Source organism: Bacillus sp. ISL-51 (assembly GCF_018613535.1).
GTDB lineage: Bacteria > Bacillota > Bacilli > Bacillales > Bacillaceae > Bacillus.
The window spans coordinates 1-55080 of record NZ_JAGGQB010000001.1 but is presented as its reverse complement, the minus strand read 5'-3'; the positions used below and the strand labels follow the sequence as shown (position 1 = coordinate 55080).

Below are 55080 nucleotides of genomic sequence, written 5' to 3'. Positions count from 1 at the left end.
GATCGAGCGCCACGAGTCTCTGAGAACTTCCTTTGAAACGGGCCCTGACGGCGAACCCGTACAGCGCATCCATGACAAAGTATCGTTCAATCTGACTGATGAAACATCAGCGGAAGCCTTCGTCCGTCCATTCCGCCTTGATGAAGCGCCGCTTTTCCGGGCGGCTCTCGTCAAAGAAACAGATGAGCGCCATCTCTTATTGACGGACATGCATCACATTATTTCCGACGGCGTGTCTGTCAACACGCTCATCCGTGAATTCGGGGAGCTGTACGCAGGCCGGACGCTTGCGCCGATGCGTATTCAATATAAAGACTATGCCGTATGGCAGCGGGAGTTTAAACAAGGAGAGACGTATCAGAAGCAGGAGGCCTACTGGCTGAAGCAGCTCGACGGAGAGCTGCCTGTGCTGGAGCTTCCGGCTGACAAAGCCCGTCCGGCAGTCAGAAGCTTTGCGGGCGACAAGGTGTCCTGTACGCTTGATGCGGAAACGGCAGCGGGCCTCCACCGCATCGCCCGGGATCACGGTTCCACGCTGTATATGGTGCTTCTCGCCGCCTACAATACACTGCTTGCGCGCCTGAGCGGACAGGAAGACATCATCGTCGGCTCGCCGATTGCCGGCCGGCCGCATAAAGACCTTGAGCCCGTTCTCGGCATGTTCGTCAACACGCTCGCTATCAGGACTCAGCCAAAAGGCGGCAAACGGTTCACAGACTACTTAGAGGAAGTGCGCAAAACGGCGCTTGACGCTTTCGAGCACCAGGATTACCCGTTTGAAGAACTCGTTGAACAGCTCGGCATCGTTCGCGACACAAGCCGCAATCCGCTGTTCGACGCCATGCTAGTCGTTCAAAATATGGAGCATGAGGAACTGCTTTTAGATGGATTGCATATTCAATCGGCTGATATTTCTCGGCCAGTTTCCAAATTTGATCTGACATTGCAGGCCTCCGAGGGAGACGGCGGCATTCATTTTCTGTTTGAATATGCAGCGGCTTTATTTAAAAAAGAAACAATGGAACGCTGGGCATCCCACTTTATGACGATGCTGCGGCACATCGCGCGTGATCCGGATACTGCCTTACAAACGATCAGCATGCTGACTTCTAAAGAACAGGATCAGCTTTTGACAGGCTTTAACAGCAATACTGATAAACAGCGGGCAGAAAAAACAGTTCATGAACTGTTTGTCTCACAGGCAAGAAAAACACCGAATGCGCCAGCACTCATCAGCGGGGAAGCCATGCTCACATACAAAGAATTAGATGAGTGGTCAAACAAAATAGCAAGAGCCTTACGAAGCCGGCAAATAGGACCGGATACCGCCGTAGGCATTTTGATTCCCCGGTCGCTGGGACAAGTTGCGGCAGTCTTCGGTATTTGGAAAGCCGGGGGGGCTTATGTTCCGGTTGACCCTGAATATCCGGAGGAACGCAAACAATATATCTTGTCAGATAGCGGGACAGCATTGCTCATCACTGTAAATGAATCGATCCATAAAGTGCCTGACGGTTTTAAAGGTGAAGTGCTTGCGCTGGAAAAGATTCAGGAACAGAATGCCTCGGCGCTTCAGCCTGTTTCAGCGCCGCACCATTTGGCTTATATCATTTATACGTCGGGAACGACCGGCAAGCCGAAAGGTGTTATGGTCGAGCATCAAGCAGTCAGTCAAACGCTTCAATGGCGGAGCAGCTTTTATGATCTGAATGAGAAAGATACGGTGCTCCAGCTCTTCTCATTTTCCTTTGACGGATTCGTTACAAGTATGTTCACACCGCTCATATCCGGTGCGAAAGTCGCCGTTCCAACTGAAGAAGAAGCGAAAGATATTCTTGTGATTAAAAAGCATCTGGCCGTTTACCGCGTCACTCATATGATTATCGTCCCTGTTTTGTATCGGACGCTGCTTGACGTACTCGAGCCGGGAGATGCCGAATTCCTGCGGATTGTAACATTGGCGGGAGAAGCGGCTGATCGCAATTTGATAAGCCGGAGTTTAGCGATATGCCCGGACACTGAGCTTGCCAATGAGTACGGACCGACAGAAAACAGTGTTGCCACCACCGCGGCAAGACACTTAAAACAAGATGAAGACGTAACGATCGGCCGTCCGATTGACCATACAAAAGTGTATATTTTAAACGGAAATCACCTGCAGCCGATCGGCGTAACCGGAGAACTTTGCATTACAGGCACCGGGCTTGCAAGAGGGTATCACAATCTTCCTCAACAAACGGCCCGGGCCTTCGTTCAAGACCCGTTCCATCCAGAGCGGCGGATGTATCGGACAGGTGATTTGGCCAAATGGCTGCCGGACGGCACACTGCAATATATCGGCCGAATGGACGAGCAAGTCAAAATTAGAGGCCACCGTGTGGAGCTGAAAGAAATCGAAGCGTCCCTCACAAACATCAGAGGAGTGAAAGAAGCAGCCGTGACAGTTCATGTTACCTCGATGGGCCAAAAGGAACTGTGCGCTTATATTGCGGCCGAGGATGGCACTGACAGCGGCACGGTGCAAAGAGCGCTTGCAAATGAAGTGCCGGCTTACATGGTTCCTGCGTTTTTTGAAACACTCGACGCCCTGCCTTTAACGCCAAACGGAAAGCTTGACCGCCGCGCGCTTCCGGCGCCGCGGAAAAAAGAGCAGACCCGGTCATTCACTGCGCCAGTCAGCGACATTGAAAAAGAATTGGCCGCCATTTGGAGTGAAGTGCTCGGAACAGAAAACATCGGAACGGATGAATCCTTTTTTGAGCTGGGCGGAGATTCTATCAAGGCCTTGCAAGTATCAGCCCGCTTACATCAGTCAGGAAAACAAATGGCTGTCAAAGACGTTTTCAGCCACCCGACAATTAAAGAACTGGCACACTATGTCCGTACAGAACAACAGCCGATCAGCCAAGCGCCTGTCGAAGGGGGAGTGCGGTGGTCCCCGGTTCAAAAATGGTTTCTTGCACAAGACATGACAGAACCGAACCATTTTAACCAGTCGGTGATGCTGCACAGAAAAAACCCGATAGATGAAGCAGCATTAAAGAAAACGTTAAAAGCCATTACCGTTCATCACGATGCCTTGCGGCTGATCTGTATGAAGGACGAACAGGAGGGTCTTCGCCTCTACAATCGTCCGGCTGATATAGAAGAAGAGACACTTTACAGCTTAAAAGTAATGAATTTGACAGAAAACGGCGGAGAGCAAGAGATTGAAAGGTTAATCAAACGCCAAGTCTGCAAGCTTCAAAGAGAAATGGACTTGGAGAACGGACCGCTCGTGCAAGCAGGGCTGTTCCGCACCGCGGGAGGAGATTACCTGTTTCTTTCCGTACACCATCTGGCCGTAGACGGCATGTCATGGCGGATCATATTAGAAGATTTGGCAACCGGTTATCAGCAGGCGCTAAACGGAAATGAGATAAAACTGCCGCCGAAAACGGGGTCTTTCCAAGCCTATACGGAGCAATTGGCGCAATACGCCGAAAGCAGGCGTCTGCTCCAGCAATCAGAGTATTGGCGGGACATTGAACAATATGAAGCAGAAGCCCTGCCGCGTGAGCAGGCAGATACGAGCTTGTCTCCTATGAAAAAACGGGATACGGTGTCTTTCACTTTAACAGAACGGGAAACGAACGCCCTGCTGAAAGAAGTGCACAGCGCCTATAATACGGATACCCAAGATATGCTTCTGGCTTCTGCCGTGCTCGCCATCCAGCAATGGGCTCCGCATCAGGCTTTAAAAATGGCGCTGGAAGGCCACGGCCGCCAATCAGAAGCAGAGAGCGCGGACATCAGCCGGACAGTAGGCTGGTTCACCGCCATTTATCCGGCGCTGTTCCGTCTTGAATCTAAGACACGATATGAAAACCTTGAAGAATATGAGATTCGCACATTAAAAACCGTAAAAGATACGTTAAGACGGATACCCGACAAAGGCATCGGATACGGCGTTCTCAAATACTTGACTACACCGGAAAAGGCCGGCATAAAGTTCGGCAAAGCACCTGACATCAGCTTTAACTATCTCGGCCAATTCGACGCGGCCGGCGGGAATCCGGAAGAAACAGAACAGCCTGACGCGTTTACTTTCTCTCCATTAGGAGGCGGAAGTGATATGACGGACACATGGAAGCGGGAGCAGTCGCTTGATATCAGCGCTATATCGGTTAAAGGCAGGCTGACTGTAAACATGTCATATCAAACAGATCGCTTCCGGAAAGAAACTATCGAACGGCTTTCTGAAGACTGCCGGAGTTCTCTCTTGAAGCTGATTGATCACTGTCTCAGCAAAACGGATACGGAGAAAACCGTCAGTGACTTTGATGATCGCGAGCTGACTGAGGAAGCATTACAAGACATTGCCGACTTACTTAGTTTCCACTAAAACCAGCGGGAGGAAAACATGGACAAAACGAAAAACATCCAAAACATTTATCCCCTCAGCCGCATGCAGGAAGGAATGCTTTTCCATTCCTTTCTGCAAGAGGAGGGGGCTGCATATATTGAACAATCCGTTTTCACGATAAAAGGCCGGCTTCGTCTGGACTTGTTCCAACAAAGCATACAGTCGGTCATCAGCCGCCACGAAATTTTCAGAACGGTTTTTTTGCCCCATGTCGCTCAGCTGGCGGGCCCCCGCCAAGTCGTGTTACAAGAGCGAACCTTCCGTTTGCATGATGAAGATATCTCAACTTTGACGGAAACTGAGCAAAACAGCTATATCAGCCAGTTCAAAGAACATGACCGTTTAAAAGGCTTCGATTTGCAAAAGGATATGCTCATGAGGGTTTCTCTGTTAAAAACGGGAGCTGAGGAATATGTGTGCGTCTGGAGCCACCACCATATCTTAATGGACGGCTGGTGCCTCGGCATCGTGCTTCAGGAATTTATGCATATTTACCAGGCGATTGATTCGGGCAGGCCTGTGTCATTACCGCCCGTTAAACCTTACAGCGCCTATATTTCCTGGCTGACTGATCAGGATAAAGATGAGGCTTCGGATTATTGGAAGCGGTATTTAGCGGGCTGCAGTACGCCCGCGGGGCTTCCGAAGATATCGTCCCGTCCGGCGGAAAAAGGCTACCGGAAGAAAGAGCTGATGTTTTCATTAGATCAAGAACTGACGGACAAGCTGAAAACCGCCGCAAAAGAGCAGGGCGCCACTCTCGCCACTCTCATGCAAACGGTATGGGGCTTGATGCTCCAGCGTTATAACCGGACAGACGATGTCGTCTTCGGCGCCGTCGTATCGGGACGCCCTTCCGTCATTCCGGGAGTGGAAAAAATGATTGGACTGTTTATCAATACCGTACCTGTGAGGATAAAGACAGGCGGAGAAACCTTTAAGGAGCTGCTCTGCCGCTGCCAGAAAGAAATGCTGGATACAGAGGCATTCAGCTTTCATCCGCTTGCTGATATCCAGTCACATACTGTGCTGAAACAGGATTTAATCGACCATATTATCGTATTTGAAAACTATCCGCTTCAGCAGCAGATGGAAGACTCGGAAAACATGACGGATGCACCGTTCCGAATTGAAAATGTAAAGGTGTCGGAACAATCAGGTTACAATTTTAATCTCGTGATTGCACCCGGCGATGAACTCATCATTAAATTCAGCTACAATGCAAACGTTTATGATGATTTATGGATGGAAAGTGTAAAAGGGCATTTACAAGAAGCGCTGCGCTGCGCCGCCTCCAATCCCGATATCCCGGCCGCCCGGCTTTCGATGCTCGGGCAGGAAGAGAGATCCAAGATTATCGGAGAGTTTAATGATACAAAAACGAACTACGAAAAAGACAAAAGCATCATTGACCTATTTTGCAGTCAAGCAGAAAAAACACCGGATCACCAGGCGCTCCAGGCAGGCAGCCTGACAATGACATACAGGGAGCTGAATGAACAATCAACTGCATTTGCCTGCACTTTACAGGAAAACGGCTTGGCGCCACAGGGAATCGCAGGAATTTTGGCCGAACGTTCACCGGAATTTATTATCTCTGTTCTCGCTGTTTTAAAAGCGGGAGGGACGTATCTTCCGCTTGACGCGGATCTTCCTCCCGAACGGATCAGTGACATGCTGAAAGAAAGCGGCGCGCAGATTTTGGCGGTGCAAAAAGGGATCAAGACTAATATTGATTTTTCACAAAAAGTATTGATTCCAGACGGCAAAGAGACACAAACGGCTTCCGCCAGGGATCTGAATGTCAATACCGCTCCTGATGATCTGGCCTATATTATGTATACGTCAGGTTCAACGGGCAAACCAAAAGGAGTGATGATTTCACATCGGAACGTCGTATCTCTTGTGTCAAACAGCAATTACACATCAGCCGGCCCAAAGGACAGGCTCATATTAACCGGCTCAATCGGCTTTGACGCCGTCACTTTTGAAATGTTCGGGGCCCTTTTAAACGGAGCGTGCCTTCATGTGATTGACCGCTCGACCATGCTTGCACCGGTCCGATTCGGCAGCTATTTGCTTGAAAACCGCATTACAGTTCTGTTTTTGACAACAGCTCTCTTTAATCAGTTCGCTCAAACAAAGCCCGACATGTTTTCCGGTTTGCACACCTTATATGTCGGCGGAGAGGCCCTGTCACCCGCACTCATGAATACGGTCAGACAGCGATGCCCGAATCTCAGCCTTTATAACATATACGGGCCGACGGAAAATACGACATTTTCAACCTTTTTTGACATCAAACAAGATTTCTCACAGCCTATCCCGATCGGCAAACCGATCAGCAATTCAACCGCCTTTATCATCGATAAAAACGGCCGGCTTGCGCCGATCGGCGTCCCCGGTGAGCTTTGCGTCGGCGGTGACGGGGTGGCCAAAGGGTATTTACACAGACCTGAATTAACAAAAGAAGCATTTGTGCAGCATCCGTTTTACCCGGAAGAAAAGATGTACAAAACCGGCGATCTGGCACGCTGGCTTCCTGATGGGAATATAGACTATATCAGCCGGATTGACCGGCAATTCAAGATTCGCGGTAAACGAATCGAACCGGCAGAAATCGAAGCGCGGCTGACCGAGATTGAAGGGATACAAGAAGCTGCGGTTGCTATTTTTTCAGAAGAAGGAGAAGAGGCAATCCTTTGCGCGTATTATACCGGTATCCAAATGGAGGATAGAACCATACGTTCATTATTGGCAAGGTCGCTTCCGGATTATATGATTCCGAATTACTGGATAAAGCTTGACCGTATGCCGCTTACCGCAAACGGCAAAGTCGACCGCCGCGCTCTTCCTTTGCCAGAACGTAAACAAGCTGAAAGAAATATAATTCCGCCGCGAAACTGGGTTGAACGGGAACTGATAGAGATCTGGAAGCCGATACTCGGTATAGCGGAGCTCGGCATTCAAGACGACTTCTTCGAGCTTGGCGGCCATTCGTTAAAAGCATTACAAGTCATCCACCAGCTGAAGAACAGCCAGCAGATGGATGTCCCGATCGAATTATTATTCGAAAATCCGACAATCGAACAATTAGCAGAAAAGCTGTATTCCCGGCAGCTGAGCACAGCAGCCGAGCAGCATATCAGCAGATTGAATCAGCCGGCGGGACCGAATCTTTTCTGTTTTCCGCCTATCTCAGGATTTGGTATTTTCTTCAAAGAACTTGCATCAGCATTAAATGGCCAATCCACTGTGTACGGCTTTAACTTTATTGAAGAAGACAGCAGAATGGAGCAATACATTGATAAAATCATTGACATCCAGCCAAAAGGCCCTTATATCCTTTTAGGGTATTCGGCAGGCGGAAATACGGCGTTTGAGGCTGTAAAAGCGATGGAAAGAAGCGGACTGGAGGTCAGTGACCTCATTATCGCAGATGCCTACAGAAAGCTTGAGGCACTGCCGCCGCAGCCAAACAGCACAACAGCCGATAACGTCCCGGCTCCGGTCAGAGAAGCGGTCATTAAAAAGACGGCAAGCTATCAAACGTATTGGGCGAAGCTGATCAATGACGGCCAAATTGCTGCAAACATTCATTTTATTGAAGCCGGAATCGAGGAACATCACGGTGACATGCAGCGGCAAAAATGGGAGGGCGCCTCAAAAGGACTCTATCAGGAATATCAAGGGGCAGGTGCCCATAAGGATATGTTTGAAGCGGCCTTTGTCCAGCAAAATGCAAAGGTGATACAACATATCGTCGCAAGCAGCGGCAAACGGTTAGAGCGCCATCTGTAAAATCCGTCGGAATGGTTCGCTGAGACAGAGGGCAAGATAGGGAAAATCCAGTGTTTTTGGAGGTTTGTCATGACTAACCTATCTTGGCTCACATATTTGATGATTATCCTTGCGAGCTACCGCCTGACCCATTTAATTGTCTTTGATAAGATTACAGAATTTATCCGCAAACCCTTTACAAAACAAGAAAAAACGATAGATGCAGCAGGGCATGTCGGACAAAAACACGTACCGTCCTCTACATTCGGTTACATGCTGCAATGCTATTGGTGTGCGGGCGTCTGGTGCGCCATATTGATCGGCATCTGCTATCTGATATGGCCCCGCTATGCAAATCCGGTTATTTTCATTCTGTCGATTGCCGGTGCGCAGGCGATTCTTGAAACGTTTGTCGGCGTCGGAACGAAAGTGATAGACGTGTTGGCCGCCATGAAACATAAAAAGTCCTAAAGCAGTTTTTATTGCTTTAGGACTTTTTTCTTTTTCTATAGGCTGAGAGGAGCAAAGAAGCCCCCTGTATTCACCGCCCCGCCCGCTTTAGAATACCGTAAAGCAGGGAGGGGGAGAAAAATGAAAGGCTGCCGTCCGAGCATCATATGGTTTTTCACCGTTTTACTGACAGCCGGTATCTTCAGCGCTTCAGCATCCGCAGCATCCTTGAAAGAAACTCAGCCAGACAGGGAAATGAGGGCGGTATGGATTGCCTCAGTAACCAATATCGACTGGCCTTCTAAAAAAGGGCTGTCTCCAGATGAGCAAAAAAAGGAATTTATGAAACTGCTTGATGACGTGCAAGCGATGGGGATGAATGCCGTCGTTGTCCAAATTAAGCCCACGGCCGACGCATTTTACCCATCGGATTACGGGCCTTGGTCCGAATACTTGACAGGAACACAGGGGAAAAATCCCGGGTATGATCCGCTCGCTTTTTTAGTTGAAGAAACCCACAAACGCAATCTGGAATTCCACGCCTGGTTTAATCCTTACCGGATCACAATGAATCACACAAATTTGGATGCGCTTTCAGCCGATCATCCGGCACGAACACACCCTGATTGGGTCGCTGCCTACGGCAAACAGCTGTATTATAATCCGGGACTTCCCGAAGTGAGACAGTTTATAGTCGATGGGATCAAAGAAGCAGTCAGCCGTTATGACATTGACGCCGTTCATATGGATGATTATTTTTATCCTTATAAAATCGCCGGACAGGAATTTCCCGATCATGCCGCGTACGAGCAATACGGAAAAGCGCATTTTGCCAGCATTGATGACTGGCGGAGAGATAACGTCAACCGGCTCGTAAAGCAAATAAACCAAACCATAAAAAAAGAAAAGCCGTATGTTAAATTCGGGATCAGCCCTTTCGGCGTATGGAGAAATGCGGCTGATGACCCGACAGGCTCCAACACTTCCGCAGGTGTCCGAAATTACGATGATTTATACGCGGACACAAGAGAATGGATTCAAAAGGGGTATATCGATTATATTACACCGCAAATATACTGGAGCATCGGATTTAAGGCAGCTGCATATGACGTCCTGGCTGATTGGTGGAGCAGGGAAGTGAAGAATCGCCAAGTACATTTATATATCGGGCAGGCATCTTATAAAATCAATAACAATGCCGATCCAGCCTGGTCAGATGCTGAAGAATACGGAAGACAGATCCGATTGAACCGTCAATCTGAGCTGGTTAAAGGCAGCATGCACTTCAGCTTAAAGGATCTAAACCGCAATCCGCTCGAAGTGAAAAGCCGCTTGATCAGCGATTTTTACAGCCGTCCCGCGTTAATTCCCGAGATGCCCTGGCTCGGTCATTCTGCCTTAAAGCAGCCGGCAATCAAACGGGTGTCAAAAAGCGCCTCAGGACATACGATCTATATTGAAGACTCCAAATCAAATGGCAAAAAGACTGCATATTACGCCATTTATCGGGCGGAAAAAGGGAAACCGCCTTATTTGGTGGATACGGTAAGAAAAACCGCTTCACGAAAGCAAACATTTTCAGATACTGATACACAGGCAGGGAACACCTGCACCTATATCGTGACATCCGTTGACAGGCTGCATCATGAAAGCAAGCCCTCAGCAAAACGATCCGTAAAATAGCTCCTTTCTCAAACTGACAGTCACGCGCTGTCAGTTTTTTTATTTGATCAATCCGAATGTTCAGACTTCATTTGGATGGAATGAATAAAGACCCCCATTAATAAAATGTAGAAAGCAGCAGAAGGAGGAAGGTCAATGAATTTTGAACTGACAAAAGAACAGCAGATGGTGCGCGAAATGGTCAGAGATTTCGCCAAGAAAGAAATTGCTCCAAAAGCACATGAGGTTGATCAATCAGCCGTCTTCCCGATTGACACATTTAAAAAAATGGGTGAGCTTGGGCTGCTCGGAATTCCGTTTCCGGAAGCATATGGCGGATCGGGCGGCGACACCGTTTCTTATGCATTAGCCGTTGAAGAAATCGGAAAAGCCTGCGGTAGTACGGGATTAAGCTATGCGGCGGCCGTGTCACTCGGCGCAAGCCCCTTATATTACTTCGGAACAGAACAGCAAAAACAAGAACACCTTATCCCGCTTGCTTCCGGAAAGGCACTCGGCTCATTCGGGCTGACAGAACCAAATGCCGGGTCAGATGCGGGCGGAACGCAGACAAAAGCAGAGCGGAAGGGTGATGAATATGTGATCAACGGAGAGAAATGCTGGATCACAAACGCCAATTTCGCCCGCACGGTTATTGTCACAGCCGTCACCGGTAAAAACGAGGCCGGAAAAAATATCATCTCAGCCCTCATTGTCCCGACAGACACACCGGGATTTACAATCACTAATCCTTACGACAAGATGGGTGTCAGAGGATCGGATACAGCCGAACTTTTGCTCGAAGATGTCCGGGTTCCCGCTGATTATCTGCTCGGCGACCCTACAAAGGGCTTTAAACAATTCCTTTATACATTAGACGGCGGCCGGATTTCCATTGCGGCGCTTGCTGTCGGCATCGCTCAAGGGGCACTGGAGGCATCGTTGTCTTACGCGAAGGAACGCAGGCAGTTCGGCAGCTCCATCTCATCTTTTCAAGCGATTCAGTTTAAGCTTGCGGACATGGCAATGGAAATTGAGCTCGCCAGACAAATGGTATTAAAAGCAGCCTGGCTGAAAGATCAGGAGCTCCCGTTTACAAAAGAAGCGGCCTATGCCAAGCTGTTTGCATCAGAAATGGCCGTCAGAACGTGTCTTCAGGCCATTCAAATTCACGGCGGATCAGGCTATATGAAAGAATACGGAGTAGAACGCATGCTTCGCGACGCAAAGCTGATGGAAATCGGCGAAGGAACATCAGAAATTCAAAGAATGGTAATCGCAAGACAGCTGCTGAAGTGAAATGAAAACGTTTACCAAAAGGGAAAGGAGGCGGATCATATGGCTGACCTCATCCATTTGACAGCCGGCAGACTATTAGAGCGGACTGCCGAACTGGTGCCCGATCATGACGCCGTTGTTTATCCCGATCGCGGTCTTCGTTATACGTATGCCGAGTTTGACCTGTTATGCCGCCAAACAGCAAAAGGCCTCATGAAGCTGGGGATTCAAAAAGGGGATCATGTGGCCATATGGGCAGCCAATATACCGGAATGGCTGGCCGCGCAATTTGCAACGGCGAAAATCGGAGCCGTCCTCGTCACGATTAATACAAACTTTCAGACCGCTGAGCTGGATTATCTGCTTACCCATTCAGATGTTTCCGCTCTCATCATCATGGAGTCCTACCGGCAGACATCTTATGCCGATATTGTGAATAAACTAATTCCTGAGCTGAAGCATTCCGAGCCCGGGCAGCTGCGCTCAAAACGATATCCGTTTTTACAAACGGTTTTATTCATCGGTGATAAAAGCCCGCCGGGAATGTATCAATGGGATTTACTGCTCGAGGACGCTAAAGCCGTGACGGATGAAGAGCTTGACGGGAGAATGGACAGCCTGGAAAAGGATGATTGCATCCACATGCAGTATACATCGGGCACGACCGGATTTCCGAAAGGTGTTATGCTCTCGCATTTTAATATCGTAAATAACGCAGCCAATATTGCAGAATGTATGAAACTTACGTCCGGTGACCGTCTATGTATCCCCGTGCCGTTTTTCCATTGCTTCGGTTGCGTGCTCGGCGTGCTGGCATGTGTTTCAGCAGGCGCGGCGATGATACCCGTAGAACAATTTTCTCCCGAAACCGTGCTGAAAACGGCTGAGCAAGAAGCCTGTACGGCGCTCCACGGCGTTCCGACGATGTTTATCGCCCTGCTTCAAAACAGCCGTTTTTCTAAGTATGATCTGTCTCATATCAGAACCGGAATTATGGCAGGGTCTGCATGCCCGGCGGAGGTCATGAAAGAAGTGATCGGCAAAATCGGCATGACAGATATTACGATTGCCTACGGGCAAACGGAAGCATCACCGGTCATTACGCAAACAAGGACCGATGATTCATTTAAAAGAAGAGTGGAAACGGCAGGGCGCGCTTTGCCGCATATCGAGATCAAAATCGTGCGTCCCGGAGCATCGGATGAAGTGCCGCGTGGTGAACAAGGAGAGCTTTGCACCCGCGGATACCATGTCATGAAAGGCTACTACAAAAACGAAGAAGCAACAAAAGAAGCCATTGACACAGACGGCTGGCTTCATACCGGTGACTTGGCTGTCATGGATGAAGCCGGCTACTGCCGGATCACAGGCCGATTAAAAGATATGCTGATCAGAGGCGGCGAAAATATTTATCCGCGGGAGATTGAAGAATTACTGTACCGCCACCCCGCAGTAGCCGATGTCCAAGTCGTCGGAGTGCCTGATCCGAAATACGGAGAAGAAGCTGCTGCATGGATCAGGCTGAAAAAGGGACAAACCGCTTCAGAAGAGGACATCAAAACATACTGCAAAGAAAAAATAGCCCGCTATAAAGTGCCCCGTTATGTTTTGTTCACTGATGAGTATCCCATGACAGCGTCAGGAAAAATTCAGAAATTCAAGCTGAGAGAAAAAACGATTGAAGAGCTCAGGTTATGTTAACGATAAAGGAGGGCTTCACATTTGTTTAATAAAGTCCTGATTGCCAACAGAGGAGAAATCGCCTTAAGAATTATCCGCACTTGCAAACGTCTCGGCATCCCCACGGTTTCTGTATATTCAGAAGCCGACGAAGGCGCCCTGCATACAAAGGCTGCGGATGAAGCTTACCTGATCGGAAAATCGAGAGTAAATGAAAGTTATTTACATATCGATAGAATCATAGCGGCCGCAAAAGAAGCAAAGGCAGACGCCATTCATCCCGGCTACGGACTGCTGTCAGAAAACAGCCGTTTCGCCGAACGATGCCAAAAAGAAAATATAACGTTCATCGGCCCGCCTGCCTCTATCATCGCAAAGATGGGCAGCAAAATAGAGGCCAGAAAAACGATGGAACACGCGGAAGTCCCGATTGTGCCCGGCGTCTCAGAACCCTTGCCTGATGTTCAATCGGCTTTGGCCGCAGCCCGCACCATCGGTTTTCCGGTCATGCTGAAAGCTTCAGCGGGGGGAGGCGGAATCGGCATGCAGCTTGTGCATACAGAAGATGAGCTGGTAAAAGCCTTTGAAGGAAATCAAAAGCGTGCCGCGTCCTTTTTCGGAGACGGCTCGATGTATATGGAAAAAGTCATTGAAAATGCCCGTCATATCGAAATTCAAATTCTCGCAGACTCTTACGGAAACACCGTGCATTTGTTTGAACGTGATTGCTCCGTTCAAAGACGCCACCAAAAAGTGATAGAAGAAGCGCCTTCTCCTTTTGTCGACGGCGAATTGCGGCAAAGGCTCGGCGAAACCGCCGTAAAAGCCGCCAAATCGATCGGCTACCGCAATGCGGGCACGATTGAATTTCTCGTAGATCAAGACAAGCAAATCTATTTCTTAGAGATGAATACAAGACTGCAAGTCGAGCACCCGGTAACAGAGGAAATTACGGGATTTGATCTCGTAGAAGAGCAGCTGAAAATCGCGGCAGGGAAAGCATTGTCCTTCACCCAACAGGACATCACCCACAGCGGGCATGCGATAGAAGTGCGGATTTATGCAGAGGACCCCGTCACCTTTTATCCGTCACCCGGCACAATCTCGTCCTTCTCCGTCTTGCGCCACCCGGAAGTCAGACATGAATGTGCCGTCGCAAACGGGAGTATCGTTTCCCCTTTTTACGACCCGATGATCGCCAAGATGATTGTCACGGGGCAAACGAGAAAACGAGCGATTGAACAACTGAAAACCGCTCTTCGCGAATATCATGTAGAAGGAATCAAAACCAATATTCCGCTGCTTGAGAAGATTGCCCATTCAGAAGCTTTTGAAAAGGGCGAAACAACGACCGATTTTTTAGAATCAGCGAAATAAGGAGGCGTCAAGATGAGTGTCATAAAGATTCAAATGGCAGGGAACCTTTGGAAAATCCATGTCAAAGCAGGCGATGTCGTTGAGGAAGGCCAGGAAGTCGCTATCCTCGAATCTATGAAAATGGAAATTCCGATTATTGCAGATACCGCGGGAACCGTAAAAGAAGTGAAAAAAAGTGAAGGAGATTTTACCGATGAAGGAGAGGTATTGATAGAGCTTCAATAAACGAGGAGGTGCAGCATGAAATGTCCGAAGCATGTCCGTATCAATGAAGTAGGACCGCGTGACGGCTTGCAAAATGAATCGGCATGGGTGGAAACTGAGGATAAAATCACGTGGATCAACATGCTGTCACAGACAGGCCTGCCTTACATTGAAGTGACTTCCTTTGTGCACCCAAAATGGATTCCGGCTCTTCGGGACGGACTGAAAGTCGCAAAGGGCATCACACGGTCAGAAAACACGGTTTACGCGGCACTCGTCCCTAACCGGATCGGGCTGGAACGTGCGATAGAAGGCGGAATCAATCAGGCTTGTGTGTTTTTATCAGCAAGCGAAACCCATAATCAAAAAAATGTGAACAAACCGATTGACCAAACCGTTCAGCAGCTGAAACAGGTCATTGCTGAGGCGAAAGAAGCAAATCTGGCCACAAGAGCTTATTTGTCCACGGTATTCGGATGCCCTTATGAACAGAACGTGCCGGTCGAGCAAGTCGTCCGCCTGTCAGAGACGCTGCTCGAAATGGGAGTTGACGAACTATCGCTGGGTGATACAATCGGCGCGGCAAACCCAGTGCAGGTCATAACCGTTCTTGAGACCCTTTTGCCAAGGTTTCCTATCTCAAAAATCGCACTGCATTTTCATGATACAAGAGGCACGGCACTCGCCAATATCATTCCCGCCCTTGATATGGGGATTACATCCTTTGATACCTCCTCAGGCGGTCTGGGCGGCTGTCCGTACGCTCCCGGATCAGCAGGCAATGCCGCCACAGAAGACGTCATTTATATGCTCGAACAAATGGGAATCGACACAGGAACGGATATGAACAAACTTCTTACGGCCGCTGCATGGATAGAGAAAAAAATCGGCAAAAGCCTGCCAAGCAGAAATCTGCAAGCGTTTAAAACGACATGAGAAAGGAGAAGCCATGGGAGATCATATCCAGTTTTCACCGTATAAAGAAACAATCGGCCTGATCACGCTGAACCGCCCGCAAGCCGCAAATGCGCTGTCATCACAAATGATCGATGAATTACAAAGTATCATCCGGCACATCAAAAACACGCCATCCATCCGCTGTGTCATTCTTACCGGCCTTGGAAACACATTTTGCGCCGGTGCTGATTTGAAAGAAAGAGCGGGAATGAACCATGAACAAGTTAAACAAAGTGTCGGACGCATCGGAGAAACAGCTTCTTCTATTGAATCCCTTCCGCAGCCGGTCATTGCGGCTTTAAACGGAACCGCGGTCGGAGGAGGTCTTGAACTGGCGCTCGCCTGTGATATCAGAATGGCCGCCAGCCATGCCCGCTTCGGTCTCCCGGAAACAGGGTTAGCGATTATTCCGGGAGCGGGAGGGACGCAGAGGCTGCCTCGGCTCATCGGGCCCGGTGCGGCAAAAGAACTGATTTACACCGGCCGGCGCATCACAGCAAAAGAAGGAAAAGATATCAGTCTGATCGAGCATGTGTGTGATGCAGAAGAACTCATGGAACAAGCGAAAACACTGGCCAGCCGGATCGCGGCCAACGGCCCGATTGCCGTCAGACAAGCAAAATTCGCTATAAACAAAGGCTTAGAGGCTGACCTCAATACAGGCCTCGCCATTGAACAAAAAGCTTACGAAACGGTCATACCGACACTTGACAGAGAAGAGGGCTTGCGCGCCTTTAGTGAAAAAAGACCCCCTGAATACAAAGGAAAATAAAACATGGAGGGAATCGGATGGATTACGAAAAAGAAAGACAGGAACGGAGCAAAACCATTGAAAAGGGAGGAGCGGAGAAGTACCACGCAAGCAACGAAAAGAAAGGGAAACTCTTTGTCAGAGACAGGCTGAAGCTTTTATTTGATGACGGCATAGCATTTGAGGACGCTTTTTTTGCCGAATGCATGTCAGATGGGCTTCCTGCTGACGGAGTCGTTACAGGAATCGGGACAATTAACGGCAGAACCGTCTGTGTCATGGCGAACGATTCAACAGTAAAGGCCGGTTCCTGGGGCGCGAAAACGGTGGAAAAAATCATCCGTATTCAGGAGACGGCTGAAAAACTGCAATGCCCGCTCTTATATTTAGTTGATTCAGCAGGGGCGAGAATCACGGATCAAGTCGACATGTTTCCGGGACGAAGGGGAGCCGGGCGCATCTTTTATAATCAAGTAAAGCTGTCGGGACGCATTCCGCAAATCTGTTTATTGTTCGGTCCATCTGCGGCAGGCGGCGCATACATTCCGGCATTTTGCGACATCGTCATCATGGTGGAAGGCAATGCTTCCATGTACTTAGGTTCTCCGCGCATGGCTGAAATGGTGATCGGCGAAAAAGTATCGCTCGAAGAAATGGGAGGGGCCCGCATGCATTGCTCCGTTTCAGGCTGCGGAGATGTACTTGCCCGGACGGAACAGGAAGCAATTGAACTGGCGCAGGCGTATCTCACCTACTTCCCGGCGAATTATACAGAAAAAGCTCCCGTAAGCGGCTTCAGGGACCCAAAAGCATTTGAAAAACCGCTCTCAGACGTGATCCCAACACATCAAAACGCGCCGTTCAACATGATGGACTTAATCGAACGGGTCATCGATGAAGATTCCTTTTTTGAGATAAAAGAATTATTTGCACAGGAATTAATCACGGGGCTCGCAAGAATTCACGGACAGCCGGTCGGCATCATCGCCAACCAGCCGCGTGTGAAAGGCGGAGTTTTATTTCTCGACTCGGCGGATAAAGCGGCCAAATTTATCGCCCTGTGCGACGCATTTCATATCCCGCTCCTCTTTTTAGCAGACATACCCGGTTTTATGATCGGAACGAAAGTTGAGCAGGCCGGCATTATCCGCCATGGCGCAAAAATGATTTCTGCAATGGCTGAAGCGACCGTGCCGAAGCTCTCAGTCATCGTCAGAAAGGCTTACGGGGCCGGTTTATACGCGATGGCGGGTCCTGCGTTTGAACCGGATTGCTGTTTAGCGCTTCCGACGGCGCAAATTGCCGTAATGGGGCCGGAAGCCGCGGTTAATGCGGTGTACGCAAACAAAATCAACGAGCTTTCCCCTGAAGACCGGGCTGCCTTTATCCAAGAAAAACGGGACGAATACAAAGAAGACATCAACCTATACCGCCTGGCTTCTGAAATGGTAATTGACGGCATCGTTCCCGCTGATTCACTGCGCGCGGAGCTCAATCAGCGGCTGACCGCCTACATGTCCAAACAATTGACATTCACCCGCCGAAAACATCCCGTTTATCCTGTATAAGATGCTGACAATCCATAAAAAAAGACTGCATAGAGATCGGTCAAAAACCGTTCTTCTGCGCAGTCTCGTTTTTTTAGTGTCTGGCTTTCATTTTCTTTATGATAAAGTATACAACAATGAATACGAGAGCCAATATAATGATCGGCGTTGTATACATTCCCGCATAATTGTCAACATCTTCCCACTGTCCGCCGAGCTGATACCCGAGATAAACAAAGATGATAGACCACGGAATAATCGCCAGCGTCGTCAATATGACAAATCTGGAAAACGGCATTTTCGCCAAACCCGCCGGGATGGAAATCGCGTGTCTGACGACAGGAATAAACCGCGCCGAAAACACAACTCCGGCGCCGTATCTTCGAAACCAGTTTTCAGCAACATCAATGTGATGTTTTTTCAGCAGTAAATACTTGCCGTACTTGTCCAAAAACGGCCTGCCGCCGTAACGGGCGATCCAGTAAATAAAGCACTGCGCGATCGTACCTCCGATCACGCCGGCGATAATCGCGCCAATAAAACTGATCGTGCCTTCTGACACCATGTAGCCTCCGTAAGCCAAAACAATTTCACTCGGAATAATTTCAATCATCAGCCCGATCGCAATCCCTAAATAGCCCATACTTGTCAGCCAGGATAATATCTCACTAATAAAATTGCCCACATTGTTCACAACCTCTTTATCTTTTTACCCAATTATATGACTGATTGACAAGCAAAATGGTTACAAATTATTTTTTATCCCATTATTTCTTTAGATTCTCTTTTTAAAACCTCTTCTAAATAAGATAAAAGTTTCGGCCTCATTTCTTTCCGCAGCAGTCCGATTTCCGTGCTCGCCTTAAAGCATCCGACCTTATCGCCTATATCAAAACGGCTCCCTTCAAGCTCCCGTGCATAGATGCTGCGGTTAATTGAATTTCGTTCCCCGCACCTCTTCCGATTGTTTTCAAAACTTGAAAAATGGAAGGATTTAATACATAGCGCCCCATTACAGCGATATGGGAGGGCGCCTTTTCGGATGAAGGCTTTTCAACCAAATCCTCAACCTGATACACATGCTGCTTGTGATGCGTCATCTGAATAATGCCGTACTTGCTGACGTCAGCAGGCTCGACAGGCTGTCCGCCGACCACCGCCGTGCCGTATTCATCATATACGTCTAGCAGCTGCAAAAGAGCTGGAGTATCATCACCTAAGAGAACGGCAAATGGCTCATCACCGATAAAATGTTCTGCGCACAGCACAGCATGACCCAACCCGAGCGGCTCTTTTTGGCGGATATAATGAATATTGGCCAAGTTGGCGATCTGCCGCATTTCCTCAAGTATTTCCGTTTTGCCTTTTTCCTTCAGGCTAAATTCCAGCTCCGCCGAGCGGTCAAAATGATCTTCAATCGAGCGTTTGTTTCTTCCTGTAATGATTAAGATATCCTCAACCTGATTGAACGGCCTCTTCTGCGATATATTGGATACGGGTTTATCAACGATCGGAAGCATCTCCTTCGGCTGCTCCTTTGTTGCCGGTAAAAATCTCGTTCCTAAGCCCGCTGCGGGAATAACCGTTTTTCTCACTTTTTTATTCATCCATCTCCACTCCTAGTCTTGTATGTTTTTTAGCGAATCTCCAAATACCCAAATCCGATTTCCGGTAAAGTTCATCATCATTCCGCCGGCCGTTGCAGTCAGCTTGCTCACTAAGAGCGAGCATCCGCCTTTTTGAAAAGCGTAAATCAGTAAAAAGGTAATGCCGGAAGCGGCAATATTGATGATCAGAAAGCGGACAATCTCCTTCCCGTCCGCCTTATGCTCTGCACGAAACGTCCATTTCCGATTCCACACATAGCTGTTTGCGACACCCGCCGTATAGGAACAGACCTGCGCCAGCAGATAAGGGACATGAAAAGCGGCGAGAAGAAAGAAGACACCGAAATCAATCAAAGTATTGCCGGCGCCGACCGTGCAAAAACGGAATAACGTCATCATTTTTTCTTTCAGCATAACGGCATACGATTTTGACCTCCCTTCATAACAAATCGCTGATGGCTGTGTTTATTGTTGATAGTGACTACTTTAGCGGACAGTGTTGAATAAACAATTACTAAAATATGAACAAAAAATGAAAAAGGTTTGATTTTTCCAAGGAGTCAGCAGGGAAGTGACAGCCTTGATCAGAGTATGTTTATGATTGCATGATGCGCCGAAAAAACAGGCAATGAACGAAATCAACTATCAAATTTATCTCAGCGAAAAGACAAAAGAGACCTTTCATTCTCTTTTGTCTTTTTTTGATGCCAGCCCGTCTGCACAGGGAAAATCAGAGTTTATGTTGACATATTTGGGAAGGAACACTAATATTCTATATGAAGTGTTAACTATTATTTATTTTAGGTTAACATTTAGTTTTGACTTAAGCAGAAGGGGGGACAAAAGGATGCAGGGAGAAAAATATTACAGCGTCAGAATGAGAGCTTCCCAACATGGCCCTCATGAAAAGGGCGGAAAACATATATCCGGAGGAGAACGGCTCATTCCTTTCAGCGGCTTGAACCAAGCGGTCAATGACTTAGTACATAAAGGCTTATTCCATTCAAGAGGAACACCGGATTTTATGCAGATTCAGTTTGAAGGCATAGACGAACCGATCAGGCCGATTCACCCTTTGCCTGTTGAAACAAATGAAGTCGATACAGCAGAAAAAGGACAGGCGCTCGCTCAAGAGCTTCTGAAAAAAGCAGGCGTTCCCGGAAATATGATTGACAACGCGTTTCAGGACATCGCTGCATACTCAGAAGTGAGAGGCGCTGTCTTGTTTGATATCCGGTCAGGAAAACGAATGGACGACAGAAACGAAAAGGGTGTTCGGGTCTCCCGCATAGATTGGCCGGAAACCGATTTTCAACAATGGGCATCTGATCACGGAATGCCGGCAAATTCACGATTAAAGGAGGCGCTGGCCATTGCGGCAAAGGTTTGTGAGCATCCGGATATTACAGCTGAATTATGCTGGTCTGATGACCCTGATTACATAACAGGCTACGTTGCTAGTAAAAAGACTGGTTATCAGCGGATCACAAAAATGAAAGACGCAGGAGACGAAAGCGGCTGCAGGATTTTTTTTGTTGATGGATTCATAGATACGGACAGCTGCATCAATTATTTAGAAAAACAGCCGGTCCTTATCCAGCGGGAGGAGAAAAGATGAGGCAATCGATTATTGAAAAAAGCAAAAAATATCTTTGGCTGCCTTTTACACAAATGAAAGATTACGATGAAAATTCGCTAATCATCGAAAGCGGAAACGGAATCAAGCTGAAAGATATCAACGGCAAGGAATACTATGACGGATTTTCTTCGGTGTGGCTCAATGTACACGGACACCGCAAAAAAGAATTAGATGAGGCCATTAAAAAACAGCTTGAAAAAATTGCTCATTCTACACTGCTGGGTATGACAAACGTTCCGGCGACAGAGCTTGCAGAAATGTTAATCAACATCACCCCTGAAAAGCTGACTCGTGTCTTTTATTCTGACAGCGGAGCGGAAGCAATGGAAATTGCTCTGAAAATGGCATTTCAATATTGGAAGAATACAGGGAACCCGGAGAAGCAAAAATTCATTTCTATGAAAAACGGCTACCATGGCGATACGATCGGAGCTGTCAGTGTCGGTTCAATCGAACTTTTCCATCATGTATACGGGCCGCTCATGTTTGAAAGCTTCAAGGCTCCGATCCCTTATGTATACCGCTCGGAAAGCGGTGATCCTAAAGTGTGCCGCGATCAATGCCTGGAAGCGCTCGAAAAGCTGCTGAAGGAACATCACGGAGAAATAGCCGGACTTACTATTGAATCGATGGTTCAAGGAGCCTCCGGCATGATCGTAATGCCTGACGGATTTTTGGCAGGTGTACGTCAGCTTTGTACAAAATATGATGTTTTAATGATTGTTGACGAAGTCGCAACGGGATTTGGCCGCACCGGAAAAATGTTTGCCTGTGAGCATGAAAACGTTCAGCCTGATTTAATGGCGGCAGGGAAAGGAATTACAGGAGGCTATTTGCCGATTGCCGTTACATTTGCGACAGAAGCGATTTACGAAGCATTCTACGACGACTATGAAAAAGTAAAAACATTTTTTCACGGCCATTCGTATACAGGAAATCAGCTCGGCTGTGCAGTAGCGATTGAAAATTTGCGTTTGTTTGAAACTGAGCGCATCGTTCAACAGGTTGCCGAAAAATCAAAAACGGCAGAATTGCTTCTTCATGACCTGACATCGCTTCCTCACGTTGGCGATGTCCGCCAGCTCGGTTTGATGTCCGGTATAGAGCTTGTTCAGACAAAAGAAACAAAACAGCCTTATCCTCCTGAGCAGCGGGTCGGATATAAAGTGTCTTTAAAAATGAGAGAGCTGGGCATGCTGACGAGACCGCTGGGAGATGTAGTTGCCTTTCTTCCTCCGCTCGCCAGCACAACCGAAGAGCTGGAAGCGATGGTATCCATCATGAAAGAAGCGATCCGCGAGGTCACAAGCTGTGAATTTTGACAGCTGGTTAAGCAGAAGGCTCGACATGACGAAAGAAGCCGGGCTGTACCGGACTTTACGGACGAGAGAGCCTGTACTTCGGTCTCAAATGATCTGGGCATCAAATGATTATTTGGGCTTGGCAAATGATGAACGGTTGATATCGTCCGCTAAAACGGCGCTGGACCAATTTGGAGCGGGAAGCAGCGGCTCGCGGTTAACGACGGGCAATACTGTCTGGCATGAAAAGCTCGAACGGAAAATCGCAGACTTCAAACAGACGGAAGCGGCTCTGTTATTTTCAAGCGGATATTTGGCGAACATCGGCGTGCTTTCTACATTGCCTGAAAAAGGAGATGTCATTCTAAGCGATCAATTCAATCATGCCAGTCTGATTGACGGGTGCCGTTTGTCAAAAGCGGACACGATCGTTTACCGCCACATTGATATGGGTGATCTGAAAGAAAAGCTTGCAGCTGTACAGGATTACGAGCGCAGGTTTATTGTCACAGATGGCGTTTTCAGCATGGACGGAACGATTGCGCCTCTTGACCGGATCATTTCGCTTGCGAAACGGTATGAGGCCTTTGTGATTGTGGATGACGCACATGCAACAGGGGTTTTAGGAGAACACGGCAGAGGAACGAGTGAATATTTTGGCGTTTGCCCTGATGTTGTCATCGGCACTTTAAGTAAAGCGGTCGGTACGGAAGGCGGTTTTGCCGCAGGTTCGAAAGTATTAATCGATTTTTTGCTGAATCATGCCAGAACGTTTATCTTTCAGACAGCAGTCCCGCCCGCGGCCTGTGCCGCTGCATATACAGCCTTTCACATTATAGAAGGCCTTCAGGATACACGCCGCCTTTTGCAGTCCTCTGTAAAGATGATGAACACACGCCTGAAAGACATGGGATTTACCGTAAAGGGAGGAGATACTCCGATCATACCCGTCATAATCGGGGATGCTCAAGAAGCTGTTTTATTTGCAAAAAGCCTGGAGGAAAAGGGAATATATGCGCCGGCCATTCGTCCGCCGACTGTTCCCGAAGGAGAGAGCAGAATAAGGCTGACAGTCACAGCTGACCGCAGCGTAAGGGACATAGACGAATTGTCAGAGGCGTTTTATCTCACTGGAAAAGAGTTGAACATGATCAAATGAAGAGTTTTTTTGTTACAGGAACAGATACGGGAGTGGGAAAAACCGTCATATCCTGCGGCCTTGCCGCTTTATTCAAACAAAAGAAGATGGATGTCGGGGTATTTAAACCGTTTTTAAGCGGGATATCGCGCAGCAACCCGAAAAGCGATACATCCTTGCTGAAACAAATGTCACAAACCTTTCTCTCTCACGAAGATATTACTCCTTTTGAAAGTAAAGAGCCGCTTGCGCCGCATGTTGCTTTAATGCTTGAAGGAAGGTCCGTCGACATGGAAGAGGTCATCAATCATTGGAGAATTATAAAAGAAAAGCATGATTGTTTCATAGTCGAGGGAGCAGGCGGAATCTCCGTGCCTCTGGGAGAGGGTTACTTAGTCAGTGATCTAATACGAGCACTGGAATTGCCGATTGTCATTGTAGCAAGGCCTGATCTCGGGACGATTAATCATACGTATTTAACCGTTGAATATGCGAAAAAAATGGGGCTTCAGATCATCGGCATCGTAATCAACGGAACAAGCAGCAGCCCGGGGCCAGATGAAGAGACAAACCCAAAGATGATTGAAACATTATGCGGTGTTCCGATTTTAGGAATAACACCGAAGCTGAAACACGTTACGGCTGAAAACATTCAAAACATGATAGAGGAGCATGTAGATATCTCCTTATTCATGAATCCAATGAAAATGGGGCGAGAAAGATGAATCAATGGATGAATCTTGCAGAAAGAGTGTTGGATGGAGCGGAAGTAACAGACAAAGAAGCGCTTGCTATTTTAGAATGTCCTGATGAAGATATCTTATTGCTTATGCATGCCGCTTTTCAAATCAGAAAACGTTACTACGGAAAAAAAGTAAAGCTCAACATGATTATGAATGCGAAATCCGGCCTCTGTCCGGAAAATTGCGGGTACTGTTCTCAATCCGCCATATCAAAAGCGCCGATCGAGTCTTATCGGTTGGTTGACAAACATATATTGCTTAAAGGGGCAAAACGCGCCCATGATTTAAATATAGGAACATACTGTATCGTCGCCAGCGGCAGAGGCCCGTCAAATAGAGAAGTAGACCAAGTTGTTGAGGCTGTCAAAGAAATCAAAGAGACCTACGGTTTGAAAATCTGTGCATGTCTCGGACTGTTAAAACCGGAGCAGGCGCAGCGCCTGAAACAGGCCGGGGTTGACCGATACAATCATAACATCAATACATCCAAAAGAAACCATGCAAACATTACGACCTCACACACGTATGACGACAGAGTCAATACAGTGGAAACGGCCAAAAAATCGGGTATGTCTCCGTGTTCAGGCGTCATCGTCGGCATGAAGGAGGCGAAACAGGACGTCGTCGATATGGCGAAAAGCTTGAAAGTGCTTGATGCCGACTCCATTCCGGTTAATTTTTTGCATGCTATTGACGGCACTCCGTTAGAAGGAGTGAGTGAATTAAACCCGGTTTATTGTTTGAAAGTTTTGGCCATGTTCCGATTCATTCATCCGTCAAAGGAAATCCGGATCTCAGGCGGGCGGGAAGTCAACCTTGGTTCGCTCCAGCCTCTGGGGCTGTATGCCGCAAATTCGATTTTCGTCGGAGATTACTTAACAACGGCAGGGCAGAATGAAACAGAAGACCATAAGATGCTGCATGATTTAGGGTTTGAAGTCGAATCAGTCGAAGAAATGAAAGCCAGTTTACAAGCTGCTTCCCATACGGAGGGATAACATGACGTCTGATTTACATACGGCAAAGCCAAGCCTCCTTACTGATTCGGATTTTTGGAGAGACCCTTATCCGTTTTATGATAACCTGCGGTCCGTTGATCCGATTTATAAAGGAACCGTTTTAAAATATCCGGGCTGGTATGTCACCGGGTATAAAGAGGCGGCTGCGATTCTGAAAGACACCCGATTTAAAAATCGCATTCCTCTTCCTGAAGCTTCAACAAAATATGAAAATCTTACACATATCCAGCAAGATATGCTGTTATTTAAAAACCAATCAGACCATAAGCGGATGCGGATGCTTATCGGTAAAGAATTTACCGTGGAAACGGCGGAATCACTTCGCCCCTGTATAAAAGAAACGGTTCATGACTTGTTGGATCAAATCCAAAACAGAAAAAACGCGGACCTTGTTTCAGAGTTTGCCTTTCCATTGGCAAGCCTCATCATAGCGAAGTTACTCGGAGTGCCGAAAGAGGAAAGATTCGAATTCAGACAATGGACGGCAGACGTCATACAAGCCATTGATTTTACCCGGTCAAGAAAGGCGTTAGTCAAAGCCAGCGACACAGCCGCCAAGCTGACGGCATATTTTAGAGACTTGATTCACAAGCGGAAAGCGCAGCCTCAGGAAGACTTAATCAGCAAGTTCATGATGGAGGAACAGCTTTCAGAAGAGGAAGTACTTGCGACATGTATCTTACTAGTTATAGCCGGACACGAGACAACGGTAAACCTCATTAGCAATGGAGTGTTTTCTTTATTGAAGCACCCGGAACAGCTTAGCCTACTGAAGAAAAACCCTCTGCTTATTGAATCTGCAGTCGAGGAATGTCTGCGCTACGACAGCCCGACGCAGCTGACGGCACGCACCGCTTCGGAAGAATGCGAAATAAATGGAAAGATCATAAAAACAGGTGAGCAGGTATATATCCTTTTAGGCGCAGCCAATCGCGATCCGAGCATATTCGATCATCCTCACAAACTGGACATCGCCAGAAAACCGAATCCGCATCTGGCATTCGGAAGGGGCGCCCATTTTTGCGCGGGCTCCTCATTGGCGCGCATCGAAGCACAAATTGCAATTCTCACACTGTTTGAACGGATGCCTAAGCTTCGGCTGGCTGTATCCGGGCTTGAATACCGAAAGCTCATTGGTTTTAGGACGCTGACAGAGCTTCCCGTTATCCTCAGCTGATACTATGCAAGAGGGCTGGTTTAAAAATCCAGTCCCTCTTGCAGGAAATAAATGAAAGAGAAGAGAATATTATAAAGCAAAATTTCCGCTGAAACCATCACACTTATCTAAAAAACCACTTCAAAGCAGCTATTCAATGTAACGCCGTCAAGTGTTAAGGGACAGAGGCTGTTTTTTCATTCGCTGACCACCCGATGAAACTGTGATACTTTGCTCAAAACTGGCATGTCTTTTGTTTATCTTCTTATTGTAAGCGTTTACCGCATATAGGAAAGAGGGATGCTTGTGGACATTATTATTATTCTTTTGTCATTAGGCTTGCTGATGTTTGCGGCTTACCGGGGATTTTCAGTCATTTTATTTGCCCCGATTTGTGCGCTGTTTGCTGTGCTCTTGACAGATCCAAGCTTCGTACTTCCTTTCTTCTCGAATATATTTATGGAGAAGATGGTAGGATTTATTAAGCTGTATTTTCCCGTATTTCTTTTGGGGGCGGTTTTTGGCAAGGTCGTTGAAATATCCGGGCTCGCCGAGTCGATTGCAAAAACGATCGTCAGACTTGTTGGAGCAAAAAGAGCCATTCTCGCCATTGTCTTAATGGGTGCGATTTTAACGTACAGCGGCGTCAGCCTCTTCGTAGCAGTGTTTGCGATCTATCCGTTTGCTAAGAACCTATTTATGAAAGCCGATATCCCCAAGCGTCTGATACCGGGAACGATTGCATTGGGCGCTTTTACATTTACGATGGATGCGCTCCCCGGCACACCGCAAATTCAGAATGTCATTCCGACAGCATTTTTTAAAACAGACATTTATGCCGCTCCCTGGCTCGGACTGTTTGGGGCAGCATTTGTTCTTACAGCCGGAATGCTTTATTTAGAATCCCGGCGCAAGAAAGCGGCCAAAGCAGGAGAAGGCTATGCTGGATTCCAATCTGAAGTTTCTGCTGGAAAGGAATCCTCAGATCTGGCTTATGAAAAAAAAACGCCTGCTTTGCCGCAAGAAGCAGAACCCGGTATAACGCGGCAAGTGCTCGCCTTTGTTCCGCTTATCCTTGTCGGGGTAATGAACAAATGCTTCACTATGTGGATCCCGCATTGGTATCCCAACGGATTTGATTTTGCGCCGCTCGGCTTAGAAGCATTCGGGAAGATTGACCTTTCCTCCGTCACTGCGATCTGGTCAGTAGAACTAGCACTGTTCATCGGTATCATCACAACGATTTTGTTCGACTGGAAAAAAGTGCTCGCCAATTTGAAAGAAGGGCTGAATGAGGGCATCGGGGGCGCCTTGCTGGCATCGATGAATACAGGAGCCGAATACGGATTCGGCGGCATCATCGCAGCGCTTCCCAGCTTCAAAACGGTCAGCAGCGGCATATCGCAGACGTTTACTGACCCGCTTGTCAACGGAGCAGTGACGACTACTGCGCTTGCCGGGATTACAGGATCGGCATCAGGAGGAATGGGCATCGCCTTAAGCACGATGTCAGCAGCATATACAGAAGCAATCAATACATTTCACATCCCGCCGGAGGTCATGCACCGGGTGATCTCGATGGCCTCCGGCGGAATGGACACTCTTCCGCATAATGGCGCCGTCATTACGCTGCTTGCGGTCACCGGTTTGACCCACCGCCAATCCTACAGAGATATCTTTGCCATTACCATCATCAAAACAGCCGCTGTATTTGTCATCATCGCTATTTACAGTCTGACGGGCCTTGTGTAGTCAAAACAGAAAGGGGAAGTGAACATGGGAAAAGGAAAAGTGATGGACTCTTATCAAGATGCTGCTGAACTGATCAAGGACGGAGACACCCTCATCGCAGGAGGATTCGGTCTGTGCGGCATCCCGGAACAATTAATTCTCGCAATCAGGGACAGCGGCGTGAAAAACTTGACTGTTGTCAGTAATAACTGCGGTGTTGATGATTGGGGATTAGGCCTGCTGCTTGCGAATCGGCAGATCAAAAAAATGGTCGCATCCTATGTGGGAGAAAACAAAACCTTTGAACGGCAATTTTTAAGCGGAGAGCTGGAAGTCGAATTGGTTCCCCAAGGAACGCTCGCCGAAAGAATTCGCGCGGGCGGCGCGGGCATTCCGGGGTTTTATACATCTGCGGGGGTCGGAACATCAGTCGCCGAGGGAAAGGAACATAAGACATTTGACGGACGCACCTATCTCCTGGAGAAAGGAATTACAGGGAACGCCGCCATCGTAAAGGCGTGGAAAGCCGATCCTCTCGGCAACCTGATGTTCAGAAAGACGGCAAGAAATTTCAATCCGCTCGCTGCAATGGCAGGCAAAGTAACGATTGCAGAGGCTGAAGAAATCGTCGATGTCGGAGAGCTTGATCCGGATCATATTCACACGCCGGGTATTTTTGTGCAGCACGTGCTGCTCGGAACGAGTCATGAAAAACGGATCGAACGCCGCACCGTCCGGCAAGCATGATAAAGGAGGCTGATAGAATGAGAGATAGCAGAAAACGAATGATCAAGCGTGCTGTAATGGAGATTAAAGACGGAATGAATGTGAACTTAGGGATAGGGATGCCGACGCTTGTAGCCAATGAGATACCGAATGATTATAACGTACTGCTTCAGTCTGAAAACGGCTTGCTCGGGATTGGTCCTTACCCGGCGGAAGGAACGGAGGACCCGGATCTGATCAATGCGGGAAAAGAAACCATTACCGAGGTTATGGGAGCCTCCTATTTTGACAGTGCCGAATCCTTTGCCATGATTCGCGGCGGTCACATTGACTTAGCGATCCTCGGCGGGATGGAAGTATCCGAACGGGGGGATTTGGCGAACTGGATGATCCCCGGAAAAATGATCAAAGGAATGGGCGGCGCCATGGACTTGGTCCACGGAGCAAAACGGATTGTTGTCATCATGGAGCACGTTAATAAATATGGAGAATCTAAAGTGAAAACGGACTGTACGCTGCCTTTAACCGGCAGGCAAGTGGTCGATCGGCTGATCACAGACTTGGCTGTATTCGATTTTCTTGATGGCGGTATGACGCTGACCGAACTGCAGGAAGGTGTAACAATGGAGGAGGTTTTTGAGAAAACAGAAGGTCATTTTACAGTCAGCCAGTCATTAAAGAACGGGGTCAGACAAAAATAAGGAGGTGCGTCATGAATTCCTTGCTTACAGAGAAAGCAGCTATTGTGACAGGAGCCGCCGGGGGAATCGGATTTGAGATCGCAAAGGAATTTGCCCGTGAAGGAGCAGCCGTTATCATATCTGATGTAAACGAACAAGCGGGAAAAGAAGCGGCGGCAAGGCTGAAAGAGGAAGGCTGTGAAGCAGTCAGCATTACATGTGATGTGACAAATGAAAAGCAAGTAGCCGACATGCTGCAAACGGTTGAGAAGCAATTCGGACGCCTTGACATACTCGTTAATAATGCGGGCATTCAGCATGTCGCACCCATCGAGGAATTTCCCACAGAACAGTTCGAATGGCTCATTCGTGTCATGCTGACCGCGCCATTTATCGCCATGAAACATGCATTTCCCATTATGAAAAAACAGCAATTCGGACGGATCATTAATATGGCCTCCGTTAACGGATTGATCGGTTTTTTCGGCAAATCTGCTTACAACAGCGCGAAGCATGGTGTCATCGGATTAACGAAGGTGGGCGCCCTTGAAGGGGCTGCTGACGGAATCACGGTCAATGCGCTTTGCCCGGGATATGTGGACACTCAGCTTGTCCGCAATCAGTTAAAGGACATTTCCGAAACAAGGGATGTACCGTATGAACGGGTGCTCGAGGATGTTATCTTCCCGCTGGTTCCGCAAAAACGTCTGCTGTCAGTGAAAGAAATTGCTGATTACGCAGTATTTTTGGCCAGCGACAAAGCAAAAGGCGTCACCGGCCAGGCCGTTGTTCTTGATGGGGGCTATACCGCTCAATAACCGTTTCTTGATTTACGGAGAAAGCCTCTCCTATGATAAATAATGATGAAATGAATTAGTCTAATCATTAAAGAGACAATCTCAGGAGGCGAAAAAGCTTTTTTATTCAATCCCGCACTTGTGACTTGATTTTAATTTACATTAGAACAAGTGCGGACGTGCCGGGAAAAAACGGTCTGCTGCGAATACTTTTTCCATTCGCGGCAGACCGTTTCATAATGATGAAAACGATATATGCAGAGGGACATAAACAAGAGTCCTTTTAAGATTTATTATGGATTTCTATAAATTAGGAATCTTTTTTTGTGGATTTTTCCTTCTCATTTAAAAGGGATATAAAGTGGGTTCTTTATAAATAAAATGACAAAATCTGACGGTATTCGAAAGGAAATTGGAGAATCATGCAGAAATGTTTACAATAAAGTGAGTTATGGCTAAAAAAAGAATGTTCATTAATATATTTAAAAGAAGCAGTATTTTGAAAATAACTATATTTTAAGAGAATGAAAACATTTCTTACAGGGATCAGCCGAAGAAATATTCGGGAATTCACAAAACGCTGTCGCAAATAATAGATTGCGGGAGTCCGTGCCTTGATTCCATATAAACATACAAAAGTACTGAAAGCTTTTTGTTTTCATACAAGACTGAACCAAAGTACTAAATTCGCTTCTAGTTCTAAATTCCTCTTATGATGATGCAGCTGCCCGATTTAGCAGATATTATGAACCGATTTACTGCGTCAATCGGTACCCGTATCTAGCAGGATCTTCATATGACCTGCCATGTTGATTCATCCATGCGAATTTCCTCACCCAGATCCGTTCCTTGTCGCAGAAGCTATAATCAAGCGTAATCAAATCACAACACCTTCCCAGACATACAAACGAATCCGCTAACAACGAACAACAGATATTTAATGGTTGGCCGCAATTATGCCAATGGTCCTAATACATATGAAGCACCACGGTCATGGTTTGAATGATGAAAGATCAGTAATAGGCTTCCATGCAGGCCCGATGTATTTTCCATCACTCAGGACAGGTATGCTTGTTAACAAGATCGGCCGCACAGCCGTGTCGAGCTATACACCTGCTATTCAATGCAGGCTCTCATCATTGCTTTTCCAGACTGTTTTTTCGGTCTTAGTGCCATGTTGTATTTTATGAATAGATGTATCTAGTTCGTCAGCAAAAACGAACATAACTCCTCCTAAAGTATTCTATACAGATTTGTTATAATCATGCTACGATTCTATATATAGGGATATTTTGTATGATTATGGATCCCTGTTTAATAAGATTGGAGGGAGCTAATGAACAGTCTCGCCTTTTTATTTCCTGGACAAGGTTCTCAATTTGTAGGGATGGGCAAAAGTTTTTGGAATGATTTTGTGCTCGCGAAGAGATTATTTGAAGAAGCGAGCGATGCTATCTCCTTGGATGTAAAAAAGCTTTGTTTTGACGGAGATATGAATGAATTGACAAAGACGATGAATGCGCAGCCCGCCATTTTAACGGTCAGTGTCATTGCATTTCAAGTGTATATGCAAGAAATTGGGGTTAAACCGCGTTTTCTGGCAGGTCATAGCTTAGGAGAATATTCAGCGCTTGTCTGTGCCGGCGCCCTTTCATTTCAAGAGGCCGTTAAGCTTGTTAGGCAGCGAGGAGTCCTTATGCAAAATGCAGATCCTCAGCAGCTGGGGACGATGGCCGCAGTAACTCAGATCCCTCTCCAAACATTGCAAGAAATATGTTCAGAAATGTCGACGGAAGACTTTCCGGCAGGTGTAGCTTGCATGAATTCGGATCAGCAGCATGTGATTTCCGGACATCGGCAAGCTGTGGAACGTGTCACTAAGATAGCGGAGGAAAAGGGGGCTAAGCACACTTATTTGAACGTCAGCGCTCCTTTTCATAGTTCGATGATACGGCCGGCATCTGAACAATTCCAGGCTGCATTACATCAGTATACATTCAAGGATGCTGCATGGCCGATCATTTCGAATGTCACCGCGTGCCCGTACCGTAATGGGAATTCGGTCAAGGAACATCTGCAGCAGCACATGACGATGCCGGTAAGATGGGCAGAATCGATGCATTACTTGCTTTTACATAGAGTCACAGAAGTCATCGAAATGGGTCCCAAGAATGTCTTAGTCAGTCTGTTGAAAAAAATAACGAATCATATTGCAGCTTATTCTTTAGGAGAAACATCTGACGTTCATTACCTTTCCAATTCGGCGGAAAGACATAAAAATGTTGTCCATTTACGCAAGAAGCAGCTGCATAAAATGATGATTCAATCTATCATTTCGCGAAATTATAACAAAGATGCATTGGCATATTCCAATCTGGTCACACCATTATTTGCACAGTTGCAACTGCTCAAAGAGAGAATGGAAAGGAATGAAAATGAGCTTTCAGAAGACGAGCTCGATCATTCGATCCATTTATGTCAACACATTTTTGAGGCTAAACAAATTCCGGCTGTGGAACAATTGCGGATTTTAAAATAAAGCTGCCTTGGAGGAAACCTATGTTTACCAATCAATTTCAAACTTTAGTCGATGTCATTCGGGAAAGAAGCAATATAACGGATCGCGGAATCCGTTTTATCGAGTCCGATAAAAAAGAGACGTTTATATCTTATCGCCAATTGTTTGACGAGGCGCAAGGATTTCTCGGTTACTTACAACATATCGGTATTCAGCCAAAGCAAGAAATTGTATTTCAAATCCAAGAAAACAAATCATTTGTCGTCACTTTTTGGGCTTGTTTATTAGGAGGAATGATCCCGGTACCGGTCAGTATCGGAGAAGATGATGACCATAAGCTAAAAGTTTGGCGCATTTGGAATATATTAAACAATCCTTTTCTGATTGCCTCAGAAAAGGTATTTGAGAAAATAAAAAAATACGCTGCAGAACACGATTTACAAGATTTCCATCATCAATTAAACGAGAAATCTGACATTATCCAAGATCGAATCTACGATCATCCCGCTTCATTATATGAACCTGATGCGGATGAACTGGCCTTCATTCAATTTTCTTCGGGATCGACAGGGGACCCGAAAGGAGTCATGCTAACGCATCATAACTTAATACATAACACGTGTGCCATTCGGAATGCTCTGTCTATTGACTTGAAAGATTCTTTTTTATCTTGGATGCCTTTAACCCATGATATGGGTCTTATTGCCTGCCACCTAGTTCCTATCTTGGTCGGAATCAATCAAAATCTAATGCCGACGGAATTATTTATCCGCAGACCTATTCTTTGGATGAAAAAAGCTCATGAACATAAAGCCAGCATTCTATCCTCTCCTAATTTCGGATACAACTATTTCCTTAAATTTCTGAAAAACGAACAACGTTTAGACTGGGATTTATCCCATATCAGGGTCATCGCAAACGGTGCGGAACCCATATTGCCAGAGCTATGTGACAAATTTTTAAAAAGATGCGCAACGTTCAATATGAAAAGATCCGCCATTTTGAATGTTTACGGTTTAGCGGAAGCTTCAGTCGGCGCAGCGTTCTCTAAAACGGGTGAAGAATTTGTTCCTGTTTATTTGCATCGCGATCATTTAAATCTCGGTGAAAGAGCTGTGGAAGTCAGCAAAGAGGATCAAAATTGCGCATCTTTCGTCGAAGTGGGACAGCCCATTGACTATTGTCAGCTTCGAATCTCAGATGAAGCAAACGAAAGAGTGGAAGACGGAATCATCGGTCATATCCAGATCAAGGGGGAAAATGTGACCCAAGGGTATTATAACAACCCCGAGAGTACGGACAGAGCGCTGACTTCTGACGGCTGGGTAAAAACGGGAGACCTTGGTTTCATCAGAGAGGGCAACTTAGTCGTAACCGGAAGAGAAAAAGACATTATTTTCGTGAACGGAAAAAATGTCTATCCTCATGATATCGAACGGGTCGCGATTGAAATGGAAGAGGTTGATTTAGGAAGAGTTGCAGCCTGCGGTGTATATGATCAAGAGACGCGAAGCGGAGAAATCGTGCTCTTTGTTGTTTTCAAGAAATCCCCTGAAAAATTTGCACTGCTTGTCAAAGACATTAAAAAGCATTTGTACCAGCGGGGCGGCTGGAGCATAAAAGAAGTCCTTCCGATCCGAAAGCTGCCAAAAACAACAAGCGGAAAGGTTAAACGTTATGAACTGGCTAAGCAGTATGAGACAGGGACATTTTCGATAGAGTCTGCCGCAATCAGGGAATTTCTGGAGAGCAATCCGAAGGAACCGGTCCAGACTCCCATTCATGAGATAGAAACGGAATTGCTGTCTATCTTTTCCGAAGTGCTGGCCGGGAAAAAGGTTCACCTCAATGATAGTTATTTTGATATGGGCGCAAATTCATTACAGTTATCTCAAATTGCCGAACGTATAGAACAAAGGTTTGGACGCGAGCTTGCGGTTGCCGATCTATTTACGTATCCTTCTATCGCAGATTTAGCGGCATTTCTGTCTGAAAGCCATGCTGAAATCAAGCAAGCCGATACAGCGGAGCCAGGCCATGTTTCGTCGAAAGACATCGCCATTATCGGGATGTCGCTCAATGTTCCGGGAGCATCGGATAAGAGTGATTTTTGGGATCTTATGGAAAAGGAAAAGCATAGCATTCGGCAATATCCTGCACCGCGAGTCAAAGATGCGACGGATTATTTACGCTCCATTCAAAGCGAGTTCAATGAAAATCATTTTGTTAAGGGCGGCTATTTAGATGAAATCGATCGATTTGATTATTCATTCTTTGGTTTAGCTCCCAAAACCGCTCAATTCATGGACCCTAATCAAAGGCTGTTTTTGCAATCCGCATGGCATGCGATTGAAGATGCAGGCTATGCCGGCGACACCATTAGCGGGAGTCAGGTCGGTGTATATGCAGGGTACTCGAAGGTGGGCTACGATTACGAACGTCTCCTTTCCGAGAATTATCCGGAGGAACTTCATCAATATATTGTAGGCAATCTTCCTTCCGTGTTAGCAAGTCGAATCGCTTACTTCTTAAATTTAAAAGGGCCTGCGGTTACAGTGGATACGGCTTGTTCTTCATCGCTTGTTGCCGTTCATATGGCATGCAAATCTTTGATTACAGGCGATTGTGAAATGGCTATTGCCGGAGGTATTCGAACATCATTATTGCCGTTGCGTATCGGACTTGATATGGAATCTTCAGACGGGTTCACCAAAACGTTCAGCGAAGATTCGGACGGCACAGGATCGGGCGAAGGCGTGGCGGCAGTCCTGTTAAAACCTTTACAGGATGCGGTTCGCGACGGAGATCATATTTATGGCGTGATAAAGGGGAGCGCGATGAATCAGGACGGGACAACCGCCGGAATCACCGCACCTAATCCGGCAGCTCAGACCGAGGTCATTGAGCAGGCTTGGAAAGACGCGGGCATTGCTCCTGAAACGCTGTCTTTCATCGAAGCGCATGGCACCGGAACCAAGCTTGGCGATCCGGTTGAATTTAACGGGCTTTGTAAAGCGTTTGAGAAGTATACGGCAAAAAAACAATTTTGTGCGATTGGTTCCGTTAAATCGAATATCGGTCATTTGTTTGAAGCGGCAGGCATCGTAGGACTGATAAAATCTGTCCTCATGTTGAATCACAAAAAAATCCCGCCATTAGCGCACTTTAATGAACCGAACCCGTTAATTCACTTTCAATCTTCACCATTTTATGTAAATCAAGAAGTAATGGATGTCACACCTGGCAACCGACCGCTGCGATGCGGAATCAGCTCGTTCGGTTTTAGCGGAACGAATGCGCATGTGGTCTTGGAAGAATATACTCCTGAAGCTGAGTATGAACCGGAGGCTGAAAATGAGCCGCACCTATTTGTTTTATCCGCCCGTACTGAAACTTCACTCTATGAACTCGCTCAGCGGTATCAGCAATATATTACGGATGACAGTCAAGTTTCATTGAAGTCAATTTGCTATACAGCCAGTACAGGAAGGGCTCATTTGGATCATTGTCTTGCCATGGTTGTATCCAGCAAGCAAGAATTATTGGATAAGCTGACCTGCTTGATTCAAGGCGATAGACATCTTCCCCAGGTAGCCTTTGGTTACACGAACATGAAGGAAATGCTGCCTGCTGATAAAGGAGAGCTGAATAAACAAGCCGCTCATCTGATCGAGCAGCGTACACGCACGAAGGATGAACGAATCACATGGCTGAATCGTGCCGCCGAATTATTTGTACAGGGAGCCGTTATAGATTGGCGCGCGCTTTATCCGGGTGAAGTTGTACAAAAAACTCCATTGCCCTTGTATCCGTTTGAACGGAATCGATGCTGGGCTGAAGCTGGCCATTTGCGTTCTAAGGAAGGCAAAGAGAGAGGAGAAGCAGCATTGGATATAAATCATACGAAGGCGCATATTGAATCTTTCTTGAAGACTGTGGTCAGCAATGCTTCGGGAATCAGAGCAGAGGAAATCGATCTGAATGCCCATTTTATCGGGCTCGGAATGGATTCCATCATGCTGTCCCAAGTCAAAAAAGCCGTTGCAGATGAATTTGATGTGGATATCCCGATGGAACGCTTTTTTGATACGATGAACAACCTTCAAAGTGTCGTAGATTACTTGGCAGAGGCCGTTCCATCGTCTTCTGTATCCGCTCCGCCTCAAGAGAGTGTTACGGCGCAAGAAAAGCTAGTCATTTCAGAAGCACAGGCTGAATTGGATCATAGAGGAGATCATCAAGAGCATATGCTCGAAAAAATAATTGCTTCTCAAAATCAATTAATTCAAGACACCCTACAAGCTCAATTGAATAGCTTTAATTTGTTGAAAAACAGCGATCATCATTCCGCAGCGAAAGAATACGCTAAAGTGCAAGAAAAATCGCTCCCTTCTTCCAAGCAGGGGACTCCAACTGTCACTGCAGAAAAGAAATTGACTCAAGAAGCGAAGCCTTACGTTCCTTTTCAGGCGCAGCACTTGCATGAACAGGGACACTATACCGCACAGCAAAGACAATATTTAGAGACTTTTATCGAGAAGTACGTAGACAAAACGAAAGGTTCCAAACAATATACGGACGAAACCCGATTTGCTCATGCAAATAACCGCAACTTGTCCAGCTTCCGTTCATATTGGAAGGAAATGGTGTACCCGATTATTGCCGAACGCTCTGACGGTTCCAAGATGTGGGATATTGATGGAAACGAATATATCGATATCACCATGGGCTTTGGGGTTAACCTTTTTGGACATCATCCGGCCTTTATTACGCAAGTTATCCAAGATTCAACCCAATCGGCATTGCCGCCGCTTGGTCCGATGTCGAATGTCGCCGGAGAAGTTGCGGATCGAATCCGTGCATGCACAGGGGCAGAAAGGGTCGGTTTCTATAATTCCGGAACAGAGGCAGTCATGGTTGCCCTTCGTTTGGCGAGGGCGGCAACAGGCAGAAAGAAAGTTGTCGTGTTCTCGGGCTCTTATCACGGTACGTTTGACGGCGTATTAGGGGTAGCCAATACGAAAGGCGGGGCTGCGCCTGCGAATCCGCTGGCTCCGGGCATACTGCAAAACTTTATGAATGATTTGATTATTTTGCATTACAACAATCCGGATTCGCTGGACGTGATTCGCAGTCTGGGTAATGAATTGGCAGCCGTACTGGTGGAACCGGTGCAAAGCCGCAGGCCGGATTTGCAGCCCGAATCATTTTTGAAAGAACTGCGGGCGATCACGCAGCAATCCGGGACAGCCTTGATCATGGATGAAATTATTACGGGATTTCGGATTGGTCTCGGCGGTGCGCAGGAATGGTTCGGCATTCAAGCCGATTTGGTGACCTATGGGAAAATCATCGGCGGAGGGCAGCCGTTAGGTATTGTTGCCGGAAAAGCTGAGTACATGAATGCGATCGACGGCGGAACCTGGCAGTATGGGGACGGCTCCTATCCAACGGACGAGGCGAAACGCACGTTTGTGGCCGGCACCTTCAATACTCACCCGCTTACCATGAGATTGTCATTAGCCGTGCTTTTGCATCTGCAAACCGAGGGAGACAATCTGTACAAGCAGTTAAATCAAAAGACAACCTGCTTGGTCGATCAATTAAATCGCTACTTTGAACAGTCCCAAGTGCCTATTCGTATGGTTCAATTCGGCTCCTTATTCCGGTTTGTCTCATCGGTTGATAATGATTTGTTCTTTTACCACCTCAATTATAAAGGGGTCTATGTTTGGGAAGGGCGCAACTGCTTCTTGTCTACGGCTCATACTGCGGATGATATTGCTTATATCATTCAAGCCGTCCAAGACACGGTGAAGGATCTTCGCCGGGGCGGATTTATTCCGGAAGGCCCGCATTCCCCTGATGACGGGGGCAATAAACAATCCGAGGCGTACGAGCTTTCTCCTGAACAAAAACAATTGGTGATGGCATCCCATTATGGGAATGATGCTTCTGCTGCTTTAAACCAATCCATTATGCTAAAAGTAAAGGGTGAAGTGCAGCATACGCTGTTAAAACAAGCAGTGCAGCATATTGTCAATCGCCATGACGCTTTACGTACGGTTATTCATGTCGATGACGAAGTACAGCAAGTACAGGAACGGATGGATATAGATATTCCCGTAATCGATTTTACCGGTCACTCGAATGAACATCGAGAGGCAGAAATTCAGAAATGGCTGACAGAGGATGCCAAGCAACCGTTTCACTTTCACGAACAGAAGCCCTTGTTTAGAATTCATGTGCTTAAATCGGACCAAGACGAACACCTGATTGTGCTTACATTCCATCATATCATTGCCGATGGGTGGTCGATCGCTGTTTTTGTACAAGAGCTGGAGAGCACTTACGCCGCTATTGTACAAGGAGAACCGCTTCCGTCGGATGAGGCTGCTTCGTTTCGCCAATATTTAGATTGGCAGCAAGCGCAGATCGATAGCGGCCATTATGAAGAAGGTGTCCGTTATTGGCGGCAGCACTTCTCTGAACCGATACCGCAGGCAGCCTTGCCCAGCGTTGCTTCTTCCCGTTATCCGAACGGGTATGAGGGTGACCGGTGTACGATTAGGCTGGGGCGGCCTTTAAGCAAGGCTTTAAAGTCATTAAGCATTCGGATGAAAAATAGCGTATTTGTGACCATGCTGGGCGCATTTCATCTTTTCCTGCACCAGCTTACCAAACAGTCCGGCCTTGTGATCGGGATTCCCACAGCAGGTCAATCACATATGAAACACCATGTTCTGATTGGAAATTGCGTCAATATGGTTCCGGTGAAGAACACGCCTTCTTCTGAAAGCACCTTATCCGGTTATCTTGACAGTATGAAGGAAAACGTGAATCAAGCAATGCGGCATCAAGCCGTTCCGATGACACTTGTGGCCAGACAGCTTCCGCACGATCAAGTGCCGGATATGCGCATTATTTTTAATTTGGACAGACCTTTTCGAAAGCTGCATTTCGGAAAGGCGGAGGCTGAGCCCATTGCATACCCTATGAAATGCATTTCATACGATTTATTTCTTAACGTAACGGACGTGGATCAAGAATATGTTCTTGATTTCGATTTTAATACGAACGTCATCAGTTCGGAGATCATGAAAAAGTGGGGAGCGGGCTTTGCGAAATTGCTGCAAAAAATGGTTGAGGGGGATTCAGCCCCTCTTGACGCCCTGATGATGTTTTCCGATGAAGAACAGCAAGATTTACAAGAGCTGTATGCCGTTCACCAGCAGCGAGTCTCTTCAACATTGAGCAATACACACCTGGCTGACGTCTACGAAGAGCCGGCAAATGAAACGGAGCGGCAGCTGGCTGAGATTTGGAAGGAACTTTTCGGCCTTGAGCGGGTGGGCAGATCAGATCACTTCCTGGCTTTGGGAGGAAACTCGCTCCAAGCGACGCTTATGCTTTCCAAAGTTCAGAAAACATTTCATCAAAAAGTTTCCATCGGGCAATTTTTCAACCATCAGACCGTTAAGGAGTTAGCGAGTTTCATTCGGAGTAAAGAAAAAGTCATGCATTTCCCGATGAAGACTGTTGAGAAGAAAGCTTATTACCGAACATCTCCAGCGCAGCAAAGAGTATATTTCCTGCATCAAATGGAACCGAATCAACTGTCGCAAAATATGTTTGGCCAAATATCAATTATAGGGCAGTACGATGAGCAAGCCTTGATCGAATCTCTTCAACAAGTCATGCAGCGGCATGAAGCTTTTCGCACTTATTTTGACATTATAGATGGCGAAATTGTCCAGAAAATTGCAAGCGGGCTTGATTTTAACGTTCATGTCCGTGCGATGGACCGGGATGAATTTGATGCCTATGCAGATCAGTTTGTAAAACCATTCCGTCTTGAACAAGCTCCTTTGGTTCGCGCAGAGCTGATCAAGATTGATAACGGGCAGGCGGAACTGCTCATCGATATGCATCATATCATTTCGGACGGTTATTCCATCAGCATACTTACGAATGAGCTGTTCGCTCTATACCATCATGAGCCATTGCCGGAAATTGAATTTGAATATAAAGATTTCGCAGAATGGCAAAACCAATGGTTGATTGGAGAGACCATGGAACAGCAGGAGAAATACTGGCTGGAGCAATTCAAAGAAGAAATCCCCATCCTTCAACTGCCGACAGACGGTTCAAGAGCGATGGAATGGTCTTCTGAGGGACAGCGCGTGACGTACTCCTTGGAGCCAAATGTAATCCGTTCACTTCAAGATATGGCGCAAAAGGCGGGAACGACTCTGTATACGGTGCTTCTGGCTGCGTACAAAGTGCTGCTTCACAAATATACGGGCCAAGAAGATATTGTTGTGGGCACGCCTGCTTCCGGAAGAAACCATCCGGATATTGAAAGCATGATCGGAATTTTCATTCAAACCATCGGGATTCGGACCAAACCGCATGCCAATAAAAGATTTGCGGATTACTTGGAAGAAGTGCAGCGGCAAACGCTAGACGCTTTCGAAAATCAGGATTATCCATTTGACCGGTTGGTGGAGAAATTAAATGTGCAGAGGGAAACAACAGGAAAGTCGCTGTTTAACACGATGTTTGTGTTTCAAAATATTGATTTTCATGAAATTCGGCACAATGGATGTACATTTACGGTGAAAGAACGAAATCCCGGAGTCTCTTTATATGATTTGATGCTAACGATCGAAGATGCCGGACAGCAATTAGAAATGCATTTCGATTTTAATCCGGGGCAGTTTGAAAAAGAAACCATTGAACAGATCACAAGCCACTATATCAGCATTTTGAACAGCCTTGTTAAGCAGCCGGAAATGACTTTGTCTTCCGTTCCTATGCTATCTGACACCGAACAGCATCAATTACTGATGGAGTTTAATGACACGGAGACGCCATATCCGCACGACGAGACGGTATGTCAATGGTTTGAAAAGCAAGCAGAACAGAGGCCTGATCATGAAGCCGTTATATTTGGCGATGAGAGGTATACGTACAGACAGCTCAATGAACGGGCAAACCAATTGGCGCGGACGTTAAGAACAAAGGGCGTACAAGCGGATCAGTTCGCTGCCATCATCTGCCCGCATCGTATCGAGCTGATTGTTGGAATTTTGGCTGTTCTAAAATCCGGCGGCGCATACGTGCCCATTGATCCGGAGTATCCGGAGGATCGGATACAATATATGCTGAAAGATTCAAAGGCGGAGATTGTTTTGACACAGCACCATCTGCAAAGTCAATTAACGTATGATGGTGACGTTGTGCTTTTGGATGAGGAAAACTCTTATCATGAGGACCGCTCAAATCTTGAATTGTTCAGCGATGCGCATGATTTAGCCTACATGATCTATACGTCGGGTTCCACCGGGAATCCGAAAGGCGTACTTATTGAGCACCAAGGGTTAGCCAATTATATTTGGTGGGCGAAAGAGGTTTATGTGAGGGGCGAGAAAACCAACTTCCCATTGTACTCCTCCGTCTCTTTTGATTTAACGGTGACTTCGATATTTACACCGCTTGTCACGGGAAATACCATCATTGTCTACGATGGAGAAGACAAAAGCGCTGTGCTTTCAACGATTATGCAGGACTCAAGAATAGACATGATCAAATTGACCCCCGCGCATTTGCATGTACTCAAAGAAATGAACATAGCCGATGGAACGACCATTCGGAAAATGATTGTGGGCGGAGAAAATTTAAGCACCCGTCTGGCCAAAAGTGTCAGCGAGCAGTTTAAAGGCCAGCTGGACATTTTCAATGAATACGGACCGACGGAAACAGTCGTCGGATGTATGATTTATCGTTACGACGCTAAACAGGATAAGCGGGAATTTGTACCGATAGGCGCTGCGGCCGCCAATACGAACATTTATGTGGCGGATGCCAGCAGAAACCTGGTTCCGATCGGGGTGCCCGGTGAAATTTATATCAGCGGAGCCGGTGTTGCCAGAGGGTATTGGAATCGCCCGGATTTAACGGCAGAGAAATTCGTTGATAACCCGTATATCCCGGGAACGAAGATGTACAAATCAGGGGACTTGGCCAAGCGATTGAAGGATGGAAATCTTGTCTATTTGGGCCGCATCGATGAACAAGTCAAAATCAGAGGACATCGAATCGAACTTGGTGAGATCGAAGCAGCGATGCATAACGTGGAAGCGGTGCAAAAAGCCGCGGTTGCAGCCAGAGAAGAAGAGGACGGCTTAAAACAATTGTGCGCGTATTACGTGAGCGAAAAACCTATAACGATTGCGCAGCTTAGAGAACAATTGTCTTTGGAGCTGCCGGACTACATGGTTCCGTCCTATTTTGTCCAGCTGGAACATATGCCGTTAACGTCCAACGGGAAAATAAATCGTAAAGCACTGCCCGCGCCGGAAGCAAGTTTGCAGCAGACAGCTGAATATGTCCCGCCGGGCAATGAGGTTGAATCCAAACTGGCGGATTTATGGCAAAAGGTGCTCGGGATAAGCCAAGCGGGGATCAAGCATAATTTCTTTGATCTTGGAGGAAATTCCATTCGAGCGGCGGCCTTAGCCGCCAGAATCCACAAAGAGCTGGATGTGAATCTGTCTCTAAAAGACATATTTAAGTTTCCTACCATTGAACAGTTGGCTGACAGGGCGTTACGCATGGGAAAAAATCGATATGTACCGATTCCGGCCGCAAAGGAAATGCCCTATTATCCAGTTTCTTCGGCTCAGAGACGGATGTATCTGTTAAGTCATGCAGAAGGCGGCGAGCTGACTTACAATATGACGGGTGCCATGAGTGTAGAAGGGGCTGTCGATCTGGTCCGATTAAACGCGGCTTTCCAGAAATTAATCGAGCGTCATGAAGCGTTGCGGACCAGCTTTGGATTATATGAAGGCGAACCGGCACAGCGTATTCATCAAAGCGTCGAATTTACAATAGAACGAATTCAAGCGGGAGAAGAAGAAGTGGAAGATCGTGTGCTTGATTTCATCAAAGCGTTTGATTTAACCAAGCCGCCGTTGATGCGAGTCGGACTGATTGAACTTGAAGCTGAACGGCATGTGCTGCTGGTTGATATGCATCATATCATTTCCGATGGCGTGTCCATAAATATTCTTATGAAAGATTTAAGCCAGCTCTATGAGGGGAACGAACCGGATCCGCTTTCTATTCAATATAAAGACTATGCGGTTTGGCAGCAATCGGAAGTTCAGAGACGGAACATCAAGAACCAGGAAGCGTATTGGCTGAATCAGTTTCATGATGACATTCCTGTACTGGATATGCCTGCGGATTACGAGAGACCTTCCATACGCGATTACGAAGGCGAATCATTTGAATTTCTTATACCGGAACACTTGAAACAGCGCTTAAACCAAATGGAAGAAACCACAGGAGCGACACTGTATATGATTTTATTGGCAGCCTATACGATTCTTTTATCCAAATACAGCGGACAAGAGGATATTGTCGTAGGAACGCCATCTGCCGGGCGAACTCATATGGATGTAGAGTCTGTCGTGGGAATGTTCGTCAATACGTTAGTCATTCGCAATCACCCGGCGGGCCGTAAACCATTTGATGCCTACTTAAACGAAGTAAAGGAAAACATGCTGAATGCCTATCAAAATCAAGACTATCCGTTGGAAGAATTGATCCAGCATTTGCATCTTCCAAAAGATTCAAGCCGTAATCCTTTGTTCGATACGATGTTTGTGCTGCAAAATCTCGATCAGGCTGAATTGAAACTGGATTCCCTTCAATTCAAGCCGTATCAGCTTCATCATCCGGTTGCCAAATTCGACTTGACCTTGTCGATCCAGGCGGACCAAGACAAATATCACGGCCTGTTCGAATATTCGAAAAAACTGTTTAAGAAAAGCAGAATCGAAGCTTTATCAAACGACTACTTACACATCTTATCCGCGATTCTGGAACATCCAAGCATTCAAATCGAACATATCGAATTAAGCGGCAGCAATGCGGAAGAAGAAAACATGATGGATTCTATTCAATTGAACTTTTAGGGAAAAGCATATATTTATTTTCTTTAAACTATACAAAATGAGGTGCTCCAATGTCGGTATTTAAAAATCAAGAAACGTACTGGGATAACCTGTTTGATGAAGAGGATGGCCTAAGTGTCTTCCCTTACTTTAAAGCTGCGGATAAAGCGGCTTTGGCCCGTACCGGCTATCAGGAAAAATGCATCTACCGTTCCTTATCTCCAGAAGTATCTCAAAGAGTAATGACAATGGCTAATCATTCCGAAATGGCAGCCTATTTGATTTTATTGGCAGGCATTGAATGCTTATTGTATAAATATACGGATCGAACGAGCCTGATTCTGGGCATTCCAACGGTATCGAAGAAAAAAGGCAGCACTTCAGCTGTTAACACCATTGTCCTGCTAAAAAATACGCTTAGCAGCCAGAGCACGTTTAAAACCGTATTCGAGCAACTAAAAGAAGCCGTTAATGATTCGCTGAAAAATCAAAACCTGCCGTTCCGAAAAATGGTCCAGCATTTAAACGTGCAATACGGCGATGATCGCATGCCGTTGATTCATACCGTCGTTTCGCTCAACGAAATTCATTCCTTGCAATTTAAGGAAGACGCTGCAACCGATACGCTGTTTCACTTTGATTTGGAGAACAACGGGATTCATTTGAATCTTTTTTATAACGGCAATCTGTATGATGAGCGCTATATGGACCAAATCGTGTCCCATCTTGATCATTTGTTGTCAGTGATCTTGTTCCAGCCCCAAGCTGCAATCGAAACGGCAGAAGTCTTACCCGAAGCGGAAAAACATCAAATGTTGTTTGATTTTAATGACACCTACGCAGATTACCCCGGGAGCAGAACTGTATATCAATTGTTTGAAGAGCAAGCGGGAAGAACGCCTGATCATGCAGCAATCAAGTTCGAAAACAGCCATCTGACGTACAGGGAATTGAATGAAAAAGCCAATCGTTTGGCAAGAACGTTGCGAAACTGCGGGGTTCAAGCCGATACTTTGGTCGCCATTATGGCTGATCGTTCATTAGAAATGATTGTGTCCATCATTGCCATTTGGAAGGCTGGGGGCGCTTATGTGCCCCTGGACCCTGAATATCCAAAAGAGCGGCTTCAATATTTGCTGAATGATGCGAATGCAGACGTACTCGTTGTTCAGCGGCATTTCAAAAACAGCCTCGTCTTTGACGGCCCGACGATCGATCTGAATGATGAAACATCTTACCATGCCGATTGCTCATTGTTATCACCCATAGCAGAACACGACCATTTGGCCTATGTTATTTATACCTCAGGCACGACAGGGAAGCCGAAAGGGGTCATGGCTGAACACGGCGGCATTGTGAACTCACTCCAATGGAAGAAAGCGTTTTTCAGGCATTCCGCAGAGGATCGCGTACTTGTGTTGTACCCTTATGTTTTTGATGCGTTCATTTTAAATTTCTTCGGCCCGCTTATCTCGGGTGCAACTTTGTACCTTTTGCCTAACGAAGACAACAAAGATCTTTTCGCGATTCAAAACGTTCTGAGACAGGAAAGGATTACTCATTTCTCGACTTCTCCCCGTCTGTTAAAAGCCATGATCGAACAGATGAACACAGAGGACTTCCTTCATGTTCAACATGTTGTTGTAGGCGGAGAACAACTCGAACCTGATACCGCAGAAAGGCTGTTTTCCCTGCAGCCTCAGATTCGGCTCAATAATGAATACGGTCCGACTGAAAATAGCGTGGTATCTACGTTTGAGCCTGTTCATTCTGCCGATGAACAGATCACAATTGGCAGGCCGGTGGCCAATCACCAAGCCTTTATTTTGGGAGCGCACCATCAAATCCAGCCGATCGGCGTACCGGGAGAGCTGTATGTCGGAGGAGCGGGAGTTGCCCGCGGCTATCTCAACCGGCCTGAATTGACGGAAGAAAAGTTTGTTCAGCATTTGCTTCTCCCTGATCAAAAGATGTATAAAACGGGCGATCTCGCCAGACGGCTGCCAGATGGAAGGATCGAATATTTGGGGCGAATCGACCATCAAGTAAAAATTCGCGGATACCGTATCGAGCTTGGCGAGGTGGAGTCGGCCATGTTCAACCTGGAAGAGGTTCGTGAGGCGGCAGTCGTTGCGAGGAAGGGCGAAGACGGAGCCAAGCAATTGTATGCCTATTATGTCGGAGAGCCTTCTTTGACCGCCGCGCAGTTCAGAGCCAAATTGTCCCGTGAACTGCCGGATTATATGATTCCTTCTTACTTTATCCATTTGGAACGCATACCGCTCACTTCCAACGGAAAGATCGATCTGAAAGCTTTGCCTGTTACCGAAGAAAAAACGCGGACGGAAAACGAATACATAGCCCCGCGAAACTCAATAGAAGAACTGCTGGCGTCCATCTGGCAAGAAGTATTAGGGGCAGATCGTATAGGAATTCTGGATAATTTCTTTGATTTTGGCGGAGATTCGATTAAATCAATTCAGGTGTCTTCCAGATTGTATCAAGCCGGATACAAGGTTGATATGAAGCATTTGTTTAAATACCCTGCGATTGCTGAACTAAGTCAGTTTGTAGAGCCGGTAAGCAGAATGGCCGAGCAAGAGGAAGTGAACGGAAGGACAAGTCTGACCCCGATTCAGCATTGGTTTTTTGAACAAAAGATGCCGCATGCACACCATTACAATCAGGCCGTCATGTTATATTCGGCAGAAGGCTTTAAAGAGGCTCCGCTTCGCCGGACGATGGAACGCATCGCAGCGCATCACGATGCGCTGCGGATGATTTTTGAAAAAACGCCGAACGGATATACTGCTCGGATTGCGGGAACAGAAGAAAGTGAATTGTATCACCTGGAAGTGCTGAATTATAAAGGGGATTCCGATCCGGGCCAAGCTGTTGCCAGTAAAGCGACCCAGATTCAAAGCAGCATGGAATTAGGCCAAGGGCCTTTGATGAAGCTTGGTTTGTTCCAATGTCCGGACGGAGATCATCTGCTTATCGCGATTCATCACTTGGTGATCGACGGGGTATCCTGGCGAATTTTACTTGAAGATATCGCAAGCGGCTATGAGCAAGCGGAGCGCGGACAAACGGTCCGGCTTCCGCAAAAAACAGACTCGTTTCCATTCTGGGCGGAGAAATTGTCCAAATATGCGGCAGAAACCGACATGGAACAGGAGATTGCTTATTGGGCTGAGCTTTCAAGCCTGGAGCAGCAGCCATTGCCTAAGGATAACATCAGTGAAGGTTCATTATTAAGAGACAGCGATGAATTGACGATTCAGTGGACAAAAGAAGAAACGGAGCAATTATTGAAACAAGCGAATCGCGCCTACAACACGGACATCAATGATCTGCTTCTGACCTCGTTAGGACTGGCTGTTCACAGGTGGACAGGCATGGAAGAAGTTGTCGTGAATTTGGAGGGCCACGGAAGAGAACCGGTGATTCCGGATGCGGATATCACTCGCACGGTAGGATGGTTTACAAGCCAGTATCCTGTCGTACTGAAGATGGAGGCAGGGAAAGAACTGCCGCAGCGCATCAAGACCGTGAAAGAAGGACTGCGCCGTATTCCCGATAAAGGAATGAATTATAGTGTTATCAAATATTTATCCGGACGTCCTCAAGCTGACAGCCTGCAGCTGAATCCGGAAATTTCGTTTAATTACTTGGGCCAGTTTGACCAAGACCTGCAGCATCATGCTTTGCAGGTATCGCCTTATTCCGCAGGGTTATCGATGAATGAAAACCAAGTGAGAACGGCGGTGCTCGATTTGAATGGCATGATTGCAGAGGGGAAATTATCGCTGATACTCAGCTACAGCAACAAACAATACGAAAGATCGACCATGGCGCATTTTGCCAAAAATTTAAAAGAAAGTCTGCAAGAAGTCATTGCGCATTGCGTAAGCCAACAGCAGACATCATTGACGCCAAGCGACATCCTGTTAAAGGATATCACGATAGACGAACTGGAAAAGCTTTTGGAGCAAACGCGTGAATTAGGCGAAGTGGAAAATATCTATCCGTTAACGCCAATGCAGAAAGGCATGCTGTTTCACAGCTTGTTTGATCCAAATTCAGGCGCTTATTTTCAGCAAACGACGTTTGATCTGCATGGAGATTTAGATATCGATTCATTTTCAAAAAGCTTGGATGGCTTATCGCAAAGATACGATATTTTCCGCACGAATTTTTACAGAGGCTGGAAAGACCAGCCGCTGCAAATCATATTGAAAACCAAAAAGATCGGATTTCAATTCATCGATTTACGCGAGATGACTGAAGCGCGAAAAGAAGAGATGCTTCAGGAATATGCCAGAGAAGATAAGATTCGGGGATTCGACTTAGAGAAAGACGCGTTAATGCGGTTATTTATTCTTCGTACGGATGAAACGACCTATCGTTTTATATGGAGTTTCCACCATATTTTAATGGACGGTTGGTGCCTGCCGCTTATTACAAAAGAAATATTCGACCATTACTTTGCTGTGCTTCAGCAAACGCAGCCTGAACAATCGACGATTACTCCGTATAGTCAATATATTGAATGGCTCGACCGGCAAGATGCGGAAGAGGCCAAGCGTTATTGGGATCAATATTTGGAGGGATATGAAGAGCAAACCGGCCTCCCTAAGGACAACCATCTGGCGGAAGATGAACGTTACATTCCGGAGAAAGTGACATGTGAAATAAGCGCCGATCTCACGTTGAAAATGAAGCAGACGGCCAGCAAGCGCCATGTCACGCTGAACACGCTGTTGCAAACGGCATGGGCGGTTTTGCTGCAGAAATACAATCGAAGCCGGGACGTTGTTTTCGGAAGTGTTGTATCCGGAAGACCGGCGGGAATTCCAAACGTAGAAACCATGATCGGCTTATTCATTAACACCATTCCTGTCCGAATCCAATGTGAAGCTGGAACGACTTTTGCCGAGCTCATGAAAGAGGCGCAGGAAAGAGCCGTAGCCTCTCAAAAGTATGAGACGTTTCCGTTGTACGATATTCAAGCACGTACAACGCAAAGGCAAAATTTAATTACACATTTAATGATATTTGAAAATTACCCTGTTGGTCAGTATATGGAAAGCATTGGTCAGCAAAACGGATCATCTATCACAATCTCTAACGTGCAAATGGAAGAACAGACCAACTATGATTTTAATTTAACCGTTATTCCGGGTGAAGCGATTAACATCTATTTTGAATACAACGCCAAAGTGTATGATCGGGACAGCATGGAGCGGATTCGGGAACATTTCATGCAAATCTTGCATCAAGTCATTACAGATGCGGATATCCAGGTGGATCAAGTGGAATTGTTAACGGAAGGCGAAAAAAGACACCTTCTTCAGACGCTTAACGACACGTCTGCGCCATATCCGCAGACGGCGGTTTATCAACTGTTTGAAGAGCAATCGCAGCGAACGCCCGATCAGGCAGCCGTCATCGATAAGGACAGACAGCTCACGTACCGGCAGCTCAACGAGCGGGCAAACCAACTGGCGCGAACGTTAAGAGCGAAGGGCGTGCAAGCGGATCATCCCGTGGCCATCATCACCAGAAACAGTATCGAATCGGTGGTAGGGATACTTGCCGTTTTAAAAGCAGGCGGAGCCTATGTCCCTATAGATCCAGAATATCCGCAAGACCGCATCCAGTACATGCTGGATGACTCCCAAGCCGGGATCGTTTTGATGCAGCGTGATGTCCGGGAGCAGCTTACCTATAAAGGCGTCACAGTTTTACTGGATGATGAAAGCTCCTATCACGAAGAGGCCTCTAACCTTGAACCGCTAAGTGACGCAAATCATTTGGCGTATGTAATTTATACGTCAGGCTCTACAGGCAAGCCCAAAGGCGTATTAATCGAGCACCGAGGCTTGACCAATTACATTTGGTGGGCGAAAGAGGTCTATGTAAAAGGCGAGAAAACCAACTTCCCGTTGTACTCGTCGATCTCCTTTGATCTAACGGTGACTTCTATTTTCACACCGCTGATCACAGGTAATACGATCATCGTCTATGACGGAGAGGATAAAACAGCTTTGCTTGCATCGATTGTGCAGGACCAGAGAGTAGATATCATTAAATTGACCCCGGCCCATTTGCAGGTTTTGAAAGAAATGAACATCGCTGATAAAACAGCTATCCGAAAAATGATTGTGGGCGGAGAGAATCTAAGCACCCGGTTAGCCCAAAGTATTTATGAACAATTCAAAGGCCGAATTGAAATTTGCAACGAATACGGGCCGACGGAAACCGTTGTCGGATGCATGATTTACCGATACGACTCCGTGAAAGACAGACGAGAATCGGTACCGATCGGCACGGCGGCAGCAAACACGAGTATTTATGTGCTGGATGAGAACATGAAACCGGTGCCGATCGGTGTCCCTGGAGAAATATATATTAGCGGCGCCGGTGTGGCAAGAGGATATTTGAATCGGCCGGAATTGACGGCAGAGAAATTTGTCGATGACCCGTTTGTACCCGGAGCCAAAATGTATAAGACCGGCGATTTAGCGAAGTGGCTGGCTGACGGAAACATCGAATATGCAGGAAGAATGGATGAACAAGTCAAAATCAGAGGCTATCGCATCGAATTAGGCGAGATCGAGGCTGCGCTGCTTCAAGCAGAAGCGATCAAGGAAGCGGTCGTTATAGCCAGGGAAGATGTCCATGGGTTTAAACAATTGTGTGCGTATTACGTAAGCGGCCAGCCATTAACGGTATCCCGCCTCCGGGAACAATTGTCTCATGATCTGCCGGGTTATATGGTTCCGGCCTATTTTATCGAGCTGGAGAAAATGCCTTTAACCTCCAATGGGAAAATAAACCGGAAAGGGCTGCCGGCTCCGGATTTCCGGCTGCAGGACAGAGCGGAATATAAGGCCCCCCGAACAAGAGTGGAAGAAATATTAGTTTCTGCTTGGGAATCGGTATTAGGCGCGGAAAACGTAGGCATTCTGGATAATTTCTTTGATCTTGGCGGAGATTCTATTAAATCAATTCAAGTGTCTTCCAGATTAAATCAGCACGGATATAAAATGGAAATCAAACACTTGTTTCAATATGCAACGATTGCCGAATTGAGTCCGCATATCGAGCAGAATCTGCGTATACCCGATCAAGGTGAAGTTAAAGGAAAGGTCAGCCTGACTCCTATTCAGCATTGGTTCTTTGATCAAACAACGATAGATCCGCATTATTATAATCAAGCTGTCATGCTGTATGCACCGGAAGGCTTTCAGGAATCGCCGCTTCGCCAAACACTGCAAAAGCTTGGAGAACATCACGATGCGCTCCGCATGACGTTCCAGGAGACGGAAAAAGGATACGAGGCTTGGAATGCAGAGATCGCCCAAAGCGAGCTGTACCATCTTGAAGTCCTGAATCTGAAAGCAGAATCCGACCCGGGTCAGGCCATTGAAGCTAAGGCTAACGAGATACAAGGCAGTATGAATTTAAGCGGCGGGCCGTTAATGAAAGCCGGATTGTTTCAATGTACAGATGGGGATCATTTGCTTATTGTCATCCACCATTTGATTGTAGACGGAGTTTCATGGCGCGTTTTACTGGAGGATATCGTTAGTGGTTACAGGCAGGCCGAGAATGGGCAAGTGATTCAATTGCCGCAAAAAACAGACTCTTTCCAGTTATGGGCCAAGCGGCTTTCAGAATATGCGCAAAGTGAAACCTTAAAGCAAGAACAGGAATATTGGACAAAGATCGAACACACCGATGTAAAACCGCTGCCTAAAGATTTTCATGAAACACATACGTCCTCAAAAGACAGTGAAACGGTAACCGTGGAATGGACTAAAGAAGAAACGGAGCTGTTATTAAAACAAGCGAATCGCGCTTATAACACTGAAATAAACGATTTGCTTTTAACCTCCCTGGGACTTTCTATATCGCACTGGTCAGGACTTGAACAGATTCCGATTCATTTAGAGGGACACGGAAGAGAACAGATCATTCAAGATTTGGATATCTCCCGCACGGTGGGGTGGTTTACAAGTCTGTATCCGGTTGTGCTTCACGCGCACCCAGGCAAAGAAATATCTTATTATATCAAGACGACAAAAGAAGGGCTGCGACAAATTCCGCATAAAGGGATCGGATATGGAGCAGCAAGGTATTTAAGCGGGGCAACGCCGGCGAAAATGAGTCCGGAGATTAGTTTTAATTACCTGGGGCAGTTTGATCAAGATTTGCAGCATCATGCGATTCAATTATCCTCTTACTCCTGCGGTTCAGACTCGAGCGGGAATCAAGCCAGACCGTATGTATTGAATATAAACGGAATGATTGCCGAGGGTCGGTTGATGCTGACGATTAACTATAGCAGCAAACAGTACGTAAGAGAAACGATCAAGCGGTTATCTTCATTTATTCAAAGCGGCCTTCGGACAATCATTGAGCATTGCGTTCATAAAGAACAATCGGAACTGACGCCAAGCGATATTTTGTTAAAAGGCATGACCATTGACGAATTGGACCAGCTCCTTCTTCAACTGCCGCATGCAGGTGAGATCGAAAACGTGTATCCGCTCACTCCGATGCAGGAGGGGATGCTGTTTCACAGTTTGCTGGATGAGGACTCAAGTTCTTATTTCGAACAAGCATCTTTTGATTTGCAGGGAGAGTTAAAGATCGAAAGGTTTTCAGCAAGCTTGGAACGTTTATTTGAAAAATATGCCGTGCTCAGAACCCGTTTTTATAGCGGCTGGAATGATATTCCTTTGCAAATTGTCTATAAAACGCAAAAACCGCAAATTCATTTAGCAGATTTGCGTGACATGGACAAGATCCGGCGTGAGGATGAAATCCGATCCTACCAAAGAGAAGATAAAGCGAAAGGATTTGACTTGGCTCAAGATCGGTTGATGCGCATAGCGATTTTCCGCATGGAAGATTACAAATATCATATAATTTGGAGCTTCCATCATATTGTCATGGATGGCTGGTGCCTGCCTCTTATCACGAAGGAAGTGTTTGAACATTATAGCGCCCTGCAAGAAGGGAAAGAAATAGAATCCGTTTATACAGCTCCTTACAGCGACTATATGGAATGGCTTGATCGTCAAGATCATGAAGCGGCCAAACGGTACTGGAGCGAATATCTTGAAGGGTATAAAGGTGAAACCAGGCTTCTTCATAAAAGACCGCAGCATGAAGAAAAAGCATATGCTTATACCAATGTCATCTGTCAATTCGATCAAGAACAGACAAAACAATTACAGCAGATCGCAAACCAGCATCAAGTCACGTTAAATACGTTGATCCAAACGTTGTGGGGAATTTTATTACAGAAATATAGCGGATCCGATGACGTTGTCTTTGGCAGTGTCGTGTCGGGAAGGCCGGCGGAAATTCCTGGTGTGGAACAGATGATCGGTCTGTTCATCAATACCATTCCGGTTCGCATCCGCTGCGATGAGGACAGCTCTTTTGCTGATACGATGCAAATGGTTCAGCAAAATGCACTGGCTTCCCAATCATACGATACCTATCCTTTATATGAAATTCAGACACAAACGGAACAAAAGCAAAACTTAATTGATCATATACTGATCTTTGAAAACTATCCAATTGGACAACAAGTCGAACAGGCAGGCCATGGTGCTGCGGAATTAAATATCGTGAATTTCCATATTGAAGAACATACCCATTACGATTTTAATGTAATTGTCATCCCTGGCGAACAACTCGCCGTTCACTTTGGTTTTAACCAAAATGAATATGGACAATCAGAAGTAGAGCGGATTCGCGGACATTTTGAACATCTCACACATCAAATTTTGCAGCATCCGCACAGCAAAATAGAAGAAATGGAACTTTTGACTCAGCAAGAAAAAGAACAGCTGCTCACTCCGCTTTCTGAGGAAACAGAGCAGCCTGAATATGAAACGATTCATGCCATGTTCGAACGCCAAGCGGCACAAACGCCGCAGGAAATC

At 46.6% G+C, this 55080-nt stretch carries 27 protein-coding genes and 1 pseudogene; 25 read left to right on the top strand and 3 right to left on the bottom strand.

The window, feature by feature from the left end:
- From J7E26_RS00135 to J7E26_RS00085, 11 genes are all read left to right on the top strand, one after another.
- Positions 1–4384 (top strand): non-ribosomal peptide synthetase (locus J7E26_RS00135; RefSeq protein WP_214812855.1); only part of this gene is annotated, 4384 nt, incomplete at its 5' end.
- Between the two features lie 18 nt (positions 4385–4402).
- Complete coding sequence (locus tag J7E26_RS00130) at positions 4403–8206, top strand: non-ribosomal peptide synthetase (protein ID WP_214804087.1); 3804 nt, start codon at positions 4403–4405, stop codon at positions 8204–8206.
- 69 nt (positions 8207–8275) lie between these two features.
- The gene (locus J7E26_RS00125) at positions 8276–8656 is read left to right on the top strand and encodes a DUF1360 domain-containing protein (RefSeq protein ID WP_214804088.1); all 381 of its coding nucleotides are present in this window, start codon (positions 8276–8278) and stop codon (positions 8654–8656) included.
- Between the two features lie 120 nt (positions 8657–8776).
- Positions 8777–10318: a glycoside hydrolase family 10-like protein gene (locus J7E26_RS00120; RefSeq protein WP_214804089.1), complete on the top strand. Its 1542-nt coding sequence runs from the start codon at positions 8777–8779 to the stop codon at positions 10316–10318.
- A gap of 135 nt (positions 10319–10453) precedes the next feature.
- On the top strand, positions 10454–11596 hold the full coding sequence (locus J7E26_RS00115; RefSeq protein WP_214804090.1) for an acyl-CoA dehydrogenase family protein: 1143 nt from the start codon (positions 10454–10456) through the stop codon (positions 11594–11596).
- Positions 11597–11635: 39 nt separating this feature from the next.
- Entirely contained in the window at positions 11636–13276 is a 1641-nt protein-coding gene (locus J7E26_RS00110; protein WP_214804091.1) for an AMP-binding protein, read from the top strand.
- Between the two features lie 21 nt (positions 13277–13297).
- Entirely contained in the window at positions 13298–14632 is a 1335-nt protein-coding gene (locus J7E26_RS00105; protein WP_214804092.1) for an acetyl-CoA carboxylase biotin carboxylase subunit, read from the top strand.
- 12 nt (positions 14633–14644) lie between these two features.
- Positions 14645–14857 carry an acetyl-CoA carboxylase biotin carboxyl carrier protein subunit gene (locus J7E26_RS00100; protein ID WP_214804093.1) on the top strand — a complete coding sequence of 71 codons (213 nt, stop codon included), beginning with the start codon at positions 14645–14647 and terminating at the stop codon, positions 14855–14857.
- A 15-nt stretch (positions 14858–14872) separates the two neighbouring features.
- A complete protein-coding gene (locus J7E26_RS00095) occupies positions 14873–15772 on the top strand; it encodes a hydroxymethylglutaryl-CoA lyase (protein WP_214804094.1) in 900 nt (299 codons plus the stop codon).
- Between the two features lie 13 nt (positions 15773–15785).
- Complete coding sequence (locus tag J7E26_RS00090) at positions 15786–16565, top strand: enoyl-CoA hydratase (RefSeq protein WP_214804095.1); 780 nt, start codon at positions 15786–15788, stop codon at positions 16563–16565.
- Positions 16566–16582: 17 nt separating this feature from the next.
- Positions 16583–18112: an acyl-CoA carboxylase subunit beta gene (locus tag J7E26_RS00085; protein WP_214804096.1), complete on the top strand. Its 1530-nt coding sequence runs from the start codon at positions 16583–16585 to the stop codon at positions 18110–18112.
- Positions 18113–18185: 73 nt separating this feature from the next.
- Here the strand turns inward: J7E26_RS00085 and uptA are convergent, their stop codons facing one another.
- The 3 genes from uptA to J7E26_RS00070 all read right to left on the bottom strand — a co-directional run bounded on the left by uptA (position 18186) and on the right by J7E26_RS00070 (position 20112).
- Positions 18186–18776, bottom strand: a complete 591-nt coding sequence (gene uptA / locus J7E26_RS00080) for an undecaprenyl phosphate transporter UptA (RefSeq protein ID WP_214804097.1) — start codon at positions 18774–18776, stop codon at positions 18186–18188.
- 199 nt (positions 18777–18975) lie between these two features.
- Complete coding sequence (locus J7E26_RS00075; protein WP_214984601.1) at positions 18976–19698, bottom strand: UTP--glucose-1-phosphate uridylyltransferase; 723 nt, start codon at positions 19696–19698, stop codon at positions 18976–18978.
- Positions 19699–19710: 12 nt separating this feature from the next.
- Positions 19711–20112 carry a GtrA family protein gene (locus J7E26_RS00070; protein ID WP_214804098.1) on the bottom strand — a complete coding sequence of 134 codons (402 nt, stop codon included), beginning with the start codon at positions 20110–20112 and terminating at the stop codon, positions 19711–19713.
- A gap of 433 nt (positions 20113–20545) precedes the next feature.
- Between J7E26_RS00070 and J7E26_RS00065 the strand changes: the two genes are divergently transcribed.
- The 14 genes and pseudogenes from J7E26_RS00065 to J7E26_RS00005 form a co-directional block, all read left to right on the top strand.
- Positions 20546–21316, top strand: a complete 771-nt coding sequence (locus J7E26_RS00065; protein WP_214804099.1) for a 6-carboxyhexanoate--CoA ligase — start codon at positions 20546–20548, stop codon at positions 21314–21316.
- Positions 21313–22659 (top strand): adenosylmethionine--8-amino-7-oxononanoate transaminase, encoded by a 1347-nt coding sequence (gene bioA / locus J7E26_RS00060; protein WP_214804100.1) that lies wholly within the window; start codon positions 21313–21315, stop codon positions 22657–22659. The genes J7E26_RS00065 and bioA overlap by 4 nt, the downstream gene beginning before the upstream one ends.
- A complete protein-coding gene (bioF, locus tag J7E26_RS00055) occupies positions 22649–23797 on the top strand; it encodes an 8-amino-7-oxononanoate synthase (RefSeq protein WP_214804101.1) in 1149 nt (382 codons plus the stop codon). Before bioA ends, bioF begins: the two co-directional genes overlap by 11 nt.
- Positions 23794–24501, top strand: a complete 708-nt coding sequence (gene bioD / locus J7E26_RS00050) for a dethiobiotin synthase (protein WP_214804102.1) — start codon at positions 23794–23796, stop codon at positions 24499–24501. Before bioF ends, bioD begins: the two co-directional genes overlap by 4 nt.
- On the top strand, positions 24498–25517 hold the full coding sequence (bioB, locus tag J7E26_RS00045; RefSeq protein ID WP_214804103.1) for a biotin synthase BioB: 1020 nt from the start codon (positions 24498–24500) through the stop codon (positions 25515–25517). The genes bioD and bioB overlap by 4 nt, the downstream gene beginning before the upstream one ends.
- A gap of 1 nt (position 25518) precedes the next feature.
- A complete protein-coding gene (locus tag J7E26_RS00040; RefSeq protein ID WP_214804104.1) occupies positions 25519–26715 on the top strand; it encodes a cytochrome P450 in 1197 nt (398 codons plus the stop codon).
- A gap of 285 nt (positions 26716–27000) precedes the next feature.
- Positions 27001–28446, top strand: coding sequence for a GntP family permease (locus tag J7E26_RS00035; RefSeq protein WP_214804105.1), 1446 nt, complete (start codon positions 27001–27003; stop codon positions 28444–28446).
- A gap of 24 nt (positions 28447–28470) precedes the next feature.
- Positions 28471–29172 (top strand): CoA transferase subunit A, encoded by a 702-nt coding sequence (locus J7E26_RS00030; protein WP_214804106.1) that lies wholly within the window; start codon positions 28471–28473, stop codon positions 29170–29172.
- A gap of 17 nt (positions 29173–29189) precedes the next feature.
- Positions 29190–29852 carry a 3-oxoacid CoA-transferase subunit B gene (locus tag J7E26_RS00025; protein ID WP_214804107.1) on the top strand — a complete coding sequence of 221 codons (663 nt, stop codon included), beginning with the start codon at positions 29190–29192 and terminating at the stop codon, positions 29850–29852.
- An 11-nt stretch (positions 29853–29863) separates the two neighbouring features.
- Positions 29864–30649 carry a 3-hydroxybutyrate dehydrogenase gene (locus J7E26_RS00020; RefSeq protein WP_214804108.1) on the top strand — a complete coding sequence of 262 codons (786 nt, stop codon included), beginning with the start codon at positions 29864–29866 and terminating at the stop codon, positions 30647–30649.
- A gap of 923 nt (positions 30650–31572) precedes the next feature.
- Positions 31573–31731 (top strand): annotated as a pseudogene (locus J7E26_RS18120) (MFS transporter); the annotation flags it as partial.
- A 233-nt stretch (positions 31732–31964) separates the two neighbouring features.
- Positions 31965–33167 (top strand): ACP S-malonyltransferase, encoded by a 1203-nt coding sequence (gene fabD, locus J7E26_RS00015; RefSeq protein WP_214804109.1) that lies wholly within the window; start codon positions 31965–31967, stop codon positions 33165–33167.
- 20 nt (positions 33168–33187) lie between these two features.
- The gene (locus J7E26_RS00010) at positions 33188–45133 is read left to right on the top strand and encodes a non-ribosomal peptide synthetase/type I polyketide synthase (protein WP_214804110.1); all 11946 of its coding nucleotides are present in this window, start codon (positions 33188–33190) and stop codon (positions 45131–45133) included.
- A gap of 50 nt (positions 45134–45183) precedes the next feature.
- On the top strand, positions 45184–55080 hold a 9897-nt coding region (locus tag J7E26_RS00005), incomplete at its 3' end, for a non-ribosomal peptide synthetase (RefSeq protein ID WP_214804111.1).

Excerpts from the sequence above, each read along its gene's own strand:
- J7E26_RS00120 (WP_214804089.1), top strand. The coding sequence starts at position 8,777 with ATGAAAGGCTGCCGTCCGAGCATCATATGGTTTTTCACCGTTTTACTG.
- bioB (WP_214804103.1), top strand. The coding sequence starts at position 24,498 with ATGAATCAATGGATGAATCTTGCAGAAAGAGTGTTGGATGGAGCGGAA.
- J7E26_RS00025 (WP_214804107.1), top strand. The coding sequence starts at position 29,190 with ATGAGAGATAGCAGAAAACGAATGATCAAGCGTGCTGTAATGGAGATT.
- J7E26_RS00065 (WP_214804099.1), top strand. The coding sequence starts at position 20,546 with ATGCAGGGAGAAAAATATTACAGCGTCAGAATGAGAGCTTCCCAACAT.
- J7E26_RS00030 (WP_214804106.1), top strand. The coding sequence starts at position 28,471 with ATGGGAAAAGGAAAAGTGATGGACTCTTATCAAGATGCTGCTGAACTG.
- J7E26_RS00090 (WP_214804095.1), top strand. The coding sequence starts at position 15,786 with ATGGGAGATCATATCCAGTTTTCACCGTATAAAGAAACAATCGGCCTG.
- fabD (WP_214804109.1), top strand. The coding sequence starts at position 31,965 with ATGAACAGTCTCGCCTTTTTATTTCCTGGACAAGGTTCTCAATTTGTA.
- J7E26_RS00110 (WP_214804091.1), top strand. The coding sequence starts at position 11,636 with ATGGCTGACCTCATCCATTTGACAGCCGGCAGACTATTAGAGCGGACT.
- J7E26_RS00075 (WP_214984601.1), bottom strand. The coding sequence starts at position 19,698 with ATGAATAAAAAAGTGAGAAAAACGGTTATTCCCGCAGCGGGCTTAGGA.
- J7E26_RS00130 (WP_214804087.1), top strand. The coding sequence starts at position 4,403 with ATGGACAAAACGAAAAACATCCAAAACATTTATCCCCTCAGCCGCATG.
- J7E26_RS00095 (WP_214804094.1), top strand. The coding sequence starts at position 14,873 with ATGAAATGTCCGAAGCATGTCCGTATCAATGAAGTAGGACCGCGTGAC.
- bioA (WP_214804100.1), top strand. The coding sequence starts at position 21,313 with ATGAGGCAATCGATTATTGAAAAAAGCAAAAAATATCTTTGGCTGCCT.
- J7E26_RS00040 (WP_214804104.1), top strand. The coding sequence starts at position 25,519 with ATGACGTCTGATTTACATACGGCAAAGCCAAGCCTCCTTACTGATTCG.
- J7E26_RS00020 (WP_214804108.1), top strand. The coding sequence starts at position 29,864 with ATGAATTCCTTGCTTACAGAGAAAGCAGCTATTGTGACAGGAGCCGCC.
- J7E26_RS00125 (WP_214804088.1), top strand. The coding sequence starts at position 8,276 with ATGACTAACCTATCTTGGCTCACATATTTGATGATTATCCTTGCGAGC.
- J7E26_RS00100 (WP_214804093.1), top strand. The coding sequence starts at position 14,645 with ATGAGTGTCATAAAGATTCAAATGGCAGGGAACCTTTGGAAAATCCAT.
- J7E26_RS00010 (WP_214804110.1), top strand. The coding sequence starts at position 33,188 with ATGTTTACCAATCAATTTCAAACTTTAGTCGATGTCATTCGGGAAAGA.
- J7E26_RS00115 (WP_214804090.1), top strand. The coding sequence starts at position 10,454 with ATGAATTTTGAACTGACAAAAGAACAGCAGATGGTGCGCGAAATGGTC.
- bioD (WP_214804102.1), top strand. The coding sequence starts at position 23,794 with ATGAAGAGTTTTTTTGTTACAGGAACAGATACGGGAGTGGGAAAAACC.
- J7E26_RS00085 (WP_214804096.1), top strand. The coding sequence starts at position 16,583 with ATGGATTACGAAAAAGAAAGACAGGAACGGAGCAAAACCATTGAAAAG.
- J7E26_RS00070 (WP_214804098.1), bottom strand. The coding sequence starts at position 20,112 with ATGCTGAAAGAAAAAATGATGACGTTATTCCGTTTTTGCACGGTCGGC.